51 protein-coding genes (1 of these 51 cut by a window edge) are annotated in these 56,809 nt (G+C 71.2%); 30 read left to right on the forward strand and 21 right to left on the reverse strand.

The window, feature by feature from the left end:
* From B7X32_RS00005 to B7X32_RS00020, 4 genes are all read left to right on the forward strand, one after another.
* On the forward strand, positions 1-950 hold a 950-nt coding region (locus B7X32_RS00005; RefSeq protein ID WP_292714121.1), incomplete at its 5' end, for a hypothetical protein.
* Positions 951-1,140: 190 nt separating this feature from the next.
* Positions 1,141-2,457, forward strand: coding sequence for a sugar ABC transporter substrate-binding protein (locus B7X32_RS00010; RefSeq protein ID WP_292714124.1), 1,317 nt, complete (start codon positions 1,141-1,143; stop codon positions 2,455-2,457).
* Between the two features lies 1 nt (position 2,458).
* Positions 2,459-3,403, forward strand: coding sequence for a sugar ABC transporter permease (locus B7X32_RS00015; RefSeq protein WP_292714126.1), 945 nt, complete (start codon positions 2,459-2,461; stop codon positions 3,401-3,403).
* On the forward strand, positions 3,400-4,296 hold the full coding sequence (locus B7X32_RS00020; protein ID WP_292714128.1) for a carbohydrate ABC transporter permease: 897 nt from the start codon (positions 3,400-3,402) through the stop codon (positions 4,294-4,296). The genes B7X32_RS00015 and B7X32_RS00020 overlap by 4 nt, the downstream gene beginning before the upstream one ends.
* Positions 4,297-4,433: 137 nt before the next feature.
* On the opposite strand, the gene B7X32_RS00025 is transcribed toward B7X32_RS00020, so the two are convergent.
* Positions 4,434-5,090 (reverse strand): GntR family transcriptional regulator, encoded by a 657-nt coding sequence (locus B7X32_RS00025; RefSeq protein WP_292714130.1) that lies wholly within the window; start codon positions 5,088-5,090, stop codon positions 4,434-4,436.
* A gap of 159 nt (positions 5,091-5,249) precedes the next feature.
* Between B7X32_RS00025 and B7X32_RS00030 the strand changes: the two genes are divergently transcribed.
* The 7 genes from B7X32_RS00030 (at position 5,250) to B7X32_RS00060 (ending at position 14,716) form a co-directional block, all read left to right on the forward strand.
* Positions 5,250-7,373 carry a beta-galactosidase gene (locus B7X32_RS00030; RefSeq protein WP_292714132.1) on the forward strand — a complete coding sequence of 708 codons (2,124 nt, stop codon included), beginning with the start codon at positions 5,250-5,252 and terminating at the stop codon, positions 7,371-7,373.
* The gene (gcvPA, locus tag B7X32_RS00035) at positions 7,370-8,746 is read left to right on the forward strand and encodes an aminomethyl-transferring glycine dehydrogenase subunit GcvPA (RefSeq protein WP_292714134.1); all 1,377 of its coding nucleotides are present in this window, start codon (positions 7,370-7,372) and stop codon (positions 8,744-8,746) included. The genes B7X32_RS00030 and gcvPA overlap by 4 nt, the downstream gene beginning before the upstream one ends.
* Entirely contained in the window at positions 8,743-10,374 is a 1,632-nt protein-coding gene (gene gcvPB, locus B7X32_RS00040; protein ID WP_292714137.1) for an aminomethyl-transferring glycine dehydrogenase subunit GcvPB, read from the forward strand. The genes gcvPA and gcvPB overlap by 4 nt, the downstream gene beginning before the upstream one ends.
* Positions 10,375-10,378: 4 nt before the next feature.
* Positions 10,379-11,518: an NAD(+)/NADH kinase gene (locus B7X32_RS00045; RefSeq protein WP_292714141.1), complete on the forward strand. Its 1,140-nt coding sequence runs from the start codon at positions 10,379-10,381 to the stop codon at positions 11,516-11,518.
* Positions 11,519-11,600: 82 nt separating this feature from the next.
* Positions 11,601-12,359, forward strand: a complete 759-nt coding sequence (locus B7X32_RS00050; RefSeq protein ID WP_292714143.1) for an SDR family oxidoreductase — start codon at positions 11,601-11,603, stop codon at positions 12,357-12,359.
* A 172-nt stretch (positions 12,360-12,531) separates the two neighbouring features.
* Entirely contained in the window at positions 12,532-14,088 is a 1,557-nt protein-coding gene (locus B7X32_RS00055; RefSeq protein WP_292714146.1) for an SDR family NAD(P)-dependent oxidoreductase, read from the forward strand.
* Positions 14,089-14,287: 199 nt separating this feature from the next.
* Positions 14,288-14,716, forward strand: a complete 429-nt coding sequence (locus tag B7X32_RS00060) for a DUF1761 domain-containing protein (RefSeq protein ID WP_292714149.1) — start codon at positions 14,288-14,290, stop codon at positions 14,714-14,716.
* A 129-nt stretch (positions 14,717-14,845) separates the two neighbouring features.
* On the opposite strand, the gene B7X32_RS00065 is transcribed toward B7X32_RS00060, so the two are convergent.
* The 4 genes from B7X32_RS00065 to B7X32_RS00080 all read right to left on the reverse strand — a co-directional run bounded on the left by B7X32_RS00065 (position 14,846) and on the right by B7X32_RS00080 (position 17,209).
* Positions 14,846-15,436 carry a dihydrofolate reductase family protein gene (locus B7X32_RS00065; RefSeq protein WP_292714153.1) on the reverse strand — a complete coding sequence of 197 codons (591 nt, stop codon included), beginning with the start codon at positions 15,434-15,436 and terminating at the stop codon, positions 14,846-14,848.
* Between the two features lie 154 nt (positions 15,437-15,590).
* On the reverse strand, positions 15,591-16,298 hold the full coding sequence (purQ, locus tag B7X32_RS00070; protein WP_292714156.1) for a phosphoribosylformylglycinamidine synthase subunit PurQ: 708 nt from the start codon (positions 16,296-16,298) through the stop codon (positions 15,591-15,593).
* Positions 16,295-16,543 carry a phosphoribosylformylglycinamidine synthase subunit PurS gene (gene purS, locus B7X32_RS00075; RefSeq protein ID WP_045271780.1) on the reverse strand — a complete coding sequence of 83 codons (249 nt, stop codon included), beginning with the start codon at positions 16,541-16,543 and terminating at the stop codon, positions 16,295-16,297. The genes purQ and purS overlap by 4 nt, the downstream gene beginning before the upstream one ends.
* 144 nt (positions 16,544-16,687) lie before the next feature.
* Positions 16,688-17,209, reverse strand: a complete 522-nt coding sequence (locus B7X32_RS00080; protein WP_292714165.1) for an adenine phosphoribosyltransferase — start codon at positions 17,207-17,209, stop codon at positions 16,688-16,690.
* Positions 17,210-17,416: 207 nt separating this feature from the next.
* Here B7X32_RS00080 and B7X32_RS00085 point away from each other — a divergent pair, with 207 nt between their 5' ends.
* From B7X32_RS00085 to B7X32_RS00100, 4 genes are all read left to right on the forward strand, one after another.
* Positions 17,417-18,889 carry a family 1 glycosylhydrolase gene (locus tag B7X32_RS00085; protein WP_292714168.1) on the forward strand — a complete coding sequence of 491 codons (1,473 nt, stop codon included), beginning with the start codon at positions 17,417-17,419 and terminating at the stop codon, positions 18,887-18,889.
* Positions 18,890-18,964: 75 nt separating this feature from the next.
* The gene (locus B7X32_RS00090) at positions 18,965-19,993 is read left to right on the forward strand and encodes a LacI family DNA-binding transcriptional regulator (protein ID WP_292714171.1); all 1,029 of its coding nucleotides are present in this window, start codon (positions 18,965-18,967) and stop codon (positions 19,991-19,993) included.
* 211 nt (positions 19,994-20,204) lie between these two features.
* A complete protein-coding gene (locus B7X32_RS00095; RefSeq protein WP_292714174.1) occupies positions 20,205-21,503 on the forward strand; it encodes a sensor histidine kinase in 1,299 nt (432 codons plus the stop codon).
* Positions 21,500-22,126: a response regulator transcription factor gene (locus B7X32_RS00100; protein WP_292714177.1), complete on the forward strand. Its 627-nt coding sequence runs from the start codon at positions 21,500-21,502 to the stop codon at positions 22,124-22,126. Before B7X32_RS00095 ends, B7X32_RS00100 begins: the two co-directional genes overlap by 4 nt.
* Before the next feature lie 139 nt (positions 22,127-22,265).
* Here the strand turns inward: B7X32_RS00100 and B7X32_RS00105 are convergent, their stop codons facing one another.
* Positions 22,266-23,324 (reverse strand): hypothetical protein, encoded by a 1,059-nt coding sequence (locus B7X32_RS00105; RefSeq protein WP_292714180.1) that lies wholly within the window; start codon positions 23,322-23,324, stop codon positions 22,266-22,268.
* 11 nt (positions 23,325-23,335) lie between these two features.
* Positions 23,336-24,211: a DUF1266 domain-containing protein gene (locus tag B7X32_RS00110; protein WP_292714183.1), complete on the reverse strand. Its 876-nt coding sequence runs from the start codon at positions 24,209-24,211 to the stop codon at positions 23,336-23,338.
* 104 nt (positions 24,212-24,315) lie between these two features.
* Here B7X32_RS00110 and B7X32_RS00115 point away from each other — a divergent pair, with 104 nt between their 5' ends.
* Entirely contained in the window at positions 24,316-25,080 is a 765-nt protein-coding gene (locus tag B7X32_RS00115; RefSeq protein ID WP_292714186.1) for a TetR/AcrR family transcriptional regulator, read from the forward strand.
* On the opposite strand, the gene B7X32_RS00120 is transcribed toward B7X32_RS00115, so the two are convergent.
* On the reverse strand, positions 25,081-26,427 hold the full coding sequence (locus tag B7X32_RS00120) for a solute carrier family 23 protein (RefSeq protein WP_292714189.1): 1,347 nt from the start codon (positions 26,425-26,427) through the stop codon (positions 25,081-25,083). It abuts the gene before it with no gap.
* A gap of 96 nt (positions 26,428-26,523) precedes the next feature.
* Positions 26,524-27,399: a phosphoribosylaminoimidazolesuccinocarboxamide synthase gene (locus tag B7X32_RS00125; protein ID WP_292714192.1), complete on the reverse strand. Its 876-nt coding sequence runs from the start codon at positions 27,397-27,399 to the stop codon at positions 26,524-26,526.
* A gap of 79 nt (positions 27,400-27,478) precedes the next feature.
* On the opposite strand from B7X32_RS00125, the gene B7X32_RS00130 reads away from it, so the two are divergent.
* The 3 genes from B7X32_RS00130 to B7X32_RS00140 all read left to right on the forward strand — a co-directional run bounded on the left by B7X32_RS00130 (position 27,479) and on the right by B7X32_RS00140 (position 30,253).
* Complete coding sequence (locus B7X32_RS00130; RefSeq protein ID WP_292714195.1) at positions 27,479-28,072, forward strand: GNAT family N-acetyltransferase; 594 nt, start codon at positions 27,479-27,481, stop codon at positions 28,070-28,072.
* 92 nt (positions 28,073-28,164) lie between these two features.
* Entirely contained in the window at positions 28,165-28,773 is a 609-nt protein-coding gene (locus B7X32_RS00135; RefSeq protein ID WP_292714198.1) for a PadR family transcriptional regulator, read from the forward strand.
* Positions 28,766-30,253, forward strand: coding sequence for a DHA2 family efflux MFS transporter permease subunit (locus B7X32_RS00140; RefSeq protein WP_292714201.1), 1,488 nt, complete (start codon positions 28,766-28,768; stop codon positions 30,251-30,253). The genes B7X32_RS00135 and B7X32_RS00140 overlap by 8 nt, the downstream gene beginning before the upstream one ends.
* Before the next feature lie 346 nt (positions 30,254-30,599).
* Here B7X32_RS00140 and purD read toward each other — a convergent pair whose 3' ends face one another.
* Both purD and B7X32_RS00150 read right to left on the reverse strand, forming a co-directional pair.
* Entirely contained in the window at positions 30,600-31,877 is a 1,278-nt protein-coding gene (purD, locus tag B7X32_RS00145; RefSeq protein WP_292714204.1) for a phosphoribosylamine--glycine ligase, read from the reverse strand.
* 56 nt (positions 31,878-31,933) lie between these two features.
* A complete protein-coding gene (locus B7X32_RS00150; RefSeq protein WP_292714206.1) occupies positions 31,934-32,632 on the reverse strand; it encodes a CoA pyrophosphatase in 699 nt (232 codons plus the stop codon).
* 38 nt (positions 32,633-32,670) lie between these two features.
* Here B7X32_RS00150 and B7X32_RS00155 point away from each other — a divergent pair, with 38 nt between their 5' ends.
* Positions 32,671-33,039 carry a sterol carrier family protein gene (locus tag B7X32_RS00155; protein WP_292714209.1) on the forward strand — a complete coding sequence of 123 codons (369 nt, stop codon included), beginning with the start codon at positions 32,671-32,673 and terminating at the stop codon, positions 33,037-33,039.
* Between the two features lie 120 nt (positions 33,040-33,159).
* Positions 33,160-33,477, forward strand: coding sequence for a potassium transporter Trk (locus B7X32_RS00160; protein ID WP_292714213.1), 318 nt, complete (start codon positions 33,160-33,162; stop codon positions 33,475-33,477).
* A 52-nt stretch (positions 33,478-33,529) separates the two neighbouring features.
* Here B7X32_RS00160 and B7X32_RS00165 read toward each other — a convergent pair whose 3' ends face one another.
* Positions 33,530-34,129, reverse strand: a complete 600-nt coding sequence (locus B7X32_RS00165; RefSeq protein WP_292714216.1) for a zinc-binding alcohol dehydrogenase — start codon at positions 34,127-34,129, stop codon at positions 33,530-33,532.
* 140 nt (positions 34,130-34,269) lie between these two features.
* Between B7X32_RS00165 and purM the strand changes: the two genes are divergently transcribed.
* Genes purM through B7X32_RS00180 form a run of 3 tightly spaced genes read left to right on the forward strand, consistent with a single transcriptional unit; the run spans position 34,270 to position 38,196 of the window.
* Complete coding sequence (gene purM, locus B7X32_RS00170) at positions 34,270-35,385, forward strand: phosphoribosylformylglycinamidine cyclo-ligase (RefSeq protein WP_292714219.1); 1,116 nt, start codon at positions 34,270-34,272, stop codon at positions 35,383-35,385.
* A gap of 5 nt (positions 35,386-35,390) precedes the next feature.
* Complete coding sequence (gene purF, locus B7X32_RS00175; protein WP_292714222.1) at positions 35,391-36,848, forward strand: amidophosphoribosyltransferase; 1,458 nt, start codon at positions 35,391-35,393, stop codon at positions 36,846-36,848.
* 13 nt (positions 36,849-36,861) lie between these two features.
* Positions 36,862-38,196: an MFS transporter gene (locus B7X32_RS00180; protein WP_292714225.1), complete on the forward strand. Its 1,335-nt coding sequence runs from the start codon at positions 36,862-36,864 to the stop codon at positions 38,194-38,196.
* A gap of 3 nt (positions 38,197-38,199) precedes the next feature.
* On the opposite strand, the gene B7X32_RS00185 is transcribed toward B7X32_RS00180, so the two are convergent.
* The 3 genes from B7X32_RS00185 to B7X32_RS00195 all read right to left on the reverse strand — a co-directional run bounded on the left by B7X32_RS00185 (position 38,200) and on the right by B7X32_RS00195 (position 43,529).
* Positions 38,200-39,342 (reverse strand): metallophosphoesterase, encoded by a 1,143-nt coding sequence (locus tag B7X32_RS00185; RefSeq protein ID WP_292714228.1) that lies wholly within the window; start codon positions 39,340-39,342, stop codon positions 38,200-38,202.
* Entirely contained in the window at positions 39,339-41,459 is a 2,121-nt protein-coding gene (locus B7X32_RS00190) for a DUF5054 domain-containing protein (protein ID WP_292714231.1), read from the reverse strand. The genes B7X32_RS00185 and B7X32_RS00190 overlap by 4 nt, the downstream gene beginning before the upstream one ends.
* A gap of 129 nt (positions 41,460-41,588) precedes the next feature.
* Positions 41,589-43,529, reverse strand: coding sequence for a cellulase family glycosylhydrolase (locus B7X32_RS00195; protein WP_292714234.1), 1,941 nt, complete (start codon positions 43,527-43,529; stop codon positions 41,589-41,591).
* Between the two features lie 202 nt (positions 43,530-43,731).
* Here B7X32_RS00195 and B7X32_RS00200 point away from each other — a divergent pair, with 202 nt between their 5' ends.
* From B7X32_RS00200 to B7X32_RS00215, 4 genes are all read left to right on the forward strand, one after another.
* Positions 43,732-44,613 (forward strand): sugar ABC transporter permease, encoded by an 882-nt coding sequence (locus tag B7X32_RS00200; RefSeq protein ID WP_292714237.1) that lies wholly within the window; start codon positions 43,732-43,734, stop codon positions 44,611-44,613.
* A gap of 155 nt (positions 44,614-44,768) precedes the next feature.
* Entirely contained in the window at positions 44,769-45,584 is an 816-nt protein-coding gene (locus tag B7X32_RS00205; protein WP_292714271.1) for a carbohydrate ABC transporter permease, read from the forward strand.
* Positions 45,585-45,660: 76 nt separating this feature from the next.
* The gene (locus tag B7X32_RS00210) at positions 45,661-46,980 is read left to right on the forward strand and encodes a sugar ABC transporter substrate-binding protein (RefSeq protein WP_292714240.1); all 1,320 of its coding nucleotides are present in this window, start codon (positions 45,661-45,663) and stop codon (positions 46,978-46,980) included.
* Between the two features lie 99 nt (positions 46,981-47,079).
* Complete coding sequence (locus B7X32_RS00215; protein WP_292714243.1) at positions 47,080-48,831, forward strand: beta-galactosidase family protein; 1,752 nt, start codon at positions 47,080-47,082, stop codon at positions 48,829-48,831.
* Between the two features lie 7 nt (positions 48,832-48,838).
* Here the strand turns inward: B7X32_RS00215 and B7X32_RS00220 are convergent, their stop codons facing one another.
* On the reverse strand, positions 48,839-49,867 hold the full coding sequence (locus B7X32_RS00220) for a LacI family DNA-binding transcriptional regulator (RefSeq protein WP_292714246.1): 1,029 nt from the start codon (positions 49,865-49,867) through the stop codon (positions 48,839-48,841).
* A 56-nt stretch (positions 49,868-49,923) separates the two neighbouring features.
* Between B7X32_RS00220 and B7X32_RS00225 the strand changes: the two genes are divergently transcribed.
* Complete coding sequence (locus tag B7X32_RS00225; protein ID WP_292714249.1) at positions 49,924-52,155, forward strand: alpha-galactosidase; 2,232 nt, start codon at positions 49,924-49,926, stop codon at positions 52,153-52,155.
* Between the two features lie 76 nt (positions 52,156-52,231).
* Here B7X32_RS00225 and B7X32_RS00230 read toward each other — a convergent pair whose 3' ends face one another.
* On the reverse strand, positions 52,232-53,056 hold the full coding sequence (locus B7X32_RS00230; RefSeq protein WP_292714252.1) for an MOSC domain-containing protein: 825 nt from the start codon (positions 53,054-53,056) through the stop codon (positions 52,232-52,234).
* 136 nt (positions 53,057-53,192) lie between these two features.
* Positions 53,193-53,378: a DUF3073 domain-containing protein gene (locus tag B7X32_RS00235; RefSeq protein WP_045271809.1), complete on the reverse strand. Its 186-nt coding sequence runs from the start codon at positions 53,376-53,378 to the stop codon at positions 53,193-53,195.
* Between the two features lie 160 nt (positions 53,379-53,538).
* Here B7X32_RS00235 and B7X32_RS00240 point away from each other — a divergent pair, with 160 nt between their 5' ends.
* Positions 53,539-54,081 carry a universal stress protein gene (locus tag B7X32_RS00240; RefSeq protein WP_292714256.1) on the forward strand — a complete coding sequence of 181 codons (543 nt, stop codon included), beginning with the start codon at positions 53,539-53,541 and terminating at the stop codon, positions 54,079-54,081.
* Positions 54,082-54,093: 12 nt separating this feature from the next.
* On the opposite strand, the gene B7X32_RS00245 is transcribed toward B7X32_RS00240, so the two are convergent.
* The 3 genes from B7X32_RS00245 to B7X32_RS00255 form a co-directional block, all read right to left on the reverse strand.
* Positions 54,094-54,747, reverse strand: a complete 654-nt coding sequence (locus B7X32_RS00245) for a PadR family transcriptional regulator (protein ID WP_292714259.1) — start codon at positions 54,745-54,747, stop codon at positions 54,094-54,096.
* Positions 54,744-55,595, reverse strand: a complete 852-nt coding sequence (locus B7X32_RS00250; RefSeq protein ID WP_292714260.1) for a DUF4097 family beta strand repeat-containing protein — start codon at positions 55,593-55,595, stop codon at positions 54,744-54,746. The genes B7X32_RS00245 and B7X32_RS00250 overlap by 4 nt, the downstream gene beginning before the upstream one ends.
* Positions 55,596-55,776: 181 nt before the next feature.
* Positions 55,777-56,809 carry the 3' end of a glycogen/starch/alpha-glucan phosphorylase gene (locus B7X32_RS00255; protein WP_292714262.1) on the reverse strand. The gene runs 1,448 nt beyond the window's last position, so the window shows 1,033 of its 2,481 coding nt (coding positions 1,449-2,481); its start codon lies off the right edge, out of view — the gene reads right to left on this strand; it ends in the stop codon at positions 55,777-55,779.

Genomic DNA, 56,809 nt, shown 5'->3' on the forward strand with positions numbered 1-56,809 from the left:
ACGTCGTGCACGAGCAGGGCGTGCTCGCCACGAGCGACGACCTGCCGGAGTCGGACCGGGCGACGCTGCGCCGCGCCGGCTCGCAGGTGGCCGATCCGAGCGCTCCCGTGCCGCTCACCAAGCCGCCGCTCGCCGCGTGGGCGCTGCGCAAGGTGCTCGAGGCCGAGGACGCGCCGGAGTGGGCCGCGGCGCAGCTGGAGCGCGTGATCCGCTCGCAGGACTGGTGGTTCGCGGGGCCGGAGCGGAACGGATCCGACCTCGACGGCGACGGGCTGCCGGAGTACGGCCATCCGTACTCCTCCGGACTCGACGACAGCCCCGTGTTCGACGGGCCGATCCCGACGACGGCGCCGGACCTCGCGGCCTATCTCGTGCAGCAGGACCGCGAGATCGCGGCACTCGCCGCCCGCTACCTGCCCGATCACCCCCTCGCGCCGCATCTGGCCCGTGCCGAGCGCACGACCGCGCTCCTCATGGAGCGGCTGTGGGATCCGGCCGCGCGGCGCTTCGTCGCCCTGGGTCCGGGATCCGGCGACGCGGCGCGCATCGTGAGCGACACCGTCGTGGGGCTCATGCCGCTGCGGGTGGACGGATTGCCGGAGGACGCCCGCACCGCCCTCCTCGAGGCGATCGACGACCCGGAGCGGTACGCGCTGGAGTGGGGGCTGCCGACGGTGTCGGCGGCGGATCCCGACTTCTCCCCGGAGCGGATGTGGCGCGGCCCGATCTGGATCAACACCAGTGCGCTCATCGCCGAGGGGCTGGACGCGGCCGGTCGGCCGGAGCGCGCGAGGGCGCTGCGCGAGCAGACCGTGCGCCTCGTGATCCACGGCGGCGGCCCGCACGAATACTTCAACCCGCGCACGGGTCTCAAGGCCGAGCGCGCGACGACGGCGTTCGGCTGGTCGGCCGCGCTGTTCATCGATCTGGCGGTGGAGCTCAGCCGCTGACGCGCGAGACCCCCACAGAGAGTCGAGACCCCCTCGCAGGCGCGTACGCAGGAGGGGGCCTCGACTCTCTGTGGGGGTTTCGGCGTCTTGCGGTGCGTTGAGTGGCGTCGGCGGAGCCGGCCTCGAGGGGCCTGGTGTTAGCGTAACCACGCGTGTACTGTATGCAATATCCAATTCTGACGAGGAGGTCATGATGAAGCGACGCGGCATGCTCGCGCTGGCGACGGGGGCTGTGGCGGCCGTCGCCCTGTCCGGATGCGCGTTCGGCGGAGGGGCGCCGACGAGCGGCGAGGCCCTGAAGGCGGATGCGGAGGCCACGGGCACGATCACCGTCTGGTCCTGGGACGTCGCCGCGACCGCGCTCAAGCGCCTCGGCGCCGACTACGAGAAGGCGCACAAGGGCACCACGATCAAGGTCGTGGACATCGGCTACGACAACGCCTACGACAAGATCTCGGTCGGCCTGCAGGCCGGCACAGGACTCCCCGACATGATCACGCTCGAGACGGATCACAACCAGGGCTACCTCGCGCAGTTCCCGAAGGGCTTCGCCGACCTCTCGCCCGTGCTCGGCGACAAGAAGGCCGACTTCGACCCGTTCAAGTGGTCGACGGGCACCGGCAAGGACGGTGCGCTGCGGATGGCCCCCTGGGACTCCGGCACCGTGGGCCTGTACTACCGCACCGACTACTTCCAGGCCGCGGGAGTGGATCCCTCCGCCGTGAAGACCTGGGACGACCTTGTCGCGGCGGGGGAGAGGATCAAGGCCGCGACAGGGCACACGCTGCTCACGGCCGACCTCTCCGCGGGCGGATCCCTCTCGATGTACCTGCAGCAGCAGGGCAAGGGATACTTCGACGACAAGGGCGAGATCACCGTGAACTCGCCCGAGGCCGTGCGCGCGCTCACCCTGCTGCAGACCATGCAGCAGAAGGGGCTGCTCACGAACGCCAAGGGCTGGGACGCGAGCGTCACGAGCGCGAAGGACGGCGACTCCGCGGTCACCCCCGAGGCGGTCTGGTGGATCGGGACGCTCGAGGGCGAGGCGCCGGAGCTCAGCGGGAAGTACGCCGTGCGCGACCTGCCGGTCTTCGACGGCGGCAGCGCGCCGACCTCGAACAACGGCGGATCCGGTCTCGCGATCCCCGCGCAGGCGAAGAACCCGCAGCTCGCGGCCGACTTCATGGCCTACGTGCTGGCGAACAGCGGCAACCAGTCGAGCATGATGCAGAAGGAGGGGCTCTTCCCGGCATACCTGCCGGCGCTCAAGGCCGACTTCTTCGAGCAGCCGAGCGACTACTTCGGCGGGGAGAAGGTGTTCCAGACCTTCGCCGAGCTCACGCCGAAGATCCCGTCCATCGCCTTCGCCTCGGACCAGTCGGTCGCGAGCGACGCCGTCACGAACGCCGTCGGCGCCGCGGTGCTCAACGGGGAGGATCCGAAGAAGGCGCTGGACGACGCGGCCGCCCAGATCGCGAACTCGACCGGCCGCAAGATCGCGGGCTGACGTGACGGTCGCCACTGTGCGGCGGCCTCCGGCGGAGGGGAGTCGCGACGAGAGCCGTCGCGACGCCCCTCGCACGGGTCGTCGTCTCGCCGCGCGCATGCAGCGGCCGGGGATGTGGTTCGCCCTTCCCGCGGCCGCGCTGCTCGTGCTGTTCTTCGCGTACCCCCTCGCGGTGTCGCTGCTGCAGAGCTTCTTCCGCACCTCGGGCGGTGTGAGCACGTTCGTCGGATTCGACCAGTACGCGCGGATGCTCCGGGATCCGCTGGTGCTGAAGAGCCTCGGCAACGCGCTGTTGATCCTCGTCGTGCAGGTGCCGATCATGATGGCGCTCGCCGTCGGTCTCGCGTACCTGCTGAATCAGGCGTGGCTGCGCTTCCGCGCCGGGTTCCGCCTGCTGACGTTCCTGCCGGCCATCACGACGCTCGTGGCCTACTCCGTCGTGTTCCGCGTGATCATGACCACGGACGGCGGCCTGCTGAACCAGTTCCTCGCGCTCTGCGGCGCCGGGCCCATCGACTGGCTGAACAACGAGTGGTGGGCGCGGGTCGCCGTGATCGCGTCGATCACCTGGCGCTGGACCGGCTACAACATGGTCATCATCCTCGCCGGCCTGCAGGCGATCCCGCCCGAGCTCTACGAGGCCGCTCGCATCGACGGCGCGGGGCGCTGGCAGATCTTCCGGCACATCGTCGTCCCGCAGCTGCGGCCCGTGCTGATCTTCACCAGCGTCACGTCGACGATCGGCGCGCTGCAGCTCTTCGACGAGAACTTCATCCTCACCGGGGGCGGCCCGAACAACGCGACCCTCACCCCGGTGCTCTATCTGTACAAGATCGGCTTCCAGCAGTTCGACTTCGGCTACGCCAGCGCGATCGCCTGGATGCTCGTGATCCTCACCGGGATCATCGCCGTGATCCAGTTCCGCATCATGAGGGAGAAGCCATGACGACGCAGCTGATCACGACCGGCCGCGACAGGCGCAGCGGGCAGCCCGCCGGCCGTTCCGGAGAGCCGCTGGTGCGCAGGATCGTCCTGCGGGCGCCGGTCTACGCGATCCTGGTGGTGGCGAGCGTGCTCGCGCTCGTCCCGTTCCTGTGGATGGTCATCGCCTCCACGCACAAGACCAGCGACCTGTTCGTCACGCCGCTGCCGCTCCTGCCCGGTGGCGAGTTCTGGCAGAACCTCGGCCGGCTGCAGGAAAGCATCGGCTTCGGCCAGGTGATGCTCAACAGCGTGCTCGTGGCGGTGGTCTACACGGTGTTCAGCTCGCTGATCAGCATCATGTGCGGCTACGGCCTCGCCACTTACCGGTTCCGCGGGCGCGGGGTGCTGCTGGGCGCGATCCTCGTCACGATGATGATCCCGATGCAGGTGCTGCTCGTGCCGCTGTTCCAGATGATGGCGAGCGCGGGATGGATCGACTCCTACCAGGCGCTCATCGTCCCGTTCCTGGCGAACGCGTTCGGCATCTTCCTCATGCGGCAGGGCTTCCTCGACTTCCCCGCCACGCTCATCGAGGCGGCGAGGATCGACGGAGCCGGCGAGCTGCGCACGTTCTACCGGATCGTGCTCCCTGTCGCCCGGCCGCAGATCGCGGCGCTGGTGATCTACACGTTTATCAGCCAGTGGAACTCGTTCATCTGGCCGCTGCTCATGCTGAACAGCGAGGACAGGTACACGGTCCCGGTCGCGCTGAACACGATGATCGGACTGAGCAGGGTCGACTACTCCGGGCTCATGCTCGGATCCCTCCTCGCGACCCTTCCGCTGTTCGTGCTGTTCCTGGTGTTCCAGAAGCAGTTCGTGGCGGGCCTGCTCGGAGGCGCGGTCAAGGGTTGACGGCTCGCCTGCCGCGAGCGGGAGCGTCTCTGTGGCGGCGCCACCTGCAGGACCTGGGAACGGATGCACGATCCGATCGCCGGATCCGTCGTGCATCCGTTCCCGGGTCCTGCAGGTGTCCCGGCGTCGAGCGGGGTTCAGGCCGAGAAGTACGCGCTCGACGAGTTGTCGAGGATCCGGCGCATGCCGTGCAGCCAGTTGAGCTTGAGCGCTTCGATCGCCGCGGGCACGTCGCCGGCGGCGAGGGCATGGGCGATCGCGGCGTGCTCCGCGGCCACGCGGTCGATCTTCACGTCCTCGGCGACGAGGAGGGCCTCGTAGCGGTGGAAGGATCCGCGCACGCTCTCGATCACGTCGAGGAGGCGCCGATTCGGGCAGACGGACAGCATGAGGGCGTGCCACTCGTCGTCCTTCGTCATCACGAGGGAGTGCTCGACGTGCTCGTCCGTGAAGGCCTCGGCCAGTTCGACGAGGCGCGCGCCCACGGCCTTCAGGTCCTCGACCGGGCTGAGCTCGAGCGCGAGGCTCTCCAGCGTCGCCATGACGGGCGCCAGATCCTCGAATTCGCCGGCGCTGAGCGGCACGAAGCGGAAGCCCTTGCCGTTCTCGCTGGAGATCTGCCCCTCGGACTCGAGCGCGATCAGCGCCTCGCGCAGCGGCGTGCGGCTGACGCCGAGCTCGGCGGCGAGCTGCACCTCGTTGATGCCCTCGCCGGGCCGGACGTTCCCCGTGCGCATGCGCGCGAGGAGTTCCTCGCGCACTTGTGAACGGAGGTTCTTGCGTTCGATGGCCATCTTTCCCCTCCAGTGGAACCTTAGCGACAGTGCTCGAGGCTCGGGCTGTTGACGTGATCACGATCGCGTCATAGTGTTATGTATACAAAATACACCTGACGGTCGGAAACGTCGTCATCGGCACGGCACGTGCACGAAAAGACTCAGGGAGGAGCCTTCGTGGCCCAGCATCTCGACGACGGGCGGATCCGCGAGGTCCGCATCGACGCCCTGGCGTTCGGCGGCGACTACAACCCCGACCAGTGGTCGGAGGACGTGTGGCTCGAGGACATCCGCCTCATGCAGGAGGCCGGCGTCACGATGGTGAGCCTGCCGATCTTCAGCTGGCCGCAGCTCGAGCCGGAGCCCGGCGTCTACGACTGGAGCTGGCTGGACCGGATCCTGGGGCTGCTGCACGACGCGGGCATCCGCATCGACCTCGCCACCGCGACCGCCACCCCGCCGTCCTGGCTGCTGCGCGCGCACCCCGAGATGGCGCCCTGGGACTCCGACGGCCACCGCCTGGAGTTCGGCTCGCGGCAGACCTACTGCCCGTCCTCGCCGATCTGGCGCGAGAACGTCGCGCGCATGACGCGGGCGATCGCCGAACGCTACGGCGAGCACCCCGGCCTGGCGATGTGGCACATCTCGAACGAGTACGGCGATCACGTCTCGCGCTGCTGGTGCCCCGAGTCCGCCCGGCACTTCCGACGCTGGCTGCAGGACCGCTACGGCGACCTCGACGGACTGAACGAAGCATGGGGCGTCAACGTCTGGGGCCAGCGCTACACGTCGTGGGAGCACATCGAGACGCCGAAGAAGGCGCCGGGTCCGATCAACCCCACGAAGCTGCTCGACTTCGAGCGGTTCTCCTCGGACGCGATGCTCGAGCTCTTCCAGGTCGAGATCGACGTGCTGCGCGAGGTCACCCCCGACATCGCCGTGACCACGAACTTCATGAGCATGTTCCGCGACCTCGACTACTGGCGCTTCGCCGAGCGCGAGGACGTGGTGACGGACGACGCCTATCCGGATCCGATGGATCCGACCTCGCACGTCGGCGCCGCCCTCAACTACGGGCTCATGCGCGCGCTCAAGGGCGGGCGGCCCTGGCTGCTGCTGGAGTCGTCGGCGAGTGCGACGAGCTGGCGCGACGTGAACGTGCCGAAGGCCCCTGGCAAGATCCGGGTGGAGAGCCTGCAGGCCGTCGCGCACGGATCCGACGCCGTGATGTTCTTCCAGTGGCGCCAGGCCAAGTACGGCCAGGAGAAGTTCCACTCCTCGATGCTCGGCCACCGCGGGGAGCGGTCGCGCAGCTTTCAGGAGACCAAGGCGCTGGGCCTCGAGCTGAAGCGGCTCGAGCCGGTGCGCGGCAGCCGGGTGCGCTCGCGCGTGGGCCTCGTCGTGGACTGGGACTCCTGGTGGGGATCCAGCGCGGTCGAGTCGCTGCCCTCGCAGCGGCTGCAGTGGGCCCAGCAGGCCCGCGCCTGGCACCGCGCCCTGTACGCGCTGGGCCACCCGGTCGACGCCGTGCGCGTGGGCGGCGAGGCGAGCGGAACCCCGTTCGACCGCTACGACGTGATCGTGGCGCCGAACCTGTACATCCTCGAGGAGTCGCAGACCGCGGCGCTGCGCGCCTTCGTCGCGCGCGGTGGGACGCTCGTGGTCGGCCCGTTCTCCGGCGTCGTCGACAGCACCGAGAAGGTGCACGACGGCGGCGCCCCCGGTCCGCTGCGCGACCTGCTCGGCATCGAGGTCGACGAGCAGTGGCCGATCGCGGACGGCGTCGCCGAGCGCCTCTCCTACGGGGAGGCCGAGCTCACGGTGCCGCACTGGGGCGAGTGGATCGAGGCCGATGCGGACGTCGAGATCCGCGGCGCGTACGCCACCGGCGAGCTCGCGGGACGCCCTGCGGTCACCCGGCGCCCCCACGCGTCGGGATCCGCCTGGTACGTCAGCGCGATGCTGCAGCCCGAGGGCCTCGCCGCGGTGTTCCGCGACGTCCTCCGCACGGCGGGCCTGCCCGCGCGCGACGACGACTCCGTGCAGGCCGAGGCCGTGACCCGCTCGGACGGGACGACCGACTACACGTTCCTGCTGAACCACGCGGCAGACCCGGTGACCTTCGACCTGCCGATCTCCGGCCGGGATCTGATCACCGGATCCGAGGCCGCGGGAGAGCTGACCCTGGGCGCCTACGGCGTCGCGGTCATCGCCTCGCCGCGGTCGGAATCCATCCCTTTCCTCACCCTCGTCCCTACCCCCCGGACCACCCGGGCCACCCCGTCGAAGGAGCTGGCATGACGCAGACGTTCGTGCATCCCTACATCCCGAACACGGCGCCGGAGACCCACGCCGAGATGCTCGCCGCCGTCGGCGCCGCCTCGATCGAGGACTTCTACGCCGACGTGCCGGAGGACCTGCGCCTGCGCCGTCCGCTGGACGTGCCGGCACCGCTGACGGCCGAGCAGGACCTCGCCCGTCACGTGCGCGGGATCCTGGCGCAGAACCGCACCACCGAGGAGCGCCTGAGCTTCCTCGGGGCGGGCACGTACAACCACTACGTGCCGGCGGTCGTGGACGAGGTCATCCGCCGCAGCGAGTTCCTCACCGCCTACGCGGGCGAGCCCTATGAGGACCACGGCCGGTTCCAGGCGCTGTTCGAGTACCAGTCGCTCATGGCGGAGCTGCTCGCGATGGACGTCGTGAACGTGCCGACCTACGACGGCTACCAGGCCGCGGCCACGGGTCTCGCGATGGCCGGCCGGCTCACCGGCCGCGGCGTCGTGCTCGCCCTGAGCGACGTGCTGCCGGAGAAGGACTCGAAGGTGGGCGACTACACGCGGGCCGGCCTGCAGATCGAGCGGATCCCCACCGCGGGCGGCATCGCCGACCTCGGGGCGCTGCTGGCGCGGCTGGCCGACGACGTCGCGGCCGTGTGGGTCGAGACGCCGAGCTTCACCGGCGCCGTCGAGACGCGGCTGCGCGAGATCGCGGACGCGGCGCACGCCGTCGGCGCGGTCGTCGTCGTGGGCACGGACCCGATCGGGTACGGCGTGCTGACCCCGCCGGCCCTGCAGGGCGCCGACATCGTCACCGGCGACATCCAGTCGCTCGGGCTGCACCAGTGGTTCGGCGGCGCGCACGCCGGCTTCATCGCCGTCCATGACGAGCCGCGGTTCGTCATGGAGATGCCGTCCCGGCTGTTCGGCCTGGAGTCGACCGACGTGCCGGGCGAATACGGCTTCGGCGACGTCGCCTACGACCGCACCTCCTTCGCGCACCGCGAGGAGGGCAAGGAATGGGTCGGCACGGCGGCCGCGCTGTGGGGCATCGCCGCCGGCGTGCACCTCGCGCTCATGGGACCGCAGGGCATGGCGGACCTCGGCGAGCTGCTGCTCGCCCGCACCGCGTACGCGCAGCGGCAGCTCGCCGCGATCCCGGGAGTCGCCCTCGGGGATGACGCGCTGCACCTCCGGGAGTTCACGGTCCGCTTCGACACCGCCCGGACCGCCGACGTCGTCACCGCGCTGCGCGCGGAGGGCATCGAGCCCGGCGTCGTGGTGGACGAGCACACCCTGCTCGTCTGCGTGACAGAGGCCACCTCCGCATCCGACATCGACCGCCTCGCCGCCGCGCTCGCGACGGCCATCGACACCGAGGAGCAGGACGCGTGAGCCTTCCCGTCGCCCCGAAGCAGAGCCCCCGCCGATTCCAGCAGGCCAGCTGGGACGAGCCGATCGTCTTCGAGCTGTCCGCGCCGGGCGAGAGGGGCGTCCTCGTGACGCCGGTCGAGCCGTCCGTGCGGGAGGCCGTCGGCGACGTCGTCGCCGCGCTCCCCGAGGGGATGCGCCGCCCGACCCCGCCGGCGCTGCCCGAGATCGCGCAGATGCGCGTGCTCAAGCACTACCTGCGCCTGTCCCAGGAGAATCTCGGATCCGACCTCAACGTCGACATCGGCCAGGGCACGTGCACGATCAAGTACTCGCCGAAGATCAACGACCAGCTCATCGAGGTTCCGCAGCTGCGGGCGCTGCACCCGGCGCAGGATCCGGCCGACACGCAGGGCGCGCTCGAGACGATCTGGCGGCTCGAACGGCTCATGGCGGAGATCTCCGGCATGGACGCGGTGTCGCTCGCCTCCCCGGGCGGATCCGCCGGCATCTGGACCAACATCGCGATGATCCGCGCCTACCACGCGTCGCGCGGCGAGGCCGCCCAGCGCGACGAGGTCATCACGACGATCTTCAGCCACCCGTCCAACGCGGCCGCCGCCAAGGTCGCCGGGTACAAGGTCATCACGATCTACCCGGACGCCGACGGCTACCCGGACCTCGGCGCGCTCAAGGCCGCGCTCTCCGAGCGCACGGCCGCGATCATGGTGACCAACCCCGAGGACACCGGCATCTACAACCCCGCCATCGAGGAGTGGGTCGACGCCGCGCACGAGGTCGGTGCGCTCGCCTCCTACGACCAGGCCAACGCCGCCGGCATCCTCGGCATCACGCGCGCCCGCGACGCCGGATTCGACGTGTGCCAGTTCAACCTGCACAAGACGTTCTCCGCCCCGCACGGCAGCGGAGGCCCCGGTGCGGCGGCCAACGCGGTGAGCGCGGCGCTCGCGCCGTTCCTGCCCGGTCCCCGCGTGGAGAAGGTGGAGGGGCGCTTCGTCGTCCGCGAGCCCGGCGACCTGTCGATCGGGCACGTGGCACCGGCGCACGGCGTGATCCTGCACGTGGTGCGGGCGTACGCGTGGATCATGGCGCTCGGCGCCGAGGGCATGCTCGCGGCCTCGCAGATCGCGGTCCTGAACAACAACTACCTGCTGAAGAAGGTGCTCGAGATCCCGGGGGCGTCCGCGCCCTATGCGACCGGCCGCCGCCGCATCGAGCAGGTGCGGTACTCGTGGCAGGAGCTGTTCGAGGAGACCGGCATCAGCTCGGAGGAGATCGGCATCCGGATGGCCGACTACGGCTTCCACTACTGGACGAGCCACCACCCCTACGTCGTGCCCCAGCCCTTCACCCTGGAACCCACCGAGTGCTACTCGAAGGCCGAGATCGACGAGTACGTGGCGGCGCTCGCGCAGGTCGCGCAGGAGGCCAGGGAGAACCCGGAGCTGGTGCGCACGGCGCCGCACAACCAGACCGTGCACCACACGCACCACGACGACCTGGACGACCCGGAGCGCTGGGCGATCACCTGGCGCGCCTACCGCCGGAAGTACTTCGGAGAGGTCCCGGCCGGTCCTGCCGCGAGCGCCCTGCCGGACGTGGAACTCGCCGTCGTCGCCGCCGGATCCTGATCCCGTGATCGGACTCGTCGTCAACCCTGTCGCCGGAGTCGGCGGGCCCGCGGGCCTCGCCGGCTCCGACGGCGCGGCTGTGCAGGCGCAGGCGGCGGAGCACGGCTCCGCCCCTCGCGCGCACGAGCGCGCCGGACAGACGCTGGCGGTGCTCGCGCGCTCGCACCCCAGGGTGCGGATCCTCACCGCCGCGGGGTCGATGGGCGCCGCGGCCGTGGCGGACGCGGGGCTCGAGCCGGTCGTGGTGTTCACCCCCTCCTCGACCGCGACCACGCCCGACGACACCGCCGCGGCGGTCGCCGCCGTAGCCGCCGCAGGCGCCTCGCTCGTGCTGGTGGCCGGCGGCGACGGCACCCTGCGCGACGCCGTGCGGGGGCTGGGCGCGGCCCCGGGATCCGCCCCGGCCGTCCTCGGGATCCCCGCGGGCGTGAAGATGTACTCGCCCGTGTTCGCCGTGACCCCGATCGCGGCGGGCGCCCTCGCCGCGGACTGGCTGGGATCCGAGCCCGTGCCGACGGCCGTGCGCGAGGTGCTCGACGTCGACGAGGCCGCTCTCCGCCGCGCGCGGGTGGAGCCGGTGCTCTACGGCAGCCTGCGCGTGCCGCAGCGGCTCGGGCGCACCCAGGCGCGCAAGGCGCCCACGCCCGTCAGTGAGCAGGACGCGGTCGCCGCCGCCGCGCGCAGCGCCGTCCGCGCGATGCGTCAGGGCGTCCGGTACCTGCTCGGCCCCGGCGGCACCACGGCGCAGATCGCCGCGGAGCTCGGCATCGCGAAGACCCCGCTCGGCGTGGACGTCGTGCTCGACGGGCGCCTCGTGGCCGCGGGCGCCGACGAGGGCCGGCTGCTCGCCGAGGTCGCCGCCGGCCCCGCGCAGGTCGTTGTCACCGTGATCGGCGGGCAGGGGTTCCTGCTCGGCCGCGGCAATCAGCAGCTGTCCCCACGCGTGATCCGCGCGCTCGGCGCGGATCCGCTCCTCGTCGTCGCCCCGGAGCAGAAGCTCGTCGACCTCGGCGGACGTCCGCTCCTGGTCGACACCGGCGATCCCGACCTCGACGCCTCCCTCGCCGGACACATCCGCGTCCTCACCGGCGCCGCGGCCTCGGCGTTCTACGCCGTCGCCGCGCCAGAAGCCCTCGTCCCCTGACCCGCATCCCGGTCCCGCGCCTCTCGGCAGGACCGGATCCCGACCGCACCCCGACCCGACCACGACCCGCAAGGAGCACCCCATGCGTCTGCAGAACAAGAACGCCATCGTCACCGGAGGCGCCGGCGGCATCGGCCGCGCCACGTCCCTCGCCTTCGCCGCCGAGGGCGCCAACGTCGCCGTCGTCGACCTGAACGCGGAGGCCGCCGAGGCCGTCGCGGAGGAGATCCGTGCGGCCGGCGGATCCGCGGTCGCGATCGGCGCCGACGTGTCGAGCGAGGCCGACATCGAGCGCGTCGTCGCGTCGGTCGTCGACGGCTTCGGCGGCGTCGACGTGGTCTTCAACAACGCCGGCATCATCCGGCGCACCACGGCGGTCGAGACCACGGTCGAGGAGTGGGACCGCGTGTTCGGCGTGAACGTGCGGGCGATCTTCCTGATGTGCAAGCACGTCGTGCCGATCATGGCGGCGAACGGCGGCGGATCCATCGTCAACACCGGATCCGGCTGGGGGCTCAAGGGCGGCGGCCAGGCCATCTCGTACTGCGCGTCCAAGGGCGCGGTCGTGAACATGACCCGCGCGCTCGCGATCGACCACGGCCCGCAGGGCATCCGCGTCAACTCGGTGAACCCCGGCGACGTCGACACCGGCATGCTCCGCGACGAGGCCCGTCAGCTCGGTCAGGACCAGGCCGGCTTCCTCGCCGAGGCCGCAGAGCGCCCGCTCAACCGGATGGGGCAGCCCTCCGAGATCGCCGCCGCGGTCGTCTGGCTCGCGAGCGACGAGTCGTCGTACGTGACCGGAGCCGCCCTCGTCGTCGACGGAGGCGGCATCGCCTGAGCCGGTCGCCCTGGCCGGGGCCCTGGGCCGGGATCCTGCCGAGTGCACGGGATCCTGCCGAGTGCACGGCTTCTCCACGCGAAGAAGCCGTGCGCTCGGCAGCGAGCCGTGCACTCGGCAGGCCCACCCCGGCCCGGGCTCGCATCCAGCCGGCTCGCGTAAAATCGTGACAATGACCGACGCCCCCTCCGACGCCCCGTTGACGCAGAGCGACCGTAGCGCCACGACAGGCGGCGACGCCGTCGGATCCGGCATCGACCCGACCGACCTCGCGACCACGCTCAGAGTGCTCGCCGAGCTGCACGGGCTCGACCAGGACCACCCCGATTTCATCGCCGTCCGCCGGGCGACCTCGGCCATGTTCAAGGCCGCCAAGCGCGTGCGCCGCAGGGAGATCCGCGATGCGATCGCCGAGGCCGACCGCGCCGTGATCGCCGCGACCGCGACGGGCGCTCCGGACCGCATCGACGACGAGACGCGCGGCCTCGACCTCGAGAGCAGCGTGACCGACGCCCCGACCGCCGGCGAGCTGCTGAAGCCCCGCAACTGCTACATCTGCAAGCAGCTGTACACGACGGTCGACGCGTTCTACCACCAGCTCTGCCCCGATTGCGCCCGGTTCAGCCACGGCAAGCGCAACGCCCGCACCGACCTCAGCGGCAAGCGCGCCCTGCTCACGGGTGGGCGCGCCAAGATCGGCATGCACATCGCGCTGCGGCTGCTCCGCGACGGCGCGCACACCACGATCACGACGCGGTTCCCGCGCGACGCGGTGCGCCGGTTCGCGGCGCTGCCCGATTCGGCCGACTGGCTGCACCGGCTCCGCGTGGTCGGCATCGACCTGCGCGACCCCGCCCAGGTGATCGCGCTCGCCGACTCGGTGGCGGCCCAGGGCCCGCTCGACATCCTCATCAACAATGCGGCGCAGACCGTGCGCCGCTCGCCCGGCGCGTACTCGCTGCTCGCCGATGCCGAGCTGCAGCCGCTCCCGAACGGCCCGCTGCCCGAGATGGAGACCTTCGGGCACACCGCCGATCCGCACCCCGAGGCGCTGCAGGCCTCGGTCGACGCGCACCCGCTGCTGTCGATCGCCTCGCTCGGCGGCACGATCGCCGAGCAGGGCGGGCAGGCGCTCACGGCCGAGGAGCTGGCCCGGCTCGCGATGGCGCCCGGATCCTCCTCGCTCGCGAAGCATGCGGACGGCACCGCGATCGACGCGGGCGGCCTCGTGCCCGACGTGAACCGCGTGAACAGCTGGGTGCAGAGCGTGGACCAGGTGGATCCGCTCGAGATGCTCGAGGTGCAGCTCTGCAACACGACGGCGCCGTTCCTGCTCATCAGCCGGCTGCGTCCGTCGATGGCGGCCTCGTCCGCACGGCGCAAGCACATCGTGAACGTCTCGGCGATGGAGGGCCAGTTCTCCCGTCGGTACAAGGGCCCAGGGCACCCGCACACCAACATGGCGAAGGCCGCGCTGAACATGCTCACCCGCACGAGCGCCGGCGAGATGCTGGAGACGGACGGGATCCTGATGACCGCGGTCGACACGGGCTGGATCACCGACGAGCGCCCGCACTACACGAAGGTGCGCCTCGCGGAGGAGGGCTTCCACGCCCCGCTCGACCTCGTCGACGGCGCGGCCCGCGTGTACGACCCGATCGTGCGCGGCGAGGCCGGCGAGGACGTCCACGGCGTGTTCCTGAAGGACTACGAGCCCAGCCCCTGGTGACCCGGTCGCGGGTTCCCCACCTCCGAGTCGTCCCCCTCAGCGGCGCCTATAGCGTCCGCTGAGGGGGACGACTCGGAGGTGGGAGGCTCGCGGCTCGCGCACGGGTGCGGCGGAGGCGGCGTGGTGTCGCGGATCCTCGGCGGTACTCTGAGCGCACGGGATCGCCGTCGGCGTCCGGCACCGACCCGAGGAGGCTGTGATGGTTCCCGAGATCAATTACTGGGCCGTACTGCTGGCGACCGCGTCGAGCATGGTCGTCGGATCCATCTGGTACGCCCGCGGCGTGCTCGGCGCCCGCTGGGCCCGCCTCGCGGGGGTCGACCTCGACAACCCCAAGGGCAGCCCCGTCCTCGCCATCATCGCGACCGTGATCGTGAGCTTCCTCACGGCCTGGGTGCTCGCCGGCGCCACGGCGATCGCCTGGCACTTCTACGGCGGATCCTTCTTCCTGTCGGCGCTCGTCACGGCGATCACGCTGTGGATGGGGTTCACGGCGGCGCGGTTCATCACGCACGACGCCTTCGAGGGGCGCCCCAGCTCGCTGACCGTGCTGAACATCGCGCACGAACTCGTCACGGTCGTCGTGATGGCCGTCCTGATCGGGGTCTGGCCGCCCGCTCTCGGCTGACCGCGGCCTCCCACTTCGAGTCGTCCCCGTCAGCGGAGCCCATAGCGTCCGCTGACGGGGACGACTCGAAATAGGGGTGGCGCCCAGGAGGGGCGAGGGCGACGCGAGCGCGAGGGCGCGAGCGAGCGGTCAGCGGCGGATCGCGTAGCGGTGCAGGGTGACGCCCTGGTCGTAGGCGGCCTGCTCGAGCAGATCGAGGATCACCGGAGGCCTGGTCTCGCCGGGGCGCGGATCGTCGAACAGCGGGCGACCGGATCCGAGGATCGCCGGATGCGTGAACAGCAGGAGCTCGTCGAGAAGGCCCGCCTCGAGCAGCGCGGTGGCGAGCGTCGCCCCGCCGACGCCGATGCTGCCCTCGGTCTCGGCGCGGACCTCCGCGAGCCGGGAGACCGCGTCCTCGCCGATGACCCGCGTGTGGAACGGCGCCTCGGTGCGGGTGCGCGAGACGAGGATCTTCGGCTTGTCGGTCCAGATGGCGCCGTACTCCTGCATGTACTCGGGCAGGGACCGGTCGTCGCGCGCCGCCGGCCAGAACGACTCCATGATCTCGAACACGCGCCGGCCCTGCACCATGAGGGCGAGATCCGCGGCACGGCGATTGAACTCGCGATGCAGCGGCTCGTCGATCCGCATCCAGTCGCCGCCGCCCTCGTCGCCGGGGGCGGCTTCGATCCGCAGATCGAGGGACACGTTCATCCAGTACACGAACCGACCGGCCATGCGCCTCTCCCATCCTCGGGGACGCTCTCGACGCTAACCCCGCGCCTCCGCACGCGCAACGCCCCCGCCACCAACGGAGTCGTCCCCGTGAGCGGACCCGGGGGGATCCGCTGACGGGGACGACTCGGAAGTGGAGAGGAAAAAAAGGGGGGGGTTAGGCGGCTACGCGGGCGATCGCGGAGATCGCGCTCGTGAAGAACGGCAGGCCGTCGACGCCGCTGCGCATCGCGGCGGCGGTGTCGGGGCCGAAGCCGGGCTCGGTCGCGTGCTCGGGGTGCGGCATCAGGCCCACGACGTTGCCGCTGGGGTTGGTGAGGCCGGCGATGTCGCGGAGGGATCCGTTCGGGTTCACACCCGCGTAGCGGAAGGCGACGAGGCCTTCGCCCTCGATGCGGTCGAGCGTCTCGTCGGAGGCGATGTATCCGCCCTCGGCGTTCTTGAGCGGGATGATGATCTCCTGCCCGCGGGAGAACTCGTTCGTCCACGCCGTGTCGGCGTTCTCGACCGTGAGCTTCTGGTCGCGCCGGACGAAGTGCTGGTGGTCGTTGCGGATCAGGCCGCCGGGCAGCAGGTGCGCCTCGACGAGCATCTGGAAGCCGTTGCAGATCCCGAGGATCGGCATGCCCTTGGCGGCGGCGTCCTTGATCTCGGTCATGATCGGCGACAGCGCGGCGATCGCACCGGAGCGCAGGTAGTCGCCGTAGCTGAAGCCGCCGGGGAGGATGACGGCGTCGACGCCCTCGAGGTCGTGCGCCCCGTGCCAGAGCGCGACCGGCTCGGCGCCGGCGATGCGCACGGCGCGCTGGGCGTCGCGGTCGTCGAGGGAACCGGGGAAGGTGACGACCCCGATCCGCACCGTCATTCGGCGACCTCGATGCCGACGACGTCCTCGATCACGGAGTTGGAGAGCACCTCTTCGGCGATCCGCCGGGCCTCGGCGAGCACGTCGTCGGTGACCTCGCCGTCGACGGTGAGCTCGAAGCGCTTGCCGATGCGGACATCGCTGAACGCGGTCACGCCGGTGCGGGCGAATGCTCCGGAGACGGCCTTCCCCTGCGGGTCGAGCAGTTCGGACTTGGGCATGACGTCGACGACGATGGTGGGCATTCGAGGCTCCGAAATGTCGCGGGAGGGGGCAGCGGCCAGTCTATCGCGCGGAAACAGGGCCTTCGGCCGGGGCGGCCTGGCCCGCGGCCGTCGCGGGCGCCCTCCCGGCACGGGCCGGCGCACGCAGGACGAGGGTTCTAGCGCTCAGCTGCGGAACACGGTGTGCACGTCGCCGGCGACGTCGCGGCCGCCCAGCCCGTCGATCTCGAAGAGCACCGAGATCCCGGCGACCCGATAGCCGAGCTGCTCGACGATCCTGCGGCCGGCGGCCAGGGTGCCGCCCGTGGCGAGCACGTCGTCGATGAGCAGGATCCGGGATCCCGCGGGCAGGTCGTCGTGCATCTCGATCGTGGCGGTGCCGTACTCCAGTGCGTAGTCCACGGACGCGGCGGGCAGGGGGAGCTTGCCCGCCTTGCGGATCGGCACGAAGCCCGTCCCCGCCTCGATCGCCGCGGCTCCGGCGAGGATGAACCCGCGCGCCTCGATGCCCGCGACGACGTCGAAGGATCCGCGGAACGGCGCGACGAGGGCCTCGGTCGTCGCCTGCAGCGCCTCGCGATCGGCCAGCAGCGGCGTGATGTCGCGGAACAGGATGCCCGGCTCCGGGTGGTCCGGGATGGAGCGGATGAGCGATTCGGCACGGACGAGCGCGGGCGAGATGGTCACCGGTCCAGGGTACGCGGGCGAGCGCGCGCGACCCGACGGTTGACATCGTGGGAGCGCTCCCATAGCCTGATCCGGATCGCCGGGCGCGCTGTCCTGCGGCACGGGTCTGCGGCGGGAGCCTGCGGCACGGGCGTCGCGTCGAGCGCCTCATCGCGAGCGCAGCCCCCACCGCGCCGCCCCGACGACGCACCGAGCGAAGGAGCGCCCTTGAACACGTCCGTCCGCCGATTCCCCGACGGCTTCCTGTTCGGAGCCGCCACCGCCGCCTACCAGATCGAGGGCGCCGCCTTCGAGGACGGCCGCACCGCATCGATCTGGGACGCCTTCGCCCGCGAACCCGGTGCCGTGCTGAACGGCGAGACCGGCGACGTCGCGTGCGACCACTACCACCGCTACGCCGACGACGTGCGGCTCATGGGCGAGCTGGGCCTGCAGGCCTACCGCTTCTCGACCTCCTGGGCCCGCGTGCGCCCCGACGGCGGCGCGGTAAACCCCGCCGGCCTCGCGTTCTACGACCGCCTCGTCGACGAGCTGCTCGCGGGCGGCATCGTGCCCTGGCTGACGCTGTACCACTGGGACCTGCCGCAGGCGCTCGAGGAGAAGGGCGGCTGGACCTCCCGCGACACCGCGGAGCGCTTCGTCGAGTACGCGCTCAGCGTGCACGACGCGCTCGGCGACCGCGTGCAGCACTGGACCACGCTGAACGAGCCGTGGTGCTCCTCGTTCCTGTCCTACACCGCGGGTGTGCACGCGCCGGGCCGGGTCGGCATCGAGGACGGCATGCTCTCCGCGCACCACCTGCTGCTCGCGCACGGCCGCACGATCCGAGCACTGCGGGAGCGGGATCCGGAGCTCGACCTCGGGATCACCCTGAACCTCACGGTCGCGGATCCCGCCGACGCGCGCGACCCCGCCGACGTCGACGCCGCACGCCGCATCGACGGGCAGTTCAACCGCTGGTTCCTGGACCCGGTGCTCCGCGGCGCCTACCCTGCCGACGTCGTCGCGGACATCCGCGAGGTGGATCCGATCGCGGTGCGCCGCTGGGCCGCCGCGATCCACGAGGGCGACCTCGACACGATCGCCGCGCCGCTGGACTGCCTGGGCATCAACTACTACCACGGAGAGCTGCTCTCCGGCACGCCGCAGCCGGGCGGCGAGGGCACACCGCACGACAGCGGCGTCGAGGGCGAGAGCGTGCGGCGCACGCGCTCTCCGTTCCCCGCGGCGGACGACGTGCACTGGGTCGAGCGCGGGCTGCCGCGCACGGGCATGGGCTGGGAGGTGCAGCCAGAGGGGCTCACCCGGCTGCTGCGCCGGCTCGGCACCGAGTACGCGCCGGGGCTGCCGCTCTATGTGACCGAGAACGGCGCCGCCTACGACGACGAGCTCGAGGGCGGGCGTGTGGATCCCGCGACGGGGATCACGACCGGCGGGGTCGTGCATGACGCGGAGCGGGCCATGTTCCTGCGCGAGCACGTCGCGGCGACCTACGACGCGATCGAGGAGGGCGTCGACGTGCGCGGCTACTTCGCGTGGTCGCTCCTGGACAACTACGAGTGGTCCTGGGGCTACGGCAAGCGGTTCGGGATCGTGCGGGTCGACTACGACACGCAGGAGCGGATCGTGAAGGACTCCGGGCGCGAGTACGCCAGGATCATCGCGGCCAGGGCGGTCTGAGACATGGCCGGAGGGTCCGGCACCGGAGCCGGACGCACCGGGGCGAGGGGCGAGGGCCCAGGATCCGAGGATCGGATGGCGGATCCGCAGGTCTCGGGGCGCGCGACGATCGAAGAGGTCGCCGCCGCGGCGGGCGTGTCCCGGTCGACGGTGTCCCGGGTCGTGAACGGGTCGACCGCGGTGAGCCCGCACGCGCTCGCCGCGGTGCGGGACGCGATCGCGCGCCTCGGCTACGTCCCCAACCGGGCGGCGCGTTCCCTCGCCCTTCGACAGACGCATGCGATCGCGCTCGTCGTGCCGGAGGACACCCGGCGCTTCTTCGGCGACCCGTACTTCGGCGCCGTCGTGGCGGGGATCAGCGACCGGGTGGCGCGCTCGGACTACATCCTGAACCTGCTGATCGCGAGCGACGACCCCGGCGGCCGGATGACGGGCTTCGTGCGCAACGGCGGCGTGGACGGCGCGATCATCCTGTCCCACCACAACAGCGACGCCTTCGTCGACCGCATCGTCGAGGCGGTGCCCGTCGTGTTCGGCGGACGCCGCACGAACGGCGGCGATGACGACTGGTTCGTGGACGTGGACAACGTCACCGGAGCCCGGCAGGCCGTCGAGCACCTGCGACGCATCGGGCGACGGCGCATCGCCACCGTGACAGGGCCGCTCTCGATGGCGGGCGGCGTGGATCGGCTGGCCGGCTTCCGCGCGCGTCTCGCCGAGGACGGGCTGGAGCCCTTCGCCGAGATCGCGGGCGACTACTCCGAGGCCAGCGGGGCGCGTGCGGCACAGGAGCTTCTCGCGCGCGCCGCCGCACCGGCAGGCGCCCTGCCCGACGCCGTCTTCGCGGCGAGCGACCTCATGGCCCGCGGCGTGCTGCGGACGCTCCGCGGCGCGGGCGTGCGTATTCCCGAGGACGTCGCGATCGTCGGCTTCGACGACTCGCCCGTCGCGCTGTCGACGGATCCGCCGCTCACGACGATCCGCCAGCCCATGCACGCGCAGGGCGAGGCCCTCGCGGGCGTGCTGATCGATCGGCTCACCGGATCCGCCCCTCCGCACCGGACGACCCTCGGCACCGAGCTGGTGGTGCGCGGGTCGGCGTGATGCGCGGACCGAATTCAGGATGGAATCGGCTCAGAGGCCGGAAAGCGGCAGATGGACGTGAACACGCTCGATCCGTCCTGAATACGGTGCGGGGACCGGAACCTGGATGCCGTGCGTAACCCGAATGCGCGTGGGCATGGGTGCCGTGACCGACGGATCCGTAGCCGATCGGCTGATGCGGATCGGGCCGCGGCGTTCGTAGGCTGAGCCCATGGAACCGCGGTCCGAGGCGCAGCGCGAGGCGGCCCCCGGCGACGGCGTGCGCGGGATCCTCGCGCCGGTGCGGTTCGGGCGGGCGCTGCAGGTGGTGCTCATCGCGCTGATCGTGGTGAGCGCGATCCGGTACCTGCTCCGGCACGGCGAGGGCGAGGACGCGGTGCCGGTCCTCGCCGGTGCCGCCGTGCTGGTCGTGGCCGCCGTGCTGCAGGGGTTCGTCCCCCGTCGCGGCGCGTGGCCGGCGACCTGGGCGCTCCTGGTGTGCGTGCTCTGGGCGGTGCTGACGCTCGTGGCCCCGTCGTTCGGGTGGTGCGCCGTCCCGCTCGCCTTCGCGGTGCTGCAGATCCTCCCGTTCTGGCCGGCGACGACCGCGATCACGGCGATGACCGCGGTGGTGATCGTCGCGGAGCTGCGCCTGGCCGCGCTGTTCGACCCGACGCTCGTCGCCGGCCCGATCGGGATCGCGTTCGCCACGATCGTCGCGTACCGCGCGCTCGACCGCGAGGCGCTCGCCCGCCAGCAGCTGCTCGACGAGCTCACCGCGACGCAGGCCGACCTGTCCGCCGCGCAGCACCGCGCCGGCGCGCTCGCCGAGCGCGCGAGGCTGTCGCGCGAGATCCACGACTCCGTCGGGCAGGACCTCTCCAGCATCAACCTGCTGCTGCAGGCCTCGGAACAGGGCTGGGAGCGGCGTCCCGACGCCGCCAGGGAGCAGGTGCGCGCGGCCGCGGGCACTGCGCGGTCCGCGCTCGACGAGGTGCGCCGCGTGGTGCGCGACCTCGCCCCCGGCGAGCTCGAGGGCGCTGCGGGATCCCTCCCCGCCGCCCTCGCGCGGGTGGTCGCCGAGGCCGCCGGGCGCGGCGTCGACGTGCAGTTCCGCAGCCACGGCACCGCGACCGAGGTGCCCCTCCCTGTGGCGTCGGCCATCATCCGCACCACGCGCGGGGCGCTCGCGAACGTCGTGGAGCACGCCCGTGCGACCAGGGCCGTGGTGAGCCTGACCGCTCAGCCCGATGAGCTGCGCCTCGACATCCGCGACGACGGGGTCGGCTTCGACGCGAGACCCTCCGCGATGACGGCCAGGGCGGCGCAGCGCCGTGCGGCCGGCCGTGGCCAGGGCATCCCGGGGATGGCGGAGCGGATCGCGCAGCTCGGCGGCGCCCTGCAGGTCGAGAGCGCCCCGGGGGAGGGGACGACGCTGTCGCTCGTCTTCCCCCGCGCCCTGGACGGATCCGGATCCGTCCCGTCCGCCGAGCACGGAACCGGACCGGATCCGCAGGAGGAGAGCCGATGACCCTGCGGATCGTGCTCGTGGACGACCACCCCGTCGTCCGGGCGGGCGTGCGCGCCCTGCTCGAGTCGACGGACGACCTCGTGGTCGTGGGCGAGGCGTCGAACTCCGCCGGCGCCGTCCTGGCGGTCGAGGCCGAGCGGCCGGACGTGGTGCTCATGGACCTCAGCCTGGGCGAGGGGGAGGGCGGGATCGTCGCGACGGCACGCATCCGCGCGCTGCCGGATCCGCCGGCCGTGCTCGTGCTGACCACCTACGACAGCGAGTCGGACATCCTGCGCGCGCTGGACGCCGGGGCGGCCGGCTACCTCCTCAAGGACGCCCCGCCCGACCAGCTCTTCGCCGGGATCCACGCCGTCTCGCGGGGAGAACCGGCGCTCGCCCCCTCGGTCGCCGCGGTGCTCATGCGCCGCGCCGCCTCGCCGGAGCCGCGCATGACCGAGCGCGAGGTCGAGGTGCTCGAGCTGCTGGCCGACGGACTCGGCAACCGCGAGCTCGCGAAGGCGCTGTTCGTCTCGGAGGCGACCGTGAAGTCGCACCTCTCCCACATCTACGGCAAGCTCGGGGTCGACACCAGGGCCGGAGCCGTCGCCGCCGCGATCGAGCAGCGCATCATCCGGCGCTGACCGCGGCGGGCGCAGGGGCGCACCTCAGTGCGCCGATCCGGCCCGGCCGCAGACGCCGAAGCGCCCCGCCTCCCTGCCGTGCACGGCGCAGGAGACGGGGCGTCGGTCGCCGATCCCCCCAAGAGATCGGCGCCCGCGGTCAACCCCCTGACCGCAGGATCGCCCCGCCGAACAGCGCGAACGCCGTGATCCCTGCGGAGAGGATCACCGCCGCCGATACGCCGGCCACGGCGAGCAGGGACACGCCCTGTCCGCCGAGGCGCTGTCCGCCCAACCCGATCGCCACGCCCTCCGGTCGTTCGATCGGGCCGGTGCTCTCGTCGCGGTACGGGCCCGTCCGCGCCGCGAAACGTCGGTGCAGCTCTTCGGCGAGCTGCACGGTCCTCTGCATCACGTCCGGCCGGTCGAACCGGGTGCCGCCGGGCAGATACACGTAGGCGCGATCCTCGACCAGTTCGAGCTCGGCGCCGGCGCCGAGATCCAGGATCCGCGCCATGAGGTCGGGCGTGAAGATGTAGAGGGCGTCGCGCTGATACCCCTCGGGCACGAGCAGCTGGAACGTCGACGCGAAGTGCCCCTCCAGGTCCATCCGCGCGCCGCCGAGCCCCAGGGTGGGCACGATGCTGCGGCGCCGGTTGCGCAGCACGATGTGCGGGACCTTCGAGGGCAGCGGCAGCTCCACGAAGGCGAAGGGGCGCTGCACGGTCGCGGCCTGATCCCGACCGCCGACCGAACGTGCGAGGCCGAGCTCGAACGGGAGGCGCTCATCCTCCGAGGCGATCACGCCGCGCTCGATCGAGCGGCGCATGCGCGTGAACGCCGACCCCGGACGTCGGGTGCCCTGCAGCAGATCCGCATAGGCCCAGCCGTTCGCCCCGGCGAACATGGCCAGACGTGCGCGGCGGGAGAGGCCCACGGCGTACCAGACGAAGCCGACCGCCCCCAGCGCGCCGTACAAGACGCCGACCACGGCGAGCAGCGGCACTCGGGAGAGCATCCCGATCGAGCCCAGCCACCAGAGCGCGACGACGATCGCCGCCGTGAGCAGCAGCACTCCGGCGAGCACGGCGAAGAAGCGCCGGTGCAGGGGGATGCGCGCCGCCCGCTCATAGGCGAGCAGCGTGCGCATGCCCGGCGGCGTGCGCAGGGCCGAGAGGTCGACCCGGATCGGCTCCGCGGCGTGCGGATCCGCGCTCATCCGCCCCTCGCTCACCCGACCCGCCAGGGCAGCGACGCCCACGGCCCGTTGCGCTTCGCGGTCGACGCGGCCTTGAACTCGGACCAGCCGTCGCCGAACTTGTCGAAGGTCTTCTCGCCGATCACGCCGTCGCTCCAGTGCATCACGCGGCCCGTGATGTAGCTCAGGCCGAAGTCGGCCCAGGAGGAGAACGCCGGGCGACCCTCTTCGTTGATGCGGTGGATGATCGCGCGCGCCTCCGGCACGTCGGCGTGGCCCAGGGCGACGCCCCAGGTCGCGAGCGCGACGGCCTGGCCGAGCGCGTACCCGTCGAGCGTGCGGACGTAGAGGTCGGGCGTGACGATGTCCTTGCCGACGAGCTTGCGCACCTGGGTCTCGACGCCCTCGATCGCGGCGACGAAGGAGCGGGCATCGCGCTTGTCGCCGCCGGCCTCGATGATCGCGGCCGCCCACTCCTTGGACTTCGGCACACGGCTTAGGCGTCCCGCGAGCTCCGCGCGGATGGCGAGGCAGGTCACCCAGACGTCGCGGCGGCGCCGGACGGTGACGAGCCTCTCGATCCCGGCGAGCCACTCCTCGCGCGTCGCCACGCCCCACATCTCGACGAGCCGCTTCTTCTCGCCCGCGCTCAGCGCGGACGCGGTCGGGTCGTTCCACGGCCCGGACGGCTGGTTCACGATCTGCAGGAAGCCCAGCGCGATCTCGTTCGCCTCCCGGTCGTCGGTCGAGTACGCCTCGGAGGGCTTGACCTTCGCCGCGGGCATGATCCAGACGACCAGGAAGAACAGCACGACGACGCCGACGACGACCCACACCCACCACTGGGCGAAGAGCCAGCCGATGAGACTGCCGAGGTCGTTCAGATCGACGCGGGCGCTGCCGTGCATGAGGATCCTCCGGTGTGAGGGTTTATGTAGGTTGAATGAATATTCAGTGATTAATGTAGCGAACGGATCCGTCACCCGGAAAACGGATCCGGAAGGCACGGCGCATGGCACGCTCCCCGGAGCAGAACCGCATCGCCCGGGAGCGCTCGCGCGAGAGCCTGCTCGAGGCGGCGATCGAGGTCTTCGCCGAGCGCGGGATCGACGGCGCCACGATCGCCGACATCACCCGGCGCGCGGGCGTCGCTCAGGGACTTGTCAACTACTACTTCGGTGGCAAGGAGCAGCTCGTCCAGGCCGTGATCGACCGCTGGTTCGACATGCTGCTCGGCATCGCGCACAGCGGACCGCCGCCGGTGCCGGCGAGTGCGGGCCAGGCGGACGGGGCTGGCACGCGGTCCGCCGAGGAGCAGCCCCCGCCGTCCGCCGCGCCGCTCCCTCCGTCCGCCGTGCCGCTCCCTCCGGAGGTGCGGCTCGCGGCCATCATCGACACCGCGCTCGGCATGACCGCGGTAGCCCTGCCCCTGCAGCGCGTGGTCGTCGCACTCCAGCAGCAGCCGACCACGCGGGCGCTGTTCGCGGAGGGGGAGCGGCGGCACCTGGCGGGCGTCGTCGCGGCGGAGGACGCGGTGCGCTCGATCTTCCGCGACCGCGGCGACGCGGATCCGGCGCTCGAGGAGATCATGCTCCGCAGCGTGCTCGACGGGATCGTCGGTCAGCGCATCATGTACGGCGACTCGTACCCGCTCGAGGAGGCCCGTCGCTGGGTGCACCGCCGCTACGGCCTGCCCGAGCCCGCGGAACCCCTTCCCGGCATGGCGAAGCCCGCGCCGGGCTCGGGATCCGAACCGCGCGCGCGGGCTTCGCGCTGATCAGGCGGGGTCGCCGCCCATCGGGCCGACGGCCTCCAGCGGCCGCGGGTCGTCCGCGCCGGACCTGCGCAGCCGTGCGATCGCGTTGCCGCCGTGGTAGATGACGATCGCGGCCACGGTCGCGATGACGATGCCGCCGAGCACGAAGCCCGAGTCCTTGACCGCGATCGAGAACCCGCCGACCGCGATGACGAGCGCGACGGCGGCCGTGTACTGGTTCACGGGACGCGAGAAGTCGACGCGGTTGTCGACCCAGATCTTGATGCCGATCACGCCGATGAGGCCGTAGAGCCCCGTCGTGATGCCGCCGAGCACGCCCGCCGGCACCGAGTTGATGATCGCGCCGAACTTCGGGGAGAGGCTGAGCAGGATCGCCGCGATGCCGGCGACCCAGTAGGCGGCGGTCGAGTACACCCTGGTCGACGCCATCACGCCGATGTTCTCGCCGTAGGTGGTCGTTCCCGATCCGCCGAAGAGGCCGGCGATCGTGGTCGAGACGCCGTCGGCGATGAGCGCCTTCCCGGTCTGCGCGTTGATCTCCGGATCCTCGACCATGGTCGCGACGCCGCGGACGTGACCGACGTTCTCGGCGATGAGCACGAGCACGACGGGCAGGAACATCGCGATGCCGCTCCACACGCTCGGCGTTCCGAAATCGGGGAAGTGGAACGTGGGAAGGCCGACCCAGGCCGCCTTGTCGACCGCGGAGAAGTCGAGCTCGCCGCGGAAGCCGGCGAAGATGTAGCCCGCGATCACGCCGAGGAAGATGGAGATCCGGCCCAGGAATCCGCGGAACAGCACCGCGAACACGATCGTGATCGCGAGGGTGAAGGTCGCCGTGATGGGGGCCTTGGCGAAGTTGCCGTACGCGGCGCCGGCGAGGTTGAACCCGATCAGCGCGACGATCGTGCCCGCCAGCACGGGCGGCAGGAAGCGGTCCACCCACTTCACGCCGGCGACGTGCACGACGACGCCGATGATCGCGAGCAGCACGCCGACCGCGACGATGCCGGCGAGGGCAGCGCCGATCCCGCTGTCGCCGCCCGTCGCGTGAGCGGCGGTGGCGGCGGTCACCGGGGCGATGAACGCGAAGGAGGATCCGAGGTAGCTGGGCAGCTTGTTCCGGGTGATGAGCAGGAACAGGATCGTGCCCACGCCGCTGAACAGCAGGGTCGTCGGCACCGGGAAGCCGGTGAGGATCGGCACGAGGAACGTCGCACCGAACATCGCCACGACGTGCTGCACGCCGATCGCGATCGTGGCGGGCCAGTTCAGGCGCTCATCGGGGCGGACGACGGCGCCGGGTTCGACGGTGCGTCCGTCGCCGTGGATCTTCCACAGGGACATGCGGACTCCTCGGGATCGGGGGAGGGGGCTGGAGAAACCCTATCCTGGGCGTTCCCTGGGAGCGCGCCCCGCGCTCGGCGGAGGGGGCGGGTCGGATCAGGCGGTCAGGCGGTCGAGCAGCTCGGCGTAGCGCGCGGCGGTCTGCGCGACGACCTCCGCGGGCAGCACCGGCGGGGTGCCCTGCTTGTCCCAGTGGGCGCTCAGCCAGTCGCGCACGATCTGCTTGTCGAAGCTCGCCATGCGCTCGGCGGGGGTGGATCCGGTCCGCCACGACTCGGCGTCCCAGTACCGCGAGGAGTCGCTGGTGAGCACCTCGTCGGCGAGGCGGAGGACGCCGTCGGCGTCGACGCCGAACTCGAACTTGGTGTCGGCGAGGATGAGCCCGCGCTCCTCCGCGATGGCGGCGGCGCGGCGGTAGATCGCGAGCGACACGTCGCGCAGCTGGGCGGCGCGCTCGGCGCCGACGATCTCGGCGGTGCGCTCGAACGTGATGTTCTCGTCGTGCTCGCCCATCGGCGCCTTGTACGCGGGCGTGAAGAGCGGCTCGGGCAGCCGGTCGCCGTTCTCCAGCCCCGCGGGCAGCGGGATCCCGCAGACCGTGCCGCTCTGCTGGTACTCGAGCCAGCCGGATCCGGTCAGGTAGCCGCGCACCACGCACTCGATCGGCAGCATCTCGAGCGACCGGGCGAGCATCGCGCGATCGGCCACCTCGGCGGGGACGTCCCCGTCCACCAGGTGGTGGGGAACCGGATCCGCTCCCTCGGCGAGCCGGTCGAACCACCAGCGGCTGAGGCCGGTGAGCAGCGCGCCCTTCTGCGGGATCGGCGGCTCCAGCGCGAAGTCGAACGCGCTGACCCGGTCGCTCGCGACGACCAGCAGCCGCTTGTCCGCGGGATCCTCCGGCGCGTAGAGGTCGCGGACCTTGCCGGAGTAGAGGTGCCGCCAGCCGGAGAGTTCGAGGGGTGTGCTCACGCGTCCATTATCGCGGGCGTCCCGCCGGGTCGGGCACGGAGGCGGCGGCGATGTCCGAGGCTCGGCCTAGTGTGCTCGGGTGAGCGCCGACATCCCCTTCGAGATCCTGACCGACCGTCTCAGCCTGCGTCGCCCCGAGCCGGGCGACCTCGACGCCGTCTTCGCCGTCTACAGCGACCCCCGGGTGTGGACGCACTTCCCGAGCCTGCGGCCCACCGAGCCGGAGCGCATCGCCGCCATGCTCGAGCGCTGGGGGTCCAGCTGGCGGATCCATGGACTCGGATCCTGGATCGTGCGGCTGCGCGAGACCGGCGAGGTCATCGGCAACGGCGGCGTCACGATGCTCGGGGCCGACGCGCCCGACGCCGGCCCCGAGGGGCCCGCCCGCGTGTGGAACCTCGGCTACCGCCTCTCCGCGGATCACCACGGCCGCGGGTATGCGACCGAGGTGGCCCGTGCCGCGCTCGAGGCCGCGGCGCAGGTCGCCCCCGACGTCCCGGTCATCGCCTACCTCGTCGAGCACAACCGCGCCTCGGCCGCCGTCGCGGAGAAGGTCGGGCTTCGTCTCGTCCACCGTGCTCCGGATCTGGGCAACCCGGATCCTGCCGTCCTGCGGCTCGTCTACGCGGATCGTGCCCTGATGCCCGCCCAGCTCACGGCGGCGCTGCGATGAGACCGGCGGGAGAAAGCGCTGGCGCTCGGATCCGGTCGGGCGTATAGTCGTAGTCGGATTAGTCCAGATGGACTAGTCGGGATGGAGTGATTGTGAAGGATCCGGCGCTCACCTCTCTGGGGGTGATGGTGCTCGCACTGCTGAGCGAGGGCGACATGCACCCGTACGAGATGGCGCGGCTGCTGCGCGCCCGTCGCGACGACCGGATCATCCCGATCTCCAACGGCACGCTGTACCACACCGTCTCCCGGCTGCACGGGCAGGGGCTGCTCGAGGAGGTCGGCGTCGATCGCGACGGCAACCGCCCGGAGCGCACGACCTACACGGTCACGCCTGCGGGCGCCGAGGCGGTGCGCGAATGGGTGCGCCGCGAGCTCGGCGGCAGCCGTCGGCAGACCCCGTTCCGCGTCGCCCTGGCCGAGGCGCACAACCTCGACCGGGACGAGGCGGTCGAGCTCCTCACGCAGCGGCTCGCGCTGCTCCGCGAGGAGCTGGCGACGATCGGCGCCTCGCTCGACGGCGCCGGGACCCGCGACGTGCCGGAGCAGTACCTCCTCGAGCCGATCCGGCACCGCCTGATGCTGCAGGCGGAGATCGACTGGCTCGGCGCCCTGATCCCCCGGATCTCATCCCCCGACTTCTCGTGGGGGCCGGATCCGGACCACCTTCTTGCCAAGCGAAAGGCACACCAGAATGGCTGAAACCATCGGTACGTCGACCGGCGCCTACGCCGTCGGCCACAAGCCGAAGAGCCCCTGGCCCGCCCTCTGGGCGCTGGTCATCGGCTTCTTCATGATCCTCGTGGACACCACGATCGTCTCGGTCGCGAACCCTGCCATCAAGGCCGCGCTCGACCCGTCCACGAACAATCTCGACAACGTCGTGTGGGTGACGAGCGCCTACCTGCTCGCGTACGCCGTGCCGCTGCTGATCACCGGACGCCTGGGCGACCGGTTCGGCCCGAAGAACATGTACCTGATCGGCCTGACGGTCTTCACGCTGGCCTCGCTGGGCTGCGGCCTGTCCAACTCGCTCGGGATGCTGATCGCGTTCCGGGCCGTGCAGGGCCTCGGCGCCGCGCTGATGACGCCGCAGACCATGGCGGTCATCACGCGCACCTTCCCTGCCGAGCGCCGCGGTGCGGCGATGGGCCTGTGGGGCGCGACGGCCGGTGTGGCCACGCTCGTCGGCCCCCTGGCCGGCGGTCTGCTCGTGGACGGCCTCGGCTGGGAGTGGATCTTCTTCATCAACCTCCCGGTCGGCGTGATCGGCTTCGTGCTCGCCTGGATCCTCGTCCCGCGCCTGCAGACCCACGAGCACCGGTTCGACATGGTCGGCGTCGTGCTCAGCGCTCTCGGCCTGTTCCTCATCGTGTTCGGGCTGCAGGAGGGCCAGCACTACGACTGGGCCGGATGGATCTGGGCGATGATCGCGGCCGGCATCGTGGTGATGGCGGTCTTCATCTGGCAGCAGGCGAAGACCCGCAGCGAGCCTCTGGTCCCGCTCGGCCTGTTCCGCGACCGCAACTTCTCGGTCGCGAACTTCGGGATCGCGACCGTGGGCTTCACGGTGACCTCGATGTCCCTGCCGATGATGTTCTTCTACCAGCTCGCCCGCGGCCTCACGCCCACTCAGGCGGCGCTGCTGCTGATCCCGATGGCGGTGCTGTCGGGCGTGCTCGCACCGATCGCGGGCCGGATCCTCGACCGCGTGGATCCGCGCGTGCTGCTCGTGCCGGGCCTCGGCCTGACCACGGTCGCCCTGGTCTGGTACGGCCTGCTGATGACGCCGGACACCCCGATCTGGATGTTCCTGCTGCCCTCGGCGCTCATGGGCATCGGCCAGGCCGGCATGTGGGGTCCGCTGGCCACGACGGCCACGCGCAACCTCGAGCCGCGGCAGGCGGGCGCGGGCGCGGGCATCTACAACACCACCCGGACGATCGGGTCGGTGCTCGGCTCGGCCGCGATCGCCGCGCTCATGCAGGGCCGCCTCGAGGCGAACCTTCCGGGTGCCGCGAGCCACGGCGGCGACTTCGGCACGGGCAAGCTCCCCGACTTCGTAGTGGCGGGGTTCTCCTCCGCCATGGCGCAGTCGATGATCCTGCCCGCCGCCGTCCTGCTGGTCGGCGTGATCGGGATCCTGTTCATGCAGCGTCCGGCGCACCTCGTGAAGCGCTGACGCCGCGCCCTCTCGTCGACGCCCCCTCTGCGCGCCGAGACCCCCTCGTGCGGACGTCCGTGCGAGGGGGTTTCGGTACCGCGAGGGGGCGTCGACGTGCGCGGGCGGCGCTCCTCGTCTCGTCCTCCCCAGATGCGCCGCGTCATCTCTCGTCGGCGCCCCCTCTGAGCGCCGACGCCCCCTCTGAGCGCCGACGCCCCCTCGTGTGGACGACCATACGAGGGGGCTTCGGTACTGCGAGGGGGCGTCGACGTTTGCGGGCGTGCGCGGGCGTGCGCGGGCGCGTGCGTTCGCGGGCGCGTGCGAGCCCGCCGAGCCCTGCGCCGTGCAGCCCCCGCCGCGCCGGCTACTGCGCGACGCGTGCGGCGATGTCGGTGCGGTGGTGCGCGCCATCGAGGCGGATCCGGCCGAGCGCCTCGTAGGCGCGGGCGCGGGCGTCGGCGAAGTCGGATCCGGTCGCGACCACGTTCAGCACGCGGCCGCCGGTCGCGATGAGGTTGCCGCCGGGGGCGTCGGGGCCCGCGGTCGCCGCGTGCACGACGCTGACGCCCTCGACGGTCGCCGCCTCGGCCAGGCCCTCGATCGGGCGACCGGTCTGCGGCGCTTCGGGGTAGCCCTCGCTCGCGAGCACGACGGTGATCGCGACGTCGTCGCGGAACTCGGGCTGCGGCTCGTCCTCGAGCGTGCCGGTCGCGGCGGCGAGCAGCAGCCGCGACAGCGGGGTGCGCAGGCGCGGAAGCACCACCTGGGTCTCCGGGTCGCCGAAGCGCGCGTTGAACTCGATCACGCGCACGCCGTTCGGCGTGAGGATGAGGCCCGCGTAGAGGAGGCCGATGAACGGCGTGCCCTCGGCGTCGAGCTGCTTCACGACCGGGAGGGCGACGGTGCGGGTGACCTCCTCGACGAAGGCCGCCTCGCTGCCGAACTGCTCGTCCAGCCACGGCAGCGGCGAGTAGGCGCCCATGCCGCCGGTGTTCGGCCCCTCGTCGCCGTCGAAGGCGCGCTTGAAGTCCTGCGCGGGGCTCAGCGCGCGGACGGAGTCGCCGTCGCTGAGGAAGAACAGCGAGACCTCGGGACCGGTGAGGAACTCCTCGACGAGCACAGGGCCGTGCGGAAGGTAGTGCTCGGCGTGGGCGAGCGCGGCGGCGCGGTCGGGGGTGACGATGACGCCCTTGCCGGCCGCGAGCCCGTCGGCCTTCACCACGTACGGCGCGCCCAGGTCGTCGAACGCGGCCTCGACCTCCGCCGCGGTCGCGGCGCGCACCGCGCGGCCGGTCGGCACCGAGGCCGCCTCCATGATCCGCTTCGCGAAGGCCTTGGATCCCTCCAGCTGTGCTGCGGCGCGACCGGGTCCGAACACCGGGATCCCGTGCGCGCGCACCACGTCGGCGACGCCCGCGACGAGCGGCGCCTCCGGGCCGATCACGACGAGGTCGACGCCGTGCTCGTCGGCGAACGCGCGGACGGCCGCGCCGTCCATCGGATCCACCTCGACCAGCGTCGCGTCCTGCGCGATCCCGGCGTTGCCGGGGGCGCAGAGGATCTCATGGCCCTTCCTCTCGGCGCGCAGGGCGAGGATGATCGCGTGCTCACGGGCACCGGAACCGAGGACGAGGATCTTCACCCCGTCAGCCTACCGAGCGGGCGCCCGTCGATGACGGTCGTGAAGCCGCGCGACCGTCACACCTCGAGGCGGATGGGCCGTTCGTCGGCGCGGTCCCAGGGCAGGGTCCATCCGGCGGCCTCGAAGACGCCGTCGAGCACCATCGCCGTGAAGCCCCACACGATCGTGCCGTCGACGTCGAAGGCGGGGCCGCGGAAGGTCTGCCCCATCCGGGTGAGCGTCGAGGTGAAGCGGGTCGCCGGATCCAGCAGCGTCGCGACCGGGACGCGGAACACCTGCACGGTCTCGGCGTGATCCACCGCGACCACCCGCGAGGGCTCGCGCCACCAGCCCAGCACCGGGGTGACGAGATGGTTGCTGGCGGCGAGGGGGATCTCCGGGAGGGTCGCGAGGATCTCGACGCCGGCCGGATCCAGCCCGGTCTCCTCCTGCGCCTCGCGGAGGGCCGTCGCGGCGGGATCCGGATCCGCCTCCTCGCGGCGACCGCCGGGGAACGAGACCTGCCCCGGGTGCGAGGAGAGCGTCGCGGCACGGCGCTGCAGCAGCACGTCGAGATCGGCGGGCACCGTGACCGCATCCGCGTCGGACGGCTCGTCGTCGAGGCGGCCGAACAGGATCAGCACGGACGCGGCGTGCGCATCGTCGTCGACCCCGGGGAAGCGGCCGAGGCCGAGCGCGCCCTTCGCCGCCGCCGCGAGCAGGTCGGCGCGCGCCCCGGCGGTGTCCGTGGCGGGTGTCTCGGCGGAGGAAGTCATCGTGCCGAGCCTATGCCCGCGGTGCCTAGCATGGACCTATGGCGAGCAGGATCGACACGACGGCGGGGCGCGCGGCGCTCGATGCCGCGCGTGCGGCGCTCGGCGCGGGCGGGAAGCCCGCCCGCGCCGACTACGCCACGGCCGTCCGCTATCTGCTGCAGCTGCTGGACGAGAAGGCGCCGGGCAACAGCGTCGAGGTGCGCGTGCCGCCGTTCGGCGCGGTGCAGGTCGTGCAGGGTCCCCGGCACACCCGCGGCACCCCGCCGAACGTCGTCGAACTGGATCCGGCCACGTGGATCGCGGTCGCGACCGGATCCGAGACCTGGGCGTCGGCGCTCGACGCCGGGCGGATCCATGCCTCCGGCACTCGCGCGGACCTCACCGAGCTGCTGCCGCTGCGCCCCTGACCCGGCGGGGCATCCGCTCGCCGCGTGAGACGCAGGCCGCCGCGGAGCCCGCATCTCGCGCCTCGGCCGGGGCGCGCCCTCCGCGGATCTCCGCACAGGCGCGCGTGGGACAATGGAGGCATGAGCACGCCGCAACCGGACCGCACGCCCGAGATCGTCGAGGCGCGCGTCCGTCGTGCGCCGCGCTGGGGCGTCTTCCTCGGCATCGGCGTGGGGGTGGGCGTGGTCCTCGCGTTCGTGCTGACCGTGTTCGGCAACTTCGGCGCGTCGGAGGCCACGCAGGTCGCCTACCCGTTCGGGCAGGTGTTCGGCTTCCTGCTGCTGTGGACGGTTCCGGTCGGCATCGCCCTGCTGGGCGTCATCGCGCTGATCTTCGAACGCACCGCGCGCCGCAGCGAGCGCGTGGTCCGCGTCGATCGCGAGACCGTCGCGGAGTAGCCCCCTCGGGTCGCGGCCCGAGCCCGGGAGGGCTCCGCGCGCCCGGACCTCGTCACGCCACTTCGGCGATGACGGGGCGGATCGCGCTGTCGAAGTCCACGGGGTCGTGGCGGAGGCTGTCGGTGACCGCGATGCTGAACGCCCCGATGCGCCAGATCCCGCGCTGCGCGAGCGGCAGCACGTGCACGTTGAGCTCGAAGGAGTGCGCGCGGCGTCCGGTGTCGCGCTCGAACTCCGCGAGTGCGGCGGCGTAGGCGCGGTACGGGTCGCCCGTGCCGGAGACCGAGCGCGAGTAGCGCTGCTGGGCCTCCTTCGCGTAGCGCACCACCTCGGAGGCGAACGGCGCGATCGCGGCCCGCAGCCGCTCCGCGCCCACGGCGGGGAGCGCGACGATCGTGTCGAACCCGTCGATGAGCTCAAGCGGCGACGTGGAGGGGTGCGTCTCGGGTTCGACCGTCATGTCCCAGTACGCCCGCCACTGCCGCTCGAGCGCGTCGTCCACCCCGCCGTCGTCGAACGCGCGCAGCGGATGGTCCCTCAACGTGGGGAGCTCGGGAGGGATCCGGATCCCGAGACGCTGGCGCAGCGCGAGCGCGATGAGCACCGGGATCCCGGCCTCCTCGCGCACCAGCCACTGCGGCTTGTCGACCATGCGCCCATCGTACGGATTTCCGGGCCGCGCGGGGCCTGTTTGCGGGTCACGATCGCGGACGCGGATCCCGGGCGCCGTCCCGCCTCCCCGAGCCCCGGCCCGCGGGCGATCGCACAGCCGCCCGCCGGTAGGATTGTCGGGTGTCCTCCCGCACCTATGCTGAGGCCGGCGTCGATACGGCAGCCGGCGATCGAGCCGTCGAACTCATGAAGTCCGCCGTCCGTGCCACGCACGGACCCGAGGTTCTCGGCGGGGTCGGCGGATTCGCCGGTCTCTTCGACGCCTCCGCCCTGCTCGGCTATCGTCGGCCGCTGCTCGCCTCGAGCACCGACGGCGTTGGCACCAAGGTCGCGATCGCGCAGGCGATCGACAAGCACGACACGATCGGGCACGACCTGGTCGGCATGGTCGTGGACGACATCGTCGTGGTCGGCGCGAAGCCGCTGTTCATGACCGACTACATCGCCTGCGGCAAGGTCTTCCCCGAGCGCATCGCCGACATCGTGCGCGGCATCGCCGAGGCCTGCGAGCTCACCGGCACCGCCCTCGTCGGCGGCGAGACGGCGGAGCACCCCGGCCTGCTGGGCGTCGACGACTACGACGTCGCGGGCGCGGCGACCGGAATCGTCGAGGCGGACCGGATCCTCGGGTCCGAGCGCGTGCAGGACGGCGACGTCGTCCTCGCCCTCGCCTCGAGCGGACTGCACTCGAACGGCTACTCGCTCGTGCGGCACATCCTCGCGAAGGCCGGGATCGGCTACGCCGACCGGGCCGTCGACCTCGGCGCCACCTGGGGCGAGGCGCTGCTCACCCCCACCCGCCTCTACACGACCCCGCTGCTCGGCATCGCCGACCGCTTCGACGGCGCCGTGCACTCCCTCAGCCACGTCACCGGCGGCGGCATCGCGGCCAACCTCGCGCGCGTCCTGCCGCAGGGATCCTGGGCCGAGGTCGACCGCTCCACGTGGTCGCCCGCCCCGGTGTTCCGCGTGCTGAGCGACCTGGCCGGCACCACGCTGGAGTCCAGCGAGGGCACCTGGAACCTGGGCATCGGCTTCCTCGCCGTCGTCGATGCCTCGTCCGCGACCGCGATCGCCGAGGCGCTCACGACCGGCGGCATCGACACCTGGCAGGTCGGGACGGTGCGGCTCGACGCCGTGGCCGCGCGCCCGGCCGGCGACTTCGAACAGGGCGCCAAGGGCGTCGACGGCGGTGCCGTGCGCCTGGTCGGCGCCTACGCGGACGGAGCGAACTGACACCCATGTGCGGCATCGTCGGAATGGTCGGGCACAGCCCGGTCAACCAGGACATCTACGACGCGCTCCTTCTGCTGCAGCACCGCGGGCAGGACGCGACCGGCATCGCCACGGCAGAGCCCGGCGGCGTCATGCACATGGCCAAGGCGGAGGGCATGGTGCGCGAGGCCTTCCGCACGCGCGACATGCGCTCGCTGCTCGGCAACGTCGGCCTCGGCCACGTCCGCTACGCGACCAAGGGCACCGCGTCGAGCGAGGAGGAGGCCCAGCCGTTCTACGTGAACGCGCCGTACGGCATCGTCCTCATCCACAACGGCAACCTCACCAACACGCGCGAGCTGACCGCCGACATGGCGCACCGCGACCGCCGTCACCTGAACTCGTCGAGCGACACCGAGCTGCTGCTCAACGTGCTCGCGCACGAGCTGCAGACCACGACCTCGACCGTCGACCTCGACTCGGAGCGGATCTTCGAGGCCGTCGCGCGCACGCACGAGCGGATCGAGGGCGCCTATGCCGTCATCGCGATCCTCGCCGGCTACGGGCTGCTCGCCTTCCGGGATCCGTTCGGGATCCGGCCGCTGATCCTGGGCAAGCGGGTCAGGGACGGCAAGGAGGAGTGGGTCGTGGCGAGCGAGTCGCTCGTCCTCGAGAACGGCGACTACGAGGTCGTCCGCGAGATCGAGCCCGGTGAGGCCGTCTTCATCACGAACGACGGCACGCTGTTCTCGAAGCAGTGCGCCAAGGCTCCGACCCTCGCGCCCTGCGCGTTCGAGTACGTGTACCTGGCCCGTCCCGACTCCGTCATGAACGGCATCTCGGTCTACGAGTCGCGCCTGCGCATGGGCGACCGCCTCGCCGACACGATCGCAAAGCACGTGCCGCTCGAGGAGATCGACGTGGTCATGCCGATCCCCGACTCCTCGCGCCCCGCCGCGATGGAGGTCGCCCGCAAGCTCGGCATCGAGTACCGCGAGGGCTTCTACAAGAACCGCTACGTGGGCCGGACCTTCATCATGCCCGGCCAGGCGGTGCGCAAGAAGAGCGTGCGGCAGAAGCTGAACGCGATGTCGACCGAGTTCAAGGGCAAGAACGTGCTGCTCATCGACGACTCGATCGTGCGCGGCACGACCTCGAAGCAGATCATCCAGATGGCGCGCGACGCCGGCGCGAAGTCGGTGATCTTCGCCTCCGCGGCCCCGCCGATCCGCCACCCGCACGTGTACGGCATCAACATGCCCTCGAAGCACGAGCTCATCGCGCACGGCCGGACGATCCCCGAGATCGCCGAGGTGCTGGGCGCCGATCGTCTCGTGTACCAGGAGGTCGAGGACCTCAAGGCGGCGATCACCGAGGGATCCGAACTCACCGATCTCGACATGAGCCCCTTCGACGGCCGGTACGTCACCGGAACCGTCACCGAGGAGTATCTGGGCTGGCTCGAGGGGGCGCAGACCTCGTGATCCGGGGCGCGCGATGACGGCCGGCGCCGCGCGTCCGCTGTGGCAGGGGCGCACCCTCGCCGTGCTCGGGATCGTGCTGTGCGCGTTCTCGCTGCGCTCGGCGGTGGCCTCGCTGTCCCCGGTCGTCGACCTGATCGGGCGCGACTTCCCGCTCTCGCCCGCGATCATCGGCCTGATCGGCACGGCCCCGCCGGTCTGCTTCGCGCTGTTCGGCCTGCTGACGCCGCTCTTCGAGCGCCGGCTCGGCCTGGAGCGGGTGGCGGTCATCGCGCTGAGCGCGGTGACGCTCGGGCTCATCGCGCGCGGCGTCGCGGTGGATGCGGTGACGCTCGTGATCGCCACCGCGCTCGTCTTCGCGGGCGTCGGCATGGCGAACATCCTGATGCCGCCGCTCGTGAAGAAGTACTTCGCGGACCGCATGGGGCTGATGATGACGGTCTACACGACCGTCATGGCCTTCTCGACGTTCCTGCCGCCGCTCGTCGCCGTGCCGATCGCGGAGACCGCGGGCTGGCGCACCTCGCTCTCGATGTGGGCCGTGTTCGCGCTCGCCGGCACGATCCCGTGGATCGTCATGCTCGTGCGGGACCGGACCGGTGCGCCGCGGGATGCGGCCGCCGCGGATCCGGATCCGGAGCCGGAGGACCGGATCCGGGAGGGCCGCGACGTCTCGCTCGAGGATGCGGTCGCGGTCGCGACGGGGCCGATCGTCGTGGCCCCCTCCAACGGGCGCATCTTCGCGCGGATGCCGAGGATCCCGCTGGCCTGGGCGCTCGCCGCCGTGTTCGCGACCTCCTCGACCATGGCGTACGCCTCCTTCGCCTGGCTGCCGACGATCCTCGTGCAGTACGAGGGCGTGAGCGCCCAGGCGGCGGGACCCCTGCTGTCGCTGTTCGCGTTCATCGGCCTGCCGGCATCGCTCGTCGTGCCGCTGCTCGTGGTGCGCTTCCGCGCCACGACGCCGCTCTACATCATCGGCGCGCTCGGCGGCCTGGTCGGCGCGCTCGGGCTCATCCTCTGGAACCGGCCCGAGCTCGCGTGGCTCTGGGTGAGCCTGTTCGGCCTGGTCGGCCTGCTGTTCCCCCTCGCGCTCGTGCTCATCAGCATCCGCGCACGGGAGCCGGAGACGGCGGTGGCGCTGAGCGGGTTCGTGCAGAGCATCGGCTACACGGTCGCCGCGATCTTCCCGGTGCTGCTGGGAGTGCTGCACACCGCCACCGGCGGCTGGCAGGTCCCGCTGTGGGTGCTCGCGATCATGCTCGTGCTGTCGATCCCCGCCGGTGTCATCGTCGGACGCCCGCGCACGGTCGAGGCGGACTGGGAGCGCCGGCACGGCCGACGCTGGTAGGGGTCAGGGCCCGTACGGTGCGAGCGTCTCGGTGATGCGCACCGCGCCGTCGAGCGTGCGCATGGTGAGCCGGAGAGATCCGCGATCGGCCTGGATGTCGATCCAGGTCGCCGCCTCCGCGGAGGCGGCGTCGAGGTCGGGGCCGCCGGCGACGACCTGCGCATACGGGAATTCCGGGTCGGCAGGGATCAGAGCAGGCTCGTGCGTGTGGCCTGAGACGATGAGCTGCGCGCCCCAGGCGACGAGTGCGTCGTGCCAGGCGTCTCGGCTCATCCGGCTGAACCAGTCGTAGCCCTCCCGGTCGTAGTCGGCCGGCGTCTCGTCGATCCATCGCAGCGGGATGTGGCAGAACACGAGGCGGTAGGGGGCATCGCGGATCTCGGGCCGCGCCGTCCCTTCCCTCAGCCAGCGCGCCTGCTCGGCACGGAGCGGCTCGAAGGCCACCCGGCCGTGGAACGTCGGGTGCGCGTCGGGCTTGTCCTCGCCGGTGTGCAGGAAGACGCAGGCCACGGGGCCGATCCGCGCGGCGGAGAAGGGGCGCGCGTCGCGGGTGGCGACATACTCCTGCAGTCTGAAGGCCCACTCGCCGCGCACATCGTGGTTGCCGATCAGCACCTCGAGCGGCCGGTCGGCGCTGATGTCGCGCTGCGCGGGGGAGAGCACGGTGTCCGCGAATCGATCGGGCGTGGTCCAGTCGTTGCAGAGGTCGCCGTTCCACACCAGCAGGTCCGCGGACGGCGTCTGGTCGTCCAGGGCGCGGATCGTGTCGTCGTGCTGGTGGGTGTCGTTCCAGACGGCGATCCTTGCGGTCTCGGCGGATCCGTCCAGCAGGCGCACGGTCTTCCACGCGCTCACCTGCCGTACGACCGGATCCGCGACCGAGGCGGTCACCGCCCGCACCTGCACGTCGGCGCCGGCAGGAAGCCCGTCCGCGCGTACGCGCAGCACGTGCGCGCTCTGCGGCGTCATGCCGAACGCGTCCATGCGAGCTTCGCCGCGGGCTTCTCCGGAGCGCCATTCCAGCCATCCGCGGCTGAGTCCCGCCACCGTCCACACCGCCTCGAAGCCGTCGGTGCGGAGCGCCATGATCACCAGCGGGCTCGTCATGAGAGGCTCGCCGCCGGGAGCCGGAAGCATGTCGGTCATCGGATCTCCTCGTCGGGGTCGGAGGCGCCGCCGAGGTCCAGGTCGAACCGATAGCGCAGGTCGTCGTCGAACCACATCCGGAAGTTCGTCCCCCACACGTTATTGTGCAGGTTCACCGCGAAGCCGTCCGAGGGGTCCGGCACCGTGTCCTCGAACCGCAGCAGGGCGGGGGATCCGACGGCGACGAGCGGCGCGTCGAGCGTGCGGACGCGCACCGGACGCGTCCCGTCACGGTCCACGCTCGTCGCGGCGTGCAGCGCGCGATTGCCGCGGCTCACCACGTGCCGCGGGTCCACCGCGAGGCCGAGCTTCTGCAGCGTCCACCGGCCGTCGTCCGCGGTTCCGCTCCGGACCGGCCGGAAGCAGAACCAGCTCGCCTCGGGCAGTCTCGACGCCTCACGCCCGCACACGTCGAGCGCGATCCGGATCGGGCCCGGACCCTGCGGGAAGCAGTATTCGACCGTGATCCGCGCCGGAGCGCCGGTCTCGGCGACGAGCTCCTCCGGGAGAGTCAGCTCGACGATCGCCGTGTCGGCGCCGTCGTCACCCGTGCTGGTCCGCAGGCGCTGAACCTCGGGGGCGGTGACGCGGGCGGGCAGCGTCTCCGCGATCGCGAGCCCGGGGCTCGCCTGGTCAGGGATCGCCCAGACTCCGGTGTCCTCGAGATCGCGGCAGTACTGCTGCAGCCAGCGCTGCTCGTCCCGCTCGTCGAAGGTCTGATGCCGGAACGAACCGAGAGCGTGCTCGGCATCGGCCCACACGGAGCCGCGCTCGTCGCGCAGTCCGATGATCGCCCCGTCCGCGCCGAACCGGACGGCGAACCGGCCCAGCCGCACCTCCTCGCCCACGCCGACGGAGCGACCGGCGGCGTCCTGTCCTGACGTCTCCGCCGGGCGCAGGATCGCCAGGGCGGCTCGCGCCTCCGCGGCGCGCTCCGGGTCCAGGGCGGAGACCGCGGCATCGAGATGCGCGCGCTGCTCGGCCCAGGATGCCTCGAACCCCGAGTACGTGAGGCCCTGCGGTGACGGATGCTCCGCCCAGGCCCAGTCGTACGCCCGGGTCTGCGCCGGGTTCGCGGCCGGGTCCACGACGTCCCGCGAGCGGGCCGTGCGGAAGTCGGCCTTGGCGTAGTTGACGTAGTCCGGAAGGTAGGTCTTCAGATCCTCGCCCCAGGTGTGCTCGGCGATGCGCAGCAGGGCGACGCTGAACCCGTGGTGCTCTGCGGATCCGGGGGTCAGCAGGCCCTCCCGGAGCCACGTCGTCCGCAGCCGCTGCAGCGCCCCCAGTCCTGCGGTGAGCAGGGGATCGGCGCCCGCGCCGTGGATCCACGTGTCGCCGATCTCCGCGGTCACGACGGGAAGCTCGCCTCGGTGCGGGAGGAGGGCGCGGGCGAAGTCGTCGAGGCTCGAGGCCACGATCCGCGCTCCCGGGTGCGCGGCGGCGAGGGCGGCGAACAGCTCCTCCACCTCGGCCGCGGTGGGAGGGCCGTTGTTGTCGCCGGTGTGCGCGAGGTGCAGCGCGTCGGTGCCGCCGGGCACGACGGCGAGGTCGAGCCCCTCCGATCCGTACGAGCGCGCGTAGTTCACGATGACCTCCGCACCGCCGGGAGCGCGCCACACGAAGAACTCCGGCACGTCGGGCACCGCCGAGGCGCCGTTGACGCCGAGGTGGAGGTACTCGATCCCGGCCGCGGCCAGCACCGGCACGAGTCCGATGGTGTGCCCCGGCACGTCGGTCATCTTCGCGGCGATCGTGCGGCGGCCGTACCGGGCGTCGAGGTCTCGGGCGATCGAGACGCCGAAGGCCGCGAGGGTGGGATCCATGAGCTCGGTGTGGGTGGTCAGGGGCAGCCCGTGCCAGCGGATCCGCCCCGCGCGCACGGCGGCGTCGAGCCGCTCGCGCGCAGCGGGTGAGCCGTTCCGCAGCACGTGGTCGATGAGCCAGGATCCCGTCGTCCAGACGAATCGGGCGGGGCCTCCGCGGCGGTCGAGCTCCTCGGCGAGATCGATCGCGCGGGGGAGATAGTGCTCGGCGTAGCCGGCGATCACGTCCCGGGCGAGGGCGGTGAAGCCGATGTCGAGGTGGGTCTTGAAGACGACATGGATCGTGCCGATCATGAGGAGGTCTTTCTGAGTCGGGGCTGTCGGCGGAGGAGGAGCGGGATCCGCCCGGTCGATGCGGCGCGGGCCGCCCTGAGGACGCCCGTTCCGGGCCCACCATCAGGCGGGCCCGGAACAGGCGCCGGATCACTGCAGGGGCTTGCAGAGCAGTGCGCTCGGCACACCGCCCTGGACGCGCTGGTAGGTGTAGGCGATTCCGGCGAGGTACTCGCCATCGGCGCACTGCCCCTTGAAGTGTCCGGGAGCCCAGTCGCTCGCCGTGGATCCGCCGCCCGCGGGCCGATTGTCGGCCTGATCGAACCAGACGGTCCGCCCGGCGTTCACCGGCAGCGGGCTCGTGCTCGGAGCGCACAGCAGCTTCGAGGCGGCCCACCGGTTGGTCGTTCCGATGGTCAGGCTGAACCCGACGGCCATCTGTCCCGCGGCGCACTGCAGCTTGCTGTAGCCGCCGGCCCAGTCCTGCTGCACGTTCGCCTCGTTCGCGACGATGTTCCGCGCGGTCGTGGTGGCCGGCTGCCGGGCGTCGGTGCAGAGCCCGCGGTCGATGCTGCGCGACACGCCCTGCAGTCGTTCCGTGTCTGGGCAGACGCCCTTCCACTGGCCCGGATCCCAGTCCGGGCGATCCTGCATGAGTGCCGAGGCGTTCGTGTCGGGCAGGTAGCTGTTGCTGCCGAGCATGTTCCATCGGGTCTCGACGGGCACCTGCCCGGTTCTGCCGGCGCTCGTCACGAGCTTCTGCCAGCCGGCGTACCGCCAGTCGTCGGCGATGCTGATCCTGCTGCCGTCCGGACGATAGCCGAGGAGCGCGAAGCTGTCGGCGAACGCCCCCGACGCATCGGCCTGGGTGACCAGCGGCCAGGCGGCGAAGTCGGTGTCGTTCGCGACGAGGAGATCGGTGAAGCTGTTCCACCAGGCGATCTCCTTCTGATCGGTCTGACCGGCGCCGCGGGTGCCGAACTCGCTCACCCAGACCGGGGCCGTGTAGTGCTGGCCCGGCGTCGTGACGAACAGTGCCTCCTGGCGCACCGCGTCCGCGAGCTGCGTCGCCGTCATGTCGCGATAGCGCAGATCGTGCGTCTCGCCCAGGCCCGTGGCCCCTGTGTGCTGCGGACCGGTGAATCCGTACACGTGCGCCGAGTACACGAGCTTGTCGGGACGCAGGATCGTGTTCGAGATGTTCGCGACCGGCTTGAGCATCGGCCGGTCGTGGTACACGCCGTCCAGCGGCACGCCCTGCCAGTTGATGCCCTCCATGATCACCAGGACGTCGGGGTTGACGCGCTGGATCGCGATCGCCGCCTGCTGATACGCCTTGTAGAGGTCGTTGCCGTCGCCGCCGCCCCAGTTCGCGTCGTCCATCAGATCGCGGCGCACCTCGTTGCGCAGATCCATGCCGACGACCCGAGGGTTCCCGCGGTACCGCTCGGTGAGCGCCACCCAGTCCGAGACCCACTTCTCGGTGGTCTGGCTGCTGTACCACTTCGTGTTGCCGTCATCGTGGCTGCAGCACCAGCGCGATGTCGTGGTGTGGTTGTTCAGGATCACCGCGAACCCCTCCGCGGTGAGTGCCGCGACCACGGCATCGAACACCTGGAGCGGCGTCTTCCCGCGCAGCTGCGGGTTCGCGGTGACCGCCGCATCCGGCACGGGCGCGGTCATGCCGAGCATCTCGTTCGAGAAGGGCAGGCGGACGCTGTTGATCCCGAGCGAATGGAAGTCGCTCAGCAGCGTCGGCAACGCCACCCGGTCCAGCCCCATCGGGATGTCGTAGCTGTCCCCGCTGTTGTGATTGGCGGGATCGTCCTTCGACCCGCTCCCGTTCCAATGGCCCTGCGCCCCGTCCCAGTTCGCCGACATGAGCTTGAAGCGGTCTCCGTCGGCGTCCACCACGTACCGCCCGCGCGTACTCAGCGGCGCGGTCCACGATCCGGCGAGCTCGGCACCGGTGAGCGGGGGGATGAGCGCGGGGCGCGTCTGCGCCGCCGCAGGGATCGGTGCTGCCAGTCCCGCCGCCAGCACTCCGGCGCTGAGCACCGTGACCAGCCGCTTCCATCGTCGTCGTTGCATGGATCGAACTCCTTTGTCATCGTCCATCGGAATGTGCTTCTCCGGGGCGCCCGCGCCTGTCGTCGACGCGGCTCCCCTCCGGATTGGCAACGTAAACACGACCGTTGCGGAATCGTGAGTTGTTTACGTAACCATAGTGTGCCTATAGTGCCTTTGGTAACGCAAACAATCACGAGGAAGTGAGACACGGATGTCGATCGCGATGACGCGGCTCCGACGCTCCCGCCGGTCCTGGGCGGGCTGGTGGTTCGTCGGTCCCTTCATGCTCGTGTTCGCGCTGGTGCTCATCGCACCGCTGCTCTACGCGATCTATCTCAGCCTGTTCCGCGACTCCCTCATCGGCGGCACGCACTTCGTCGGACTGGAGAACTACGCGACCGCGATCGTCGACCCGAAGTTCTGGGACGCGACGGGTCGCGTCGTCCTGTTCCTGTGCGTGCAGGTGCCGATCATGCTGGCCCTCGCGCTCCTGGCGGCGCTCGCCCTGGACAGCGCCCGACTGCGCTTCGTCCCGCTGTACCGGCTGAGCATCTTCCTCCCGTACGCCGTGCCCGGCGTCGTGGCGGTCATGATCTGGGGGTACATGTACGGCGACCAGTTCGGTCTCGTCGCCGATCTGAACCGCTGGCTCGGCGACGTCGTGCCCTCGCCCCTGTCGGAGAGCTTCATCCTGCCCGCGATCGGCAACATCGTGACCTGGGAGTTCGTGGGCTACAACATGCTGATCTTCTTCTCCGCGCTCCAGGCCGTTCCGCAGGAGCAGTACGAGGCTGCGGAGATCGACGGCGCCGGGGCGCTGCGCACGGTCTTCAGCATCAAGCTCCCGGCCATCCGCGGCGCGATCGTCGTGGCGACGATCTTCTCCATCATCGGCAGCTTCCAGCTCTTCAACGAGCCCGCCGTGCTGCAGAAGATCGCGCCGAACGCGATCTCCAGCTACTTCACGCCGAACATGTACGCCTTCAACCTGTCCTTCGCCGGATCCCAGTTCAACTACGCGGCCGCGATCGCGATCATCTCCGGCGTGATCACGATGATCATCGCGTTCTTCGCGCAGTCCATGGGTTCGAAGGAGCAGAAGTGATGAGTGTCGTCTCGAACAGCGCGGAGCAGCTGAGCACCGAAGCGGTCGTCACCGGCCGGCGCCCGAGCCGTCTCGCGAGCGGGCGCGTCCAGGGCCGGGCTCCGCGACGCGGGGTCCGCCGCCCGGCGCGCCGGACGCGAACCTCGATCACCCTGATGATCGTCATGACCCTGATGCTGCTCTACAGCCTGGGGCCGCTGTTCTGGCTCGTGGTGAACTCGACCAAGTCGCGGCAGGACCTCTATGACACGTCGGGCCTGTGGTTCGGGCCGAGGTTCTCGCTGTTCACGAACATCGCCGACGTCTTCGGCTACGACGACGGCGTCTTCCTGCGCTGGTTCCTGAACACGGTGCTGTACGTGGTCGTCGGCGCCGGCGGGGCGACGCTCCTGGCCACGCTCGCGGGCTACGGGCTCGCGAAGTACCGGTTCCCCGGGCGCAGGGCGGTGTTCGCGATCATCCTCGGTGCACTCGCCATCCCCGGATCCGTGCTCGCCGTGCCGCAGTTCCTGCTGTTCAGCAAGCTGGGCCTCACGAACACGCCCGCGGCGGTGATCATCCCGTCGCTCGTGAGCGCCTTCGGCCTGTATCTGGTGTGGGTCTACGCGGCCGAGGCGATCCCCGACGAACTCATCGAGGCCGCCCGTCTGGACGGCGCGGGGGAGTTGCGGATCTTCTTCTCGATCTCGCTGCGCCAGCTCGCCCCCGCCTTCATCACCGTGCTGATGTTCGCGGTCGTCGCCACCTGGAACAACTACTTCCTGCCTCTCATCATGCTCTCCAGCCCCGAGTGGTACCCGCTCACGGTCGGGCTCAGTCAGTGGGCATCCGCCTCGGCCTCGATCGGCACGCAACCGATCCCGCAGCTGGTCATCACCGGTTCGCTGCTGACGGTGCTGCCCATCTCCGCCGCCTTCCTCTACCTGCAGCGCTACTGGCAGTCCGGCCTCTCCGCCGGAAGCGTCAAATGACGACGGCGCCTCGCTCTCCGCATCGCATTCCCTCCGCACGCACGACCCTGCATCACCTCCTCGAAAGGACCCCGCAGTGAAGAAGAACATCTGGATGCGCGCCGCCGTCGTCGTCGGCGCAGCCTCACTCATGATGGGCGCCCTCGCGGGCTGCCAGAGCGGCAGCGACGCCGCCTCGGGCGGCTCGAAGGCCGACATCGACGCCGCGCTCAAGAAGGGCGGCGAGCTCACCTGGTGGACCTGGAGCGACTCGACCCAGGACCAGGCCGACGCGTTCACCAAGGCGCACCCGAACGTGAAGATCAAGGTCGTCAAGCTGGACAACCCCGACGCGGCCGTGACCAAGCTGCAGAACGCCGTCAAGGCGGGATCGGGCGCTCCCGACATCGTTCCGGTGGAGTATCAGACCATGCCGCAGCTGACGATGGCCGGTGCGCTCGCCGACATGACCTCGTTCGGCTTCGACGGCTACAAGGACCAGTTCACGGCGTCGACGTGGAACTCCGTCACCGTGAACGGCAAGCTCGTCGGGATCCCGATGGACTCCGGCCCCATGGTCTTCATCTACAACAAGGACGTCTACGCGGCCGCGGGCATCACCGAGGCGCCGAAGACCTGGGACGAGTTCGTCAAGGACAGCGCAGCGATCCACGCGAAGGATCCCAGCACCTACATCGCGACCGGCGGCGACGCCGGCTTCTTCACCAGCATGATCTGGGCGTCCGGCGGGCACCCCTTCGCCGTGGACGGCGAGAAGGTCACGATCAACCTGCAGGACGAGGGCAGCAAGAAGTTCGCCGACACGTGGGGCGGCATGCTGCAGCGCGGTGAACTCTCGCCATTGGCCACGTGGTCGGACGAGTGGAGCAAGGCGCTGAACCAGGACAAGCTCGCGACGCTGATGATGGGCTCCTGGATGATCTCAGGCATGGACGACCACGGCGCGGGGAAGTGGCAGGTCGCGCCGATGCCGACCTGGGACGGCACTCCCGGATCCGCCGAGAACGGCGGCAGCGGCCTGAGCGTCACCGATCAGAGCAAGAACAAGGCGCTCGCCGCGGCGGTGCTGCAGTTCATGGCCGATGGCGCGGGCCGTGATCTCATCAACAAGAACGGCTTCCCGTCGACGGTCAAGGAGTTCGACAACCCGGAGTGGGCGAACATGACCTTCAAGGCCTACGGCGACCAGAAGCCGAACCCGATCGGCGCCGACTCGGCGAAGTCGGTCATCACCGGATGGCAGTACCTCCCGTACCAGGGCTACGCCAACAACGTCTTCGGCGACTCGGTCGGCAAGGCCATCGGCGCCAAGGGAGACCTCAACACGGCGCTGCAGGAGTGGCAGAAGACGCTCGTCGACTACGGCAACGCCCAGGGATTCAAGGTCAACAAGTAGCCGACCGCTGTTCCGGGGTGCGGGGGCCGCCGACGCGGTTCCCGCACCCCTCCTTCGGCGCAGCCCGACGCCGATCCCTCGAGACCCCCGGAGCCCCTCATGCCCGCCTTCACCATCGGCGAGACCGACTTCCTGCTCGACGGAGCACCGTTCCAGGTGATCTCCGGGGCGATGCACTACTTCCGCATCCACCCGGATCAGTGGGAGGACCGGCTGCGCACGGCCCGGCAGATGGGGCTCAACACGATCGAGACCTATGTCCCGTGGAACTCGCACGAGCAGCGTCGCGGCGAGTTCACCGCGACCGGTGGTCTGGATCTGGGCCGCTTCCTGGACCTCGTGCAGGCCCACGGCATGTTCGCGATCGTGCGCCCCGGCCCCTACATCTGCGCCGAGTGGCACAACGGAGGGCTGCCGGAATGGCTCATCGAGGACGGCACGATCGCCGTGCGATCACGGGATCCGCGGTACCTCGCCGAGGTCGAGCGCTACCTCCAGGCGGTCTACGAGATCGTGCGGCCCCGGCAGATCGTGCATGGCGGCGGCGTGATCCTGGTGCAGATCGAGAACGAGTACGGCGCGTACGGATCGGACAAGACCTATCTGCGCGCGCTCATGGACCTCACCCGCGCGGCGGGGGTCGAGGTGCCGCTGACCACGGTCGATCAGCCCACGGACGCGATGCTCGAGGACGGCACCCTCCCGGAGCTGCACAGCACGGCGTCGTTCGGATCGCGTGCGCCGGAGCGCCTGGCCGCGCTGCGCCGGCATCAGCCTCGGGGGCCGCTCATGTGCGCCGAGTTCTGGTGCGGCTGGTTCGACAGCTGGGGCGAGCCGCACCACACCACGTCTGCGGCCGACAGCGCGGCCGAGCTCGAGGCGATTCTCGCGGCGGGTGCGAGCGTGAACATCTACATGGTGCACGGCGGCACCAACTTCGGCTACAGCGCCGGCGCCAACGACAAGGGCTTCTACCGGCCGATCGCGACGTCGTACGACTACGACGCTCCGATCGCGGAGGACGGCACCCCCACGGAGAAGTACTGGGCGTTCCGTGAGGTGATCGCGGCGCACGCGCCGGTGCCGGACGACCGCCCCGCACCGCGCGCACCGGCGCGGGTCCTGGAGGCGCCGCTCCTCCGCGTCGTCGCACTCGCCGACGCGGAGCTGGAGCGCTGGAGCGAACACGACACGGCTCCCGTGGCCACGGCGTTCGGATCTCCGCGCGGATACTCCCGGTACGCCGTCCATGTTCCGCACGGCGGCGTGCTCACCGTGGGGGAGGTGCGCGATCGCGCGCATGTGACGCTCGACGGCCTGCCGGTCGGGATTCTGGATCGCGAGGCGCACGATCGCGTGCTCGCGCTGCCCTCGGGCGGGGAGCTGTCGATCCTCGTCGAGCATCTGGGCGGCGTGAACTACGGCTCCCGCATCGGCGAGGCCAAGGGGCTGATCGGCCCCGTGCGCCTGGACGGGGAGGAGCTGCGCGGATGGCGCGCCGCACCCCTCGAGCTCACGGCGGACGAGATCCGCGATGCGCTCGATACGCGGGGGATCGCGCTGTCCGCGGGCGCACCCGTCGGCGGGCCGGTCCTGCTCGGCGGACGCTTCGAGGCCGATCCCACGGGCGATCTTCACCTCGACGTGCGCGGCTGGGGGGCCGGTGCGGTCTGGATCAACGGCTTCGCGCTCGGCCGCTACTGGGCCAGGGGGCCGCAGGAGACCCTGTACGTCCCCGCGCCCGTGCTGCGCGATGACGGCAACGAGCTCCTGGTGCTGGAGCTGCGCGGGGCGGAGCGGCCCACGGCCCGGTTCGTGGCGGAGCCCCGGCTCGGCCCGACCGAGTTCTGACGTGCGATCACGCCGGGGCGGGTGCGGGCCCGGTGCTCTCCCGCACGACCAGCCGGGTCGGGATCAGCGGATTCTCGGGCAGCGGCTCCGCGTCGATCATCGCGATGAGCAGTTCGGTCGCACGCTGCCCGACGACGTCGAACTGCTGGTGGATCGTGGTGAGCGGGGGCCAGTAGCTGCCGCTGTCGTCGCTGTCGTCGAATCCGATGACGCTGAGGTCTTCCGGGATGCGCAGGCCCGCCTCGTGCGCGGCGCGCATCACGCCCAGCGCCATCTGATCGTTGGCGGCGAAGACGGCGGTGGGACGCGTTCGCTCGGCGAGGATCTCGCGGCCGGCGGCGTAGCCGGATGCCGCGGTCCAGTCACCGCGGTGCCGTTCGGTCGGGTCGAGGGCGTGCTCCTGGCAGACGCGCGCGTACGCGTCTTCACGGCGGCGGGCGGAGAACGACTTGAGCGGCCCTGCGACGTGCGCGATGCGCCGGTGGCCGAGATCGAGCAGGTGCTGCATGGCCGTGCGGGCGCCCTGTTCCTGATCGGTGTCGACGAGCGTGTGATCGGCGGTCGCGGTCGAGTCGACGATCACGAGGGGGAGCCCCGCGGTGAGGGCGTAGTCGTCCGGGGAGCCGAACTCGGCCGACATGATGAGGATGATGCCGTCGACGGCCTGCTCCTCCAGGCGGCCGAAAGCGCCGGCCACCGAGATGCGCGTCGGATCCGCGACCGGGATCAGGGTCGTCGTGTAGCCCGCGGCCGCACCGGCCTCGGCCACGGCCTCAAGCGTGCGCTCGTTGCCGAGCGTCGTGATGTTGAAGGTGACGACGCCGAGGCTGCGGAACCGGCCCGACTTGAGGTTGCGCGCCGCGCTGTTCGGCCGGTAGCCCAGCTCCTTCATGGCGGCGAGGACCTTCTCGCGCATCTCCGGGCGCACATGCACGTATCCGTTGGCCACGCGCGACACCGTCTGCGGAGACACCCCTGCGCGCTGGGCGACGTCCTTGATCGACGCGCGCGGCGTGCCCTCCTTGATCCGTTGCACGTTGGCTCCTTGCATGGCAACGTAAACAATACTCGAACCGCTCTGGAAGGGGAATCATGTCGTCACTGACTCCGGACGGCGGTGCGGCGAGCATCGGGACCGTGGATCTCGGGATCGTCCTGGAAGCCGGCGGCGTCGCCCTGGTCCTGGACATCCGGGACGGCGGGCTTCCCGTCGTCGTGCACTGGGGCGCGTCGTGCGGGCCGCTCGACGCCGCCGCATTCGAAGCGCTCGCCGTCGCGGGCGTCTTCCCCGATGCGGGCAGCGAGGTGGATGCGGTCGTGCCCGTGTCGATGCTTCCCGAGCTCTCCCGGGGCTGGAGCGGCACCCCTGGGGTCAGCGGATCCCGCGACGGGGCGCATTGGTCTCCGCGCTTCCGCGTGACCGGCCTCGCGATCGATGGCGCACCGGTCGTCGACGCGGCCGGGGCGGCTCCCGCTTCGGGCGGGCGCCGCATCCTGTCGTCCGGTCCCGCCTCGGTGCGCGTGGTCGCCCAGGACGACGAGGCGGAGCTGACTCTCGCGCTCGACATCGAGCTCACCGGATCGGGCGCGATCCGCACCCGCGCCGCGGTGCGGAACGTCGGCGACGACGTGTATGGGCTCGACTCGCTGATGCCGATGCTGCCCGTACCCCTGGACGCGGACGAGGCTCTCGACTTCGCTGGTCGCTGGGCCGTCGAGCGGGTGCCGCAGCGCCGTCGGCTCGGTGTCGGCGCGCATCGCAGGGAGAACCGTCGCGGTCGCACGGGGCTCGGCGCCGCGATGGCGCTGATCGTCGGCCGCCACGGCTTCGACTTCTCGTCGGGGGAGGCCTGGGGCATCCACGTGGGCTGGTCCGGCAACCACGTGCACCAGGTGGAGAGGGTCGCCGAGGGGCGACAGGTTCTCGCCGGGGGCGAGCTGCTGCTGCCGGGCGAGGGGCGTCTCGCACCGGGCGAGGAGTACGCGACCCCGTGGCTGTACGGGTTCTACGGACGAGGCCTCGACGCGCTGGCCGTGCAGTCCCACCGGATGATGCGGGCACGGCCGCAGCACCCCCGCTCGGCGCGCCCGGTCACGCTCAACGTCTGGGAGGCCGTCTACTTCCGGCAGAACGAGAAGGACCTCATCGAGCTCGCGGATGCGGCCGCCGCAGTCGGCGTGGAGCGCTTCGTGCTCGACGACGGCTGGTTCGGCGCACGTCGCAACGACCACGCAGGCCTCGGCGACTGGACCGTGTCGGCCGATGTCTGGCCGCACGGGCTGCACCCCCTCATCGACCATGTGCGCAGCCTCGGCATGCAGTTCGGGCTGTGGGTCGAGCCGGAGATGGTGAACCCCGACTCGGACCTCGCCCGCGCGCACCCCGACTGGATCATGTCGGCACGCTCGGAGTGGCCGCTGACCGGCCGCAACCAGCAGGTGCTGGCCCTGGCGAACCCCGATTGCTACGCCCATATCCGGGACGCCCTGCTCGCCCTCCTCGAGGAGTACGACATCGCCTATCTCAAGTGGGATCACAACCGCGATCTCGTCGAGGCGGGCACGGGGCCGCGTCGCACACCGGGCGTGCACGGCCAGACCGCCGCGTTCTACCGTCTCGTCGACGACCTCAAGCAGCGCCATCCAGGACTCGAGATCGAGTCCTGCTCCTCCGGCGGCGGTCGGGTCGACCTGGGTGTGCTGGAGCGCACCGATCGCGTATGGGGATCCGACGACAACGATCCGCTCGAGCGGCAGCGGATCAACACCTGGACGGCGCAGCTGATCCCGCCGGAACTCATCGGCGCGCACATCGCCTCGGCGCCGTCGCATGTCACAGGGCGGACCCACACGCTGTCGTTCCGCGCCTCGGTGGCGCTGTTCGGGCACCTCGGCGTGGAGGCGGACATCCGCGGCTGGACCGAGGACGAGCGTGCGCAGCTCGCCGACTGGATCGCGCTGCACAAGCGGGAACGCGCGCTGCTGCACGACGGGACCATGGTGCGCGTCGACGCGCCGGACCCCGCGTTCGCACTGCAGGGCGTCGTCGCCGGCGACGGGGATCGAGCGCTCTATCTGTTCACGGCGCTCGCCGCAGGCACGACCGCGAGTGCCGGCCGGATCCGCCTTCCCGGCCTGGACGAGGACCGCCGCTATCGGGTCGAGATCGAGCCGCTCAGCCTGCGCGGGCTGCACGCGAACCCGGCGCCGTGGCAGAAGGACGGCGTCGTACTGACCGGACGGATCCTCGGAAGCATCGGGCTGGTGATGCCGTCCGTGCACCCGGAGACGGCGCTGATCCTGCGCGCGATCGCGGCGGACTGACCGGTCCGCGCTGCGGGCCCAGAGACCTGCGTCTTCGGAGTCACGCCGAGGGCGCGTGCTCTCCCTGTGCCGGGCGTCAGCCGACGACGACCTCGTCGCCCACGCGGATCGTGCCGCCGACGCCGGCGTCGTCGCCCACGGCGCCGCTCACGCCGGGGAGGATCAGCAGCCGGCCGAGCGTCGGCTCGTCCTGCCCGAGGGATCCGGTGAGAGTCTTCAGCACGCTCGCGTCGCGCTCGCCGGAGTCGGGGTTCGCGTGCGTCGCGAGGCAGCGGACGATCGGTCCGGCCGTGGCGAGGCGCACGTCTCCGATCCTGACCTCGCCCTGCCAGCCCAGCTCGTCCCAGGCGCCGACGCCGCCGATCACGACGTTCGAGCGGAACCGGCGGTCATCGACGTCCTTCGCGAGCGCCGCACCGAGGGCGGCGACGCTGGCCTCGCTGTGCACCGAGACGTATCCGCGGCCGCGGTCCTGGAAGCGGGAGCTCTCGCCGTCGCCGACCAGAGCCAGGGGCAGCCGCCCGGGGCGCTGCAGGCGCTTGCCGTCGGGTGAGCCGAGCACGAAGTCCGTCACGGCCTCGGCGAGCGCGGCGCGGCCGGCCTCGTCCAGTCCCGCCTCCACGAGCGTCGCGCCGGCGTGGTCGATGCGCACGCGCTGCGCCGCCTCGTCGTACGACAGCCGCAGCGCGGCGAGTCCGGGGAAGGTCTCGAGAGCGAGGCCCTTCGACTTCGGCCAGTGATCCAGCCCGTCGCGCTCCTCCGGGGTCGCCGCGTCGCCGAAGCGGAACGCGAGCACGCGGTCGCCGGCGATCCGCCCGTCGGCCTGCACCGTGAGGGCGGGCACCTTCTCGGGCGTGAACCCCTTGACCGGGTGGCGGTAGAGCGCGACGACGTGCGGCATGGATCCATCCTCGCAGGGCCGCGCGAGCGCTCAGGACCGGGTCGGGTGCGAGGGCGCTCTGGAGCGACCGCGCCTCGCGGAACCAACGACGAACCCCGCCGCGAGAAGGCTCGGGCGGGGTTTCGAACGACGAGGCTCAGGCCTTTTCGAGTTCGTCCTCGTCTTCGTCGGCGTACTGATCTGCCCACTTGTCGACGTACTGGTCCTCGTTCTCCGGGTGACCCAGCTCGCGCTCCAGCGCCGAGTAGTTCACCGACGGACTGTACGACTTCAGTTCGCGGGCAATCTTGGTGTGCTTTGCCTTCTGACGGCCACGGCCCATGCGCGAGACCCCCTTACTGTAAGCAGCGTGCGGAACGGGCTCGCTGGCTATTTCCGGCACCGGCTCGCGGCCGGTAAGAGTAGCATCCAGGATAGCACGCGGGCCACCTCACCTCGCCGTGACGGGTCCCCGATACCGCCGCACCGAAGGGAACGACGAGATGAGCGACACCGCCTCCACCCCCGAGGATCAAGACCTGCAGGATCCGCAGCTGCAGAAGGCCGTGATCGTGGCGCTGCGTCCTGGTCAGCCTCCGAGGGTGCTGTCCGAAGCCATGCGGTACGCGAGCCTGCTCAGAGCGCCGCTCGTGGTCGTGCACGTCGACGTCACCCGGTTCGTGACCTTCGAGGATCCGGACGGGATGGTGCACTCCGCGCCCATCGACCTCAACATCGACACCGGGGCGGAGGAGTTCGCGGAACTGCGTCGCGAGGTCGAGAAGGTGCTGGCCGGATCCGGCCTCACCTGGACGGCCCGGCAGCTCGTCGGCGACCCGGCGCTCGCGATCAAGCATCTCGCCGGCGCGCTGGATGCGCAGCTGATCGTGGTCGGCACCCGCAGCAGAGGGCTCGGCGAGTCGATCCGAGAGTTCTTCACCGGATCCGTCGCGGCCCGCCTCTCGCACCGTCAGTCCCGCCCCATCCTCGTCGTCCCGCTCGAAGAGCCGATCGCGGACGACAAGAAGGATCCCTGGGCCGAGTAGCCCCGCCCTCGCTCAACGACCGCGGGCGGGCCCCGCGGCCGCGAGGGCGGCGGTGACGGCGTGCGCCGCCGAGTCGAGCGCCGTGTCGAGCTCGCTCACGATCTGGGCGGGCAGCAGGCCGCCCTTCGCGACGTGCGTGCGCAGGTCGGCCCGCACCCTGGCGCGGAACTCATTGATCGAGGCATCGGCGCGGCGCAGCTCCTCGCGGCTGGCGATCCGTTCGTCGGCGCGCGCCGAGGCCTCCCGGTAGGACGACGACGAGGACGCGGCGCCGCTCTGCTCCTCGCGGGCGGCGGCGGCCAGATCCGCGCGGAGGCTCTTCATGGCCTCCTGCACGCTCTGGCGCACCTCGTTCGCGATGAGGCGCACGGAGTCGTTGAGCCCCGCCTCGATCCCCTGCAGGTCGCCCTCGCGGGCGGCGAGCTCGGCGCGGCCGGCCTCGGTGATCGCGTAGATCGTGGTGCGGCCGTCGACGGTCTTGGTGACGAGGCCCTCCTCCTCGAGCTTCGCGAGGCGGGGGTAGATCGTGCCGGCGCTGGGCGTGTACGTGCCCCCCGTGCGGTCGGTCAGCGCCTGGATGATGCCGTACCCGTGCTGCGGCGATTCAGCCAGCAGAGCGAGCAGGTACAGGCGCAGATCGCCGTGGGAGAAGACCGCGGGGCTCACAGCAGGTCCTCTCCATCGGAGGTGAACGACACCGGAGCCTCGGCGGCGTCGCGGCGCAGCACCGTGATGTCGCCGGAGACGGTGTTCACCCGCACGTCGGCGAAGGATCCGGACAGCTCGCCGCGCGACCCCGTGAAGGTCGAGGGGCCGGAGGATCCGCGCGGCACGCCGTCGATCGTGATCCGGCCGCTCAGCGCACGGGCCACGTAGTTCGCGGCCAGGGTCTCGTCCAGGCGCACGGTCGCATCGCCCGAGACGCTGTTCAGCGAGACGGTGTTGACGGGGCCCGTCGCGTCGATGAGCATCGCTCCGGAGACGCTGTCGACCGTCGCCTTGCGCACCTCGCCGGTCAGCGCGACGCTGCCGGAGACGGTGTTCGCGGTGGCGGATCCGGACAGTCCGCGCACCTGCACGTCGCCCGAGACGGTGTTGACGTTGAGGTCGCCCGTGTGGGTGTCGACGATCAGATCGCCCGAGACCGTGTTCAGGCGGGCGTCCTCGGTGAGGCCGGAGACGAGCGCTCCCGCGCTCACCACGCCCAGGTTGAGGGCGATGTCGCGGGGGACGGCGACGCTGATCTCCGCCTTGGGGCCGCCGGCGCCGAAGTTGCGGAACACCTCGAGGAAGTTGTCCCAGCCGATCTGCGGGTGGTCGATCTCGATCTGGGTGCCGTCGGATTCGACGCGCAGGTCCTTGATGGTGACGTTGTGGACCTCGATCCGGATGCCCGGTTCGTCGTGGGCGATCACGTCGACCTGCCCGCCGACGAGTCCGATCTTGAGCTTCGACGCGCGCTCGATGTCGATCACGCGCTCCTGCCCGGGGGCGATGAGCCACTTCTCGGTCATGTCTGTTCTCCTGGTTCAGGGATCCCGATCCCGATGATCGAGATATATCGTGTTTGATCACTGTAACACGATATATCTCGAGTCTGTCAACCTCTCCTTCCTGAGAGTTTCAAAGTGCGCAAATGGCTGCATCCAAGGATCGGATGCAGCCATTTGCGCACTTCGAAACGGGGAAGCGGCCTCAGGCCGTCGGCGGGGTGTGCCAGATCCGGTCGATGTAGTCGCGGATCGAGCGGTCGGAGGAGAAGAAGCCGCAGCGGGCGACGTTGAGGATCGCGGCGCGGGTCCAGCCGTCCTGGTCGGCGTAGGCCGCGTCCACGCGCTGCTGCGCCGCCATGTAGGCGGAGTAGTCGGCGAGCACCATGAAACGGTCCTCGTAGAGGAGGTTCGAGACCACGGGCTCGAAGACCGAGCGGTCGCCGCCGGAGAACGTCCCTGAGGCGATGAGGTCGATCGCGCGGCGGAGGCCCGCATCCTCCTGGTAGAACGCGGCAGGGTGGTAGCCGGCCCTGGCGAGCTCTGAGACCTCTGGCTCGGTCATCCCGAACAGGAAGAAGTCGTCGTCGCCGACGAGCTCGCGGATCTCGACGTTCGCACCGTCGTCGGTGCCGATCGTGAGCGCGCCGTTGAGCGCGAACTTCATGTTGCCGGTGCCCGACGCCTCCTTCCCGGCCAGCGAGATCTGCTCGCTGAGGTCCGCCGCGGGGATCACGCTCTCCGCGAGCGTGACGTTGTAGTTCGGCGGGAACAGCACCTGGAGGCGTCCGTCGAGGCGCGGATCCGCGTTGACGACGGATCCGACCGCGTTGATGAGGTGGATGATCCGCTTCGCCATCGCGTACCCGGGTGCGGCCTTCGCGCCGAAGAGCACGGTGCGCGGCTGGAGGTCCGCGAGCGCGATCCGGCCTGACACGACGCCCTCGTACTCGCTCACGACATGCAGCACCTTGAGCAGCTGCCGCTTGTACTCGTGCAGCCGCTTGACCATCACGTCCACGAGGTGGCCGTCGCCGACCCGCATCCCGTCCCGCGCCTGCAGCACGTCGTTCAGGCGGCGCTTGTTGCCAGCCTTGACCGCGGCGAACGACGCGCGGAACGACGCGTCCTCGGCGAAGGGCTCGAGCTCGCGCAGCCGCTCCAGATCGGTGACCCAGCCGTCGCCGATCGCCTCGGTGATGAGGGCGGAAAGGCCAGGGTTCGCGAGCCGGAGGAAC

The sequence above is a fragment of the Microbacterium sp. 13-71-7 genome, from assembly GCF_002257455.1.
Classification (GTDB): Bacteria; Actinomycetota; Actinomycetes; order Actinomycetales; family Microbacteriaceae; genus Microbacterium.

Excerpts from the sequence above, each read along its gene's own strand:
- B7X32_RS00150 (WP_292714206.1), bottom strand. The coding sequence starts at position 32,632 with ATGACTTCCTCCGCCGAGACACCCGCCACGGACACCGCCGGGGCGCGC.
- B7X32_RS00010 (WP_292714124.1), top strand. The coding sequence starts at position 1,141 with ATGATGAAGCGACGCGGCATGCTCGCGCTGGCGACGGGGGCTGTGGCG.
- B7X32_RS00090 (WP_292714171.1), top strand. The coding sequence starts at position 18,965 with ATGGCGGATCCGCAGGTCTCGGGGCGCGCGACGATCGAAGAGGTCGCC.
- purF (WP_292714222.1), top strand. The coding sequence starts at position 35,391 with ATGTGCGGCATCGTCGGAATGGTCGGGCACAGCCCGGTCAACCAGGAC.
- B7X32_RS00225 (WP_292714249.1), top strand. The coding sequence starts at position 49,924 with ATGTCGTCACTGACTCCGGACGGCGGTGCGGCGAGCATCGGGACCGTG.
- B7X32_RS00185 (WP_292714228.1), bottom strand. The coding sequence starts at position 39,342 with ATGACCGACATGCTTCCGGCTCCCGGCGGCGAGCCTCTCATGACGAGC.
- B7X32_RS00060 (WP_292714149.1), top strand. The coding sequence starts at position 14,288 with ATGGTTCCCGAGATCAATTACTGGGCCGTACTGCTGGCGACCGCGTCG.
- B7X32_RS00100 (WP_292714177.1), top strand. The coding sequence starts at position 21,500 with ATGACCCTGCGGATCGTGCTCGTGGACGACCACCCCGTCGTCCGGGCG.
- B7X32_RS00025 (WP_292714130.1), bottom strand. The coding sequence starts at position 5,090 with ATGGCCATCGAACGCAAGAACCTCCGTTCACAAGTGCGCGAGGAACTC.
- B7X32_RS00110 (WP_292714183.1), bottom strand. The coding sequence starts at position 24,211 with ATGCACGGCAGCGCCCGCGTCGATCTGAACGACCTCGGCAGTCTCATC.
- gcvPA (WP_292714134.1), top strand. The coding sequence starts at position 7,370 with ATGACGCAGACGTTCGTGCATCCCTACATCCCGAACACGGCGCCGGAG.
- B7X32_RS00250 (WP_292714260.1), bottom strand. The coding sequence starts at position 55,595 with ATGACCGAGAAGTGGCTCATCGCCCCCGGGCAGGAGCGCGTGATCGAC.
- B7X32_RS00240 (WP_292714256.1), top strand. The coding sequence starts at position 53,539 with ATGAGCGACACCGCCTCCACCCCCGAGGATCAAGACCTGCAGGATCCG.
- B7X32_RS00215 (WP_292714243.1), top strand. The coding sequence starts at position 47,080 with ATGCCCGCCTTCACCATCGGCGAGACCGACTTCCTGCTCGACGGAGCA.
- B7X32_RS00095 (WP_292714174.1), top strand. The coding sequence starts at position 20,205 with ATGGAACCGCGGTCCGAGGCGCAGCGCGAGGCGGCCCCCGGCGACGGC.
- purS (WP_045271780.1), bottom strand. The coding sequence starts at position 16,543 with ATGCCCACCATCGTCGTCGACGTCATGCCCAAGTCCGAACTGCTCGAC.
- B7X32_RS00160 (WP_292714213.1), top strand. The coding sequence starts at position 33,160 with ATGAGCACGCCGCAACCGGACCGCACGCCCGAGATCGTCGAGGCGCGC.
- B7X32_RS00155 (WP_292714209.1), top strand. The coding sequence starts at position 32,671 with ATGGCGAGCAGGATCGACACGACGGCGGGGCGCGCGGCGCTCGATGCC.
- B7X32_RS00195 (WP_292714234.1), bottom strand. The coding sequence starts at position 43,529 with ATGCAACGACGACGATGGAAGCGGCTGGTCACGGTGCTCAGCGCCGGA.
- B7X32_RS00205 (WP_292714271.1), top strand. The coding sequence starts at position 44,769 with ATGATCGTCATGACCCTGATGCTGCTCTACAGCCTGGGGCCGCTGTTC.
- B7X32_RS00050 (WP_292714143.1), top strand. The coding sequence starts at position 11,601 with ATGCGTCTGCAGAACAAGAACGCCATCGTCACCGGAGGCGCCGGCGGC.
- B7X32_RS00190 (WP_292714231.1), bottom strand. The coding sequence starts at position 41,459 with ATGATCGGCACGATCCATGTCGTCTTCAAGACCCACCTCGACATCGGC.
- B7X32_RS00165 (WP_292714216.1), bottom strand. The coding sequence starts at position 34,129 with ATGGTCGACAAGCCGCAGTGGCTGGTGCGCGAGGAGGCCGGGATCCCG.
- B7X32_RS00065 (WP_292714153.1), bottom strand. The coding sequence starts at position 15,436 with ATGGCCGGTCGGTTCGTGTACTGGATGAACGTGTCCCTCGATCTGCGG.
- B7X32_RS00020 (WP_292714128.1), top strand. The coding sequence starts at position 3,400 with ATGACGACGCAGCTGATCACGACCGGCCGCGACAGGCGCAGCGGGCAG.
- B7X32_RS00120 (WP_292714189.1), bottom strand. The coding sequence starts at position 26,427 with ATGTCCCTGTGGAAGATCCACGGCGACGGACGCACCGTCGAACCCGGC.
- B7X32_RS00230 (WP_292714252.1), bottom strand. The coding sequence starts at position 53,056 with ATGCCGCACGTCGTCGCGCTCTACCGCCACCCGGTCAAGGGGTTCACG.
- B7X32_RS00055 (WP_292714146.1), top strand. The coding sequence starts at position 12,532 with ATGACCGACGCCCCCTCCGACGCCCCGTTGACGCAGAGCGACCGTAGC.
- B7X32_RS00140 (WP_292714201.1), top strand. The coding sequence starts at position 28,766 with ATGGCTGAAACCATCGGTACGTCGACCGGCGCCTACGCCGTCGGCCAC.
- B7X32_RS00105 (WP_292714180.1), bottom strand. The coding sequence starts at position 23,324 with ATGAGCGCGGATCCGCACGCCGCGGAGCCGATCCGGGTCGACCTCTCG.
- B7X32_RS00115 (WP_292714186.1), top strand. The coding sequence starts at position 24,316 with ATGGCACGCTCCCCGGAGCAGAACCGCATCGCCCGGGAGCGCTCGCGC.
- B7X32_RS00180 (WP_292714225.1), top strand. The coding sequence starts at position 36,862 with ATGACGGCCGGCGCCGCGCGTCCGCTGTGGCAGGGGCGCACCCTCGCC.
- B7X32_RS00200 (WP_292714237.1), top strand. The coding sequence starts at position 43,732 with ATGACGCGGCTCCGACGCTCCCGCCGGTCCTGGGCGGGCTGGTGGTTC.
- purQ (WP_292714156.1), bottom strand. The coding sequence starts at position 16,298 with ATGACGGTGCGGATCGGGGTCGTCACCTTCCCCGGTTCCCTCGACGAC.
- B7X32_RS00235 (WP_045271809.1), bottom strand. The coding sequence starts at position 53,378 with ATGGGCCGTGGCCGTCAGAAGGCAAAGCACACCAAGATTGCCCGCGAA.